Source organism: Mesorhizobium sp. WSM4906 (assembly GCF_029674625.1).
Taxonomy (GTDB): Bacteria; Pseudomonadota; Alphaproteobacteria; order Rhizobiales; family Rhizobiaceae; genus Mesorhizobium.
Map to the genome: position 1 here is coordinate 2846801 of NZ_CP121355.1, position 56130 is coordinate 2902930.

The following is a 56130-nucleotide window of genomic DNA, read 5'->3' on the forward strand; positions in this document are numbered from 1 at the left end:
GATCCTCGATCTGAGCATGAACATTCCGCCGGCGCCTTCGGGTCTCAGCCTGCCGGTATTGATCAGGAGCGGCATAGAAGGGCTGCTCAAACGTTCCAGCGCGGAAGCGCTGCTTTCCTACCATCCCGGCCCGGGTTCACCCGCCGAACGCGCCGCCGCCTCGTTATGGCTCGCCGCAACCGGCGACAGGCTGCCGGTCGAACGCGTGGCTGTCGGCTCGGGGGCGCAGGCGCTGCTCGCGGCCGTCCTTCTGCCGCAAACCCGCGAGGGCGATACGATCCTCACCGACACGCTGACCTATCCCGGCCTGATCGCGCTGGCGGAGACCACGGGCCGGAAGCTGACCGGCGTCGGCCGCGACGATAACGGCATGCGTCCCGACCATCTGGAGGAAGCGGCGCGACGGCACGGCGCGCGCGTCCTCTATCTCAATCCGACGCTCCACAATCCCACCGCGCTCACCATGCCGGAGGGCCGGCGCCGGGAAATTGTGCGGATGGCGGGCAAACTTGGCCTGATGATCGTCGAGGACGATCCCTACAGTCCACTGCAGACCACTTCCCCGCCGGGCTTCCTCAGTCTGGCGCCGGAGCGGACTTTCCATGTGGCGACATTGGCGAAATGCATCTCGCCATTCCTGCGTACCGCTTTCCTTGCCGCGCCCAACGTGCAGGCCGTCGAGCGGATCGCGGCGGCAATCCGGGGCATCACCATGATGGCGCCGCCGCTGATGACGGGTCTCGCCTGCGAGTGGGTGCGAAGCGGCTTGGCCGGCGAGATCACGGGCGCGGTGCGTGCCGAAGCGGAGGCCAGGCAGAAGATCGCGCGCAAGATCCTGCCGGCGGGTTTCACCTCGACGGAAACGAGCCTGCATTTGTGGTATCCGCTGGAGGGGCGGCCGCGCTCGTCAGAGCTTGGCGATGTGGCCCGACGCCGCGGATTGGCCATCAGTCCAGCGGAGGAGTTTTCCGTCGTGCCCGGCGTTGCCGACGGCTTGCGCCTGGCGCTGGGCGCCGCATCCAGCCGCGAAAGGCTGGGGGAGGGCCTGCGCAGTTTGCTGTCGATCCTTGCCGGTCGCTTCGAATCCTCGTCAACTCCGGTTTGATCTAGTCAGGCCGGCGACGGAGCGGCCTTACCCCGCCGCGGCCGGCAGCGGCGGCGTCGCGCGGCTGCGCCATTCCCACGCCTGCGAGGCGAGCGCGACGACCACGGCCACCAGCATGGCGAGCGCTCCGGCAACCGGCAGGCTGCGATAGCCGAAGCCGGCATTGAGCATTGCCGCGCCCAGCGATGCGGCGAGCGCGATGCCGACGTTGAAGCCGGACGGGATGAGCGAGGAAGCCAGGTTAGACGCGTCCGCCGTCCAGGCGAGGATGCGGGTCTGGATCGGCGCGCCGATGGCGAAGTTGAGGCCGCCCCAGATGACGATGGCGACGATCATCGGCACCGGATAGGGGCTGACGGCGTAGATGACGCCAAGCATCACCGCCTGCAGGAAAAGCATGGTGATCAGCGATGGCATCAGCTTCCAATCGGCGAGCTTGCCGCCCAAGAGAACGCCGATCGTGGCGCCGACGCCGTTGAGCAGCAGCACGAAGGGGATCAGGCTCTCGTCGAGGCCGGTGATTTCGAGCAGTGTCGGCGTGATATAGGTGAAGAGGCCGAACTGGCCGATCATCAGCATCAGCATCAGGATGAGCGAGGTCCAGACCTGCTGGCGGCCGAGGACACGCACCTCGTGCGCCAAGCCCGCAGGCCGGTTGGCGGCGCCCGCGGTGCGTGGCAGCAGCGCGGCCATGGCGACGATAGCGACGACGCCCAGTGCGCACATCACCCAGAAGGTCGCGCGCCAGCCCCAGAGGCCGCCGATCGCAGTGCCGGCCGGCACGCCGATGACGTTGGAGACGGTCAGTCCCGAGAGGATGACCGCCACGGCCCGACCGCGCTGATCCTCGCGCACCAGGCCGACCGCGACGACCATGGCGACACCGAAATAGCAGCCATGCGCCACGGCGGTCGCGACACGCAGCAGAAGCATCGAAGTGAAATCGGGCGCCAGCGCGCAGGCGGCCTGGCCAAGGGAGAAGGCGATCGTCAGCCAAATGAGCAGCGCCTTGCGCGAGACCCTGCTGGTGGCGAGCGCCAGCAGCGGACCGCCTATGGCGATGCCGCAAGCGTAGCCGGAGACGAGATAGCCGGCAGTGGGAACGGAAACGCCGAGTCCTTGCGCCACCTCCGGCAGCACGCCGGCGATGACGAACTCAGTCGTGCCGAAAGCGAAAGCGGCAATGAACAGGGCAATTAGCGGCAGCATGGCGCAAAGGGTTGGTTTGAATGCAGGGCGTCAAACCACGGATGCGCGCTGCCGGCAATGCAGAAATTATCGACGCCGCTTTAGCTTTTCTTGACCGGGTTCAGCTCTGCCGCGGTCGTCGGCGACGAGGCCGGCTTCTTGTGCCTGCCGTAAGGAATTTTCAGCCACGCTCGCTCATGAAGGTAGAAGAGCAGCGATTTGGTGACAACTTCAGTCCCGCCGATGGCTGCAGCGAGCTTAATGCTTCCAGTCACCACGAGGGAGATGATCATCGTGTCGATCGTGCCGGTTGCGCGCCAGGAAAGCGCCTTGACGAAGCTGCGCGAATGGGTGTCCATCGACTAAATCATCCTCCCGTTGGGCCTCGGATGTTCCTTAGCCGACGCATGCGAGGATGAGCAAAGACGAAATTTTGTCAGCCCGCTTTGAGCCGCGAGCCGCCGAGCAGGCCGCGTTCCTCGAGCACGGGATAAGCCATGGAGGCGAGCAGCGAGTTGATCTGCTTGAGGTCGCGGATGGTGTCGAGGTGGATGGAACTGGTCTCGACGCTTTTGGCGGTGCCGTCGCGCAGCCTCACGAAATGGCTGGCGCTCGTCTCTTTCTCGCGCTCGCGCAGCAGGTCTTTCTCCAGCACCAGTTGCCGGGCTGTTTCCGGGTCGCGCGAGACCAGCACGTTGAAGGCTAGCCGCGCATTGGCGAGCACCGAGGCATGGAAGGCGAAGAGCTCGCGCCAGCCCTCGGGCGTGAACTCCAGTCCGCGCTCGAGCTTCTTCCTGACATGCACCAGCATGTTGCGCACGATTATGTCGCCGACCTGCTCCAGCTTGACGCAGGCGCCGATCAGTTCCTGGCAGCGCAGCGCCTCGTCCTCGCTGAGCGGGTTCTTCGTCACCTTGGCGAGATAGAGCTTTATCGCCGCGTGCTTTTTGTCGACACGGTCGTCGAGGGCGGCCAGCGCCTTGATCTTGTCGCCGTCGGCGCTCTCGTAGAGCTCGATGATGCGCTTCAGCATGATCTCGACCGTCTCGCAGACCCGCACCACCTCTCGCGTGGCATTGGCCAGCGCCTGGCTCGGCGTGTCGAGCGCGCTCTCGTTCAGCGCCGACAATTCGACAACGTCGAGCGCTGCCGCCGGTTCGGGCTTCGCGCCGAGCGCCACGATGCTTTCGGAGGCACGATAGACGAGGCCGGCGAGCGGCAGGCCGGCCAGCAGGATGACCACGTTGAACAGGATGTGCGCGTTGACGATCTGGTCCGGCCCGGTCGCGCCGAGAAAGCCGACCGGCGGCTTTACCGTCATGAACAGGATCAGCATGATCAGCGAGCCCATACCGCGCATCAGGAGGTTGCCGACCGGCACGACGCGGACACCGGGATCGGCATTACGGGTCAGCAACGGCGCGATGATGGAGGAGCCGAGATTGACGCCGAGCACCAGCACGATGCCGAGCTCCGGCGGGATGAAGCCGCGGCCGGCCAGCGTCACCATCAACAGCACAGCGGCGATGGAGGAGTGGAACAGCCAGGTGACGAGTGCCGCCAGAAGATAGGCGGTGATGGGATCGCCGGAGAAATAATTGACGATCATCGGCATCAGCGTGCTCTGGCGCAGCGGCTCCGAGGCCTGACCGATCATCTCCAGCGAGAGCAGCAGCAGGGCAATGCCGACCAGGATGCGGCCGAACTGGCGCCAGTCGCGCCGTTCCGTAGCCATGAACATGACCGTTCCGGCGACGAGGCAGACCGGCACCAGAAGCGACAGGTCGAACGTCAACAGCTTGACGACAAGCGCCGATCCGATCTCGGCGCCGCGCACGGCAAGCTGCCCGGCGGCACCCGATACGATGCCGGCGCCGGCGAAGGAGCCGACCAGGAGCGTGACGGCGGTGGAGCTCTGCAAGGCGATCGCCAGACCGCAGCCGGCCAGCACCGCCATCAGCGGATTGCGCATCGTGGCGCGCAGCCTGTGGCGAAGCACATCGCCGTAGGCGCGCTCGACACCTGTCTTCACCATACGGGTGGCAAACAGCATCAGCGCCACCGCGCCGGCGAGATGCAGAAGGACGACGGATCCGCTCATGCCGAACCCCGCGACGAGGCGGCAAAGAAGCGGAAAAGAGTACGAATCGCGAGCATTTCGAAGGTCGAGACTACAGCAGTTTACATTAGCCGGATAATAAATTTTGCCCGATTCGGCCGACGTTCGGCACGCGACGGCGTGTGTCGGAAATGGATAGAGGGCACATTGGTTGCATGCCGCCCGTGAATCGGGCGGCAGACTTCACGCGTATGCCTGGCCGATGATCTGCCCGGTCTCTGCAGATTGTTGAAGCAGCTTATGTAAGCATTGGAAATCATTACAGGATTGTAATCCTGACGTTCAGTTTCGGTTCATCCGGGCCCGGCTATCTCCTTGCCTATCGACAACCAAGGAGCACCAACCATGAAGCGTCTCATACTTTCCGTCGTCACCGCCTCGATGCTGGCCGCCTCGGCCCTCTCGGGCCAGGCCGCGTCGCTCAACCAGCCAAGCGCGCCGCAGTCGAACTACACCAAGGTCGACTGGCAGAAGTCGGGCGTCGTGAAGAAGAAGGTGGTGGTCAAGAAGAAGGTGGTGGTGAGGCGCAGCCAATGGCGCAGCGGCCAGAGATATTCCAACTGGAAGCGCCATCAGGCGGTGCGCGACTGGAACCGTTACGGTCTGCGCCGTCCCGGTCCCGGCCAGGAGTGGATTCGTGTCGGCAACGACTATCTTCTGGTCAGCATCGTCTCCGGCATCATCTTCGGCGCGATCGCCGCGCACTGATCCGGCAACGGTCCGAACACCAGGAAGGCGGCCGCTCGGCCGCCTTCTTTTTGTCTGTGAAAAGTGGGTACGATGGACTTTAACGAGTCGTCGCGCCCGGACGGCTTGATTATATGGAGGGCAAACGAGCCTTTCCCTATGCGCTTTCCGCCCGCCTTCCTCGACGAGATACGCGACCGTGTGCCGATTTCCTCGGTCATCGGCCAGCGCGTCTCCTGGGACAGGAAGAAGTCCAACGCATCGCGCGGTGATTTCTGGGCATGCTGCCCGTTCCACGGCGAGAAGAGCCCGTCCTTCCACTGCGAGGACAAAAAAGGGCGCTACCATTGCTTCGGCTGCTCGGTCTCGGGCGACCATTTCAAGTTCCTGACCGAGCTCGACGGCATGAGCTTTCCCGAAGCGGTCGAAAAGATCGCCGAGATGGCCGGCGTGCCGATGCCGGTGCGCGATGCCGCCGAGGAGCGGCGCGAGAAGGAACGCGCCAGCCTGACCGACGTCATGGAGATGGCGACCGTCTTCTTTCAGGAGCGGCTGCAGGGACCGGAAGGGGCAAAAGCCCGCGCCTATCTGCGCGACCGCGGCCTGACGCCGGCGACACAGCAGTCCTTCCGGCTCGGCTATGCGCCGGACAGCCGCAATGCGCTGAAAGAATATCTTGCAGCCAGGGGCGTGCCGAAGGCCGATATCGAGGCCTGCGGGCTGGTTCGGCACGGCGACGACATCCCGGTCTCCTACGACTGGTTCCGCGACCGCATCATGTTTCCGATCCCGGATTCGCGGGGGCGGATCATCGCCTTTGGCGGACGCGCGCTGGCGCCGGACGCGCTCGCGAAATACATGAACTCGCCTGACACCGAGCTCTTTCACAAGGGCAATGTGCTCTACAATTTCGCCCGCGCGCGCAAAGCGGTGGCGAAGGGCGGCACGGTGATCGCCGTCGAAGGCTATATGGACGTGATCGCGCTGGCGCAGGCCGGCTTCGAGAATGTCGTGGCGCCGCTCGGCACCGCGCTCACCGAAAACCAGCTCGAGCTTCTGTGGCGCATGGCCGGCGAGCCGGTGCTTTGCTTCGACGGCGACCAGGCCGGGCTGAAAGCGGCATGGCGCGCTGCCGATCTGGCGTTGCCGGCGGTCCAGCCAGGGCGCTCGGCGCGCTTTGCGCTGCTGCCCGAGGGCAAGGATCCGGACGATCTGGTCAAGTCCGAGGGGCCGGACGCATTTCGCGCGGTGCTGGCGGAAGCGAGACCGCTTGCCGATCTTTTGTGGATGCGCGAGACGGCCGGCGGCGTCTTCGACACGCCGGAGCGGCGGGCGGAGCTCGAAAAGACGCTGCGCGAGCTCACCGGCCGCATCCGCGACGAAAGCCTGCGCTACCACTATCAACAGGAGATGCGCGAACGCGTCTTGAGCTTCTTCGGCTCGCAGCGCGGCGCGCGGCAAGGCCATCAGGGGGGGCGCCAGGACGGTCGGCCGGGCGAGCGCGGCAGAGGTTCGGCGCCAGGCGGGGCGTTTGGCCGGGGCGCTGCCGGCGCGCGCGCCGCCATCACTGAAAGCCTCGGCCGTTCGGCGCTGGTCAAGCGGACGGGCGAGGCCATGTCGGTGCGCGAAGCGACGATCATCGTGGCCCTGGTCAACCATCCGCCACTGATCGACGAGAATTTCGCGCATGTCGAATTCCTCGACCTTGCCAATTCGGATTTGCGGCGACTGCACGCCGCCATCCTCGACGCGATGGCGCAAGACGCGGCCGACGATCGCGACGCGGTGATCGCGACCATCGAGCGCGCCGGCTGCGGCGGCATCTGGGAGCGTGCGGTCGCGCTGATCAAGCGCGCGAGACAGTGGCCGGCGCTCGAAACCGCCGGCCTTGACGATGCCCGCGACGCCTTCAACCAGGCGCTGCACTTGCAGCGCAGCGCGCGCACCTTACATAGAGAGCTGAAACAGGCGCAGGCGGCGCTCGATGCAGACCCTTCGGATGAAAACTTCCGGCATCTCGTCGAGATTCAAGCGCAATTCAACGATGTACAGGCAACGGAAGCGCTGATCGAAGGGTTCGGCGTTTCATCGGGCAGGGCTGGACGCGTTTAGGTCCAGCCGGCCCGAAAATGAAGTGGAAATGCGCAGGCGCGTCGAATCGACGCCTCTAAGTCGGGTAATTGATTCGCTTTTTTCATGCGAATCATGCCAGAGGCGCTTGACCTTCTGGCAGATTGGCGGAATCAGGACGATTCGAAACGTTAACCGTGCCCCGGCGTCGGCGGGAAATTTTGAGCGATGTGAGGTGCTGGTGACTGGACAGGCAAAAGGCCTGCCACAGATACCAGGGTTAATCTGGACTTAACGAGAGATGCGGTTACTGGCCCGGTAAGAAGCGTTCTGGTGCGAGCGCATCCGGTATGACCGGTTCCGGCAGCTTACGCGGTCGATACCAGGCCGCTTGGAGACGACAAAGAATGGCGACAAAGGAAAAGGAAGAGGTCGAGACCGAACGCGAAGGCACCACCGATGGCCCTCTGCTCGACCTTTCCGATGATGCTGTCAAGAAGATGATCAAGGCCGCCAAGAAGCGCGGCTATGTGACCATGGACGAGCTGAACTCGGTGCTGCCTTCGGAGGAAGTGACCTCCGAGCAGATCGAGGACACGATGGCCATGCTGTCCGACATGGGCATCAACGTCGTCGAGGACGACGAGCAGGGCGAGGAGGCAGAAGCGGCCGACTCGGGTGCCGATTCCGACGAAGATGCCAACGAGCTTGCCGAGCAGACCGGCACCGCCGTCGCCACCACGACCGCCAAGAAAGAGCCGACCGACCGCACCGACGATCCGGTGCGTATGTATCTGCGCGAGATGGGCTCGGTAGAGCTTCTGTCGCGCGAGGGCGAAATCGCGATCGCCAAGCGCATCGAGGCCGGCCGCGAGACGATGATCGCGGGCCTGTGCGAAAGCCCGCTCACCTTCCAGGCGATCATCATCTGGCGCGACGAGCTCAACGAATCGAAGATCCTGCTGCGCGAGATCATCGACCTCGAGGCGACCTATGCCGGCCCCGAGGCGAAGCAGGCGCCGGTCGTCGAACGCGTCGAGGAAGCCGCCCCCAAGTCCGAGGAAAAGCCACGCGGCCGCGCGGCGGCGCGCGAGGAAGAAGACGACATCACCAATGTCGGCGGCGACACGCGCGGGCTCGAGGAAGAGGAAGACGACGAGGACGAGGCAAGCCTGTCGCTGGCCGCCATGGAAGCGGAACTGCGTCCGCAGGTGATGGAGACGCTCGACGTCATCGCCGACACCTACAAGAAGCTGCGCAAGCTGCAGGACCAGCAGGTCGAGAACCGCCTCGCAGCCGCCGGCACGCTTTCGCCTAGCCAGGATCGCCGGCTGAAGGAGCTGAAGGACCAGCTCATCAAGGCGGTGAAGTCGCTGTCGCTCAACACCGCGCGCATCGAAGCGCTGGTCGAGCAGCTCTACGACATCAACAAGCGCCTGGTGCAGAACGAGGGCAAGCTGCTTCGCCTCGCCGAAAGCTACGGCGTGCGCCGCGAGGAGTTCCTCAAGGAATATCAGGGCTCGGAACTCGATCCGAACTGGACGCGCTCGATCGCCAATTTGACGTCGCGCGGCTGGAAGGAATTCACCAAGAACGAGAAGGACGCGATCAAGGAGCTGCGCGCCGAGATCCAGAGCCTCGCCACCGAGACCGCGATCTCGATCCTGGAATTCCGCAAGATCGTAAACCAGGTGCAGAAGGGCGAGCGCGAAGCCGCGATCGCCAAGAAGGAAATGGTGGAGGCGAACCTTCGCCTCGTCATCTCGATCGCCAAGAAGTACACCAACCGCGGCCTGCAGTTCCTCGATCTGATCCAGGAAGGCAATATCGGCCTGATGAAGGCGGTCGACAAATTCGAATACCGCCGCGGCTACAAGTTCTCGACCTACGCGACGTGGTGGATCCGGCAGGCGATCACCCGCTCGATCGCCGACCAGGCGCGCACCATCCGCATTCCGGTGCATATGATCGAGACGATCAACAAGATCGTGCGCACCTCGCGCCAGATGCTGCACGAGATCGGCCGCGAGCCGACGCCGGAGGAACTGGCCGAGAAGCTCGCCATGCCGCTGGAAAAAGTGCGCAAGGTGCTGAAGATCGCCAAGGAGCCGATTTCGCTCGAGACCCCCGTGGGCGACGAGGAGGATTCGCATCTCGGCGACTTCATCGAGGACAAGATGGCGATCCTGCCGATCGACGCGGCGATCCAGGCCAATCTGCGCGAGACCACGACGCGCGTGCTCGCCTCGCTCACCCCGCGCGAAGAACGCGTGCTCAGAATGCGTTTCGGCATCGGCATGAACACCGACCACACTCTGGAAGAGGTCGGCCAGCAGTTCTCGGTCACCCGCGAACGCATCCGCCAGATCGAGGCCAAGGCGCTGCGCAAGCTCAAGCACCCGAGCCGCTCGCGCAAGCTGAGAAGCTTCCTCGACAGCTGATACGAAAATCACGGACAGGCAAATCGAAAGGGCGTCTCGGGCGCCCTTTTTTTTGCATCTCCAGCCACAGCATTGCCTTGCCGGGGCTGCCCGACAGGAGTTTAATTTCAAGGTCGGATGCATTTCTGGGCGACAAGCCGGATGCCCGCCCCGGCGCCGGCCGTAACGGCCAGGCGCCGCGCTCCGTGGCACCGGAGGGAGGTGTGCCATGACGACCTACATCATGCTGATCAACTGGACGGAGCAGGGCGCCAAGAATGTGCGCGAGTCGCCGAAGCGGCTCGACGCCGCCAAGAAGCAGCTGAGCGAGATGGGCGGTTCGTTCAAGGCGTTTTATCTGACCATGGGCGAGTGCGACATGGTGGCCGTGGTCGAGGCGCCGGACGATGCGGTGCTCGCCCGTTTCGCGCTGATGCTGTCGTCGGGCGGCAGCGTACGAACGCGCACGCTCAAGGCCTTCCCGGAATTCGCCTATCGCGAGATCATCACCTCGCTCGGGTGAAGCGGCGACGGAGGCAAGGCTCCATTGCAGCTGCGCGTCATATTGCGATGCCACACCGCGTCGCCGATAGTCGCGCGATGTCCAAGCCTCGGCTCACCGTCTGGTACAACACACGCTGCCCGGTCTGCGATGCCGGCATCAGGCGCCAAAGGCGGCGGCTGGTCGAGGCGGTGAAGGCCGGCCGCGTCGAATTCCGAGACATCAATTTCGAGCCGGCGGCGCTGGCCGAACATGGCGCCTCGCTTGAGGACATCCGCCGCCGGCTGCATGCGACCGATGCCGAGGGCAGGTTGCTGGTGGGCGCCGACGTGGCGGTGGCGGTCTGGCGGATAACGCCGGGCGAAAGCTGGCTGGCGTCACTGCTGGGCAACCCGATCGCGCTGCCGCTGACGCGCCTTGCCTATGATCGTTTCGCCGATCTTCTCTACGCCTGGAACCGCCGCAAGGGCCGCTGGTAGTCCGCTTCGGCTTAGCTTGCTGATCGTCATCCCGATCGAGCGGCGCTCCCTCGGTTCCTTCTCGATACATCGTAAGATATATCTTGACTCTCTGACGGCTGCGACCTATGTAAGATATATCGTAAGACATAACTCGAGGAGCAATCCATGCACAGACATAACCATTCCGGGCACGGCCATTTCGGCGAGCGCATGTTCATGCACATGGCCGGCAGGTTCGGCGGGCGGGGCGGCGGCTTCGGTCCGTTCGGCCACGGCATGCGCGGCGGCGGTCGCGGCGGCCCGGGCGACATGTTCCGCGCCGGCCGCATGCTGGCCGATGGCGATCTCAAGCTGATCACGCTGTCGCTTCTGGCCGAGGCGCCGCGCCACGGCTACGACATCATCAAGGCGCTGGAGGAGCGCACCAGCGGCATCTACAGCCCGAGCCCGGGCGTGGTCTATCCGACCCTGACCTTCCTCGAGGAAGCGGGCTATGCCGTTTCGTCCAGCGAAGGCAACAAGAAGGTGTTCTCGATCACCGAGGCGGGCAGGGCGCATCTCGAGGAGAACCGCGAGATGATCGATAACGTGCTCGACCACCTCGAGCGTTTCGGCCGCAAGATGGCCAAGGCGCGGGACTGGTTCGGCTGGAACGACGAGGGCGAAGATGGCCGACGCGGCCGCCATGAAAGGCGGGATGAAAAGCGCGACCGGTTCCGCGCGCTGCGCCACCGGCTGCGTGCCGCGCTCAGCGATATCGTCGATGCGAGCGAAGACAAGCAGGCCGAGGCGATCAGCATCCTGGAAGACGCCGCGGCGGCGCTCGAGGCGCTGTCGCGCCGCTGAGCGGCGACCGGTTCCCGGGCGGCTATTGCCCGCCAAGCCAAGGACCGCTACTGAAAATCGTCCTGCAACACGCTATGTGATGCAGGACGATTGCCGTTGGAGGATACTGAAATGTCTTTTCTGAAACGTCTTTTCGGCGGCGGTAGCGAGGCAACGGACACCGGAGCCGCGAAGCCGGCAAAGCAGGTCGAGCACAAGGGATTCCTGATCAGCGCCACGCCCTACAAGGCCGACGGCCAGTACCAGACCTGCGGCGTCGTCTCGAAGGAAGTGGACGGCGTGATAAAGGAGCACCGTTTCATCCGCGCCGACCGTTTCGCCGGGCTGGACGACGCCGTCGACATCTCGATCAAGAAAGGCATCCAGCTCGTCGACGAGCAGGGCGAGAGGATGTTCGGATAGGCGCTGCCTTTCGGCAGCCGCTGCGATAGCGTTTCTCGATCCGGTTGATCCGGACCGAGCTCATCGCCATCGATCTCTCGCTAGAACGATACCTTGTCGCCGCCCTTGAGCTGCAAGATCTGCCGCGCCTCGTCGGGTGTGGCGATCGAGGCGCCGAGGCCTTCGATGATCTGGCGAACCTTGGTCACCTGTTCGGCGCTGGAGCGGGCGAGCTGGCCCTTGCCGATCCACAGCGAGTCCTCCAGGCCGACCCGCACATTGCCGCCGAGCGCGATCGCCTGCGTGGCGATCGGGAGCTGGTGGCGGCCCGCGCCCAGCACCGACCAGTGATACTCGTTGCCGAACAGGCGATCGGCCGTGCGCTTCATGTGGGCGACGTCTTCCGGGTGGGTGCCGATGCCGCCGAGGATGCCGAACACGCTCTGGACGAAGAACGGCGCCTTCACCAGGCCGCGGTCGACGAAATGCGCCAGCGTGTAGAGGTGCCCGATGTCGTAGCACTCGATCTCGAAGCGCGTGCCATTGTCGGCGCAGGTGCGCAATATGTGCTCGATGTCGCCGAAAGTGTTGCGGAAGATGCGGTCGCGGGAGCTTTCGAGGTAGGGCCGCTCCCAGTCGTGCTCGAAGGTCTTGAAGCGCTCCAGCATCGGAAACAGCGCGAAATTCATCGAGCCCATATTGAGCGAGGCGACCTCAGGGGCGAAAACCTTCGCCGGCTTGACCCGCTCCTCCACGCTCATCGTCGCTGCGCCGCCGGTGGTGATGTTGACGACACAGTTGGAGCGCTGCTTGATGACCCGCAGGAAAGGCGCGAACGCCTCGGTCGACTGGTCGGGGCGCCCGTCGACCGGATTGCGGGCATGAAGGTGGACGATCGCAGCACCTGCCTCGGCCGCCTCGATGGCCGCGGTGGCGATCTCTTCCGCCGTCACCGGCAGATGCGGCGACATCGACGGGGTATGGATCGATCCCGTGACCGCGCAGGTGATGATGATCTTATTCTGGTTCGCCACTTTGTGATGTCCTGCTCTCTTCGCTATTCGACCGCGCCCTATTTGATCGCCCCTTGGGTGATGCCGCAGGTGAACTGCTTCGACAGCACGATATGGAGCAACGTAATCGGCAGCGCCGCCAGTGTCAGCCCGGTGAACGGCACCTCCAAGCCGGAGGGGGATTCGCCTGCGAACACGGTCAGCCCTGTGGCAGTGTCTTCAAATTGTCGGAAGTGATCAGCACCAGCGGGAAGAAAAGGTCGTTCCAGATCGGCAGCGCCCGATGACATGCAAAAAGGGCAAGCGCCGACCGGCACCTGCCCTTTCTCATTCCTGGAGCAGCGACTACGCGGCCACTGCGATCTGGTCCGCGGCCGCGGCAGCGATCGCATCGACCTTGGCGGTCGCCTTGGCGAGCGCGGCGGTGACGGCGTCGGCGCCCATGCCGACGCCTTCGACGCGGATGACCTCGACGTCGGTCATGCCCAGGAAGCCAAGCACACTGCGCAGGTAGGGAATGGCGTGATCCATCTGCACTGCGGCGCCTTCCGAATAGATGCCGCCGGAAGCGAGCACGATATAGACCTTCTTGCCGGTGACCAGGCCCTTCGGACCATTCTCACCATAAGCAAAGGTCCGGCCCGAGCGGGCGACGTGGTCGATCCACGACTTCAGCGTCGAGGAGATGTTGAAGTTGATGAAGCCGGTGGCGAGGATGATCGTGTCGGCCGCGAACACTTCGTCGAGCACGGCATCGGATACGCCGACCACCTCGGCCTGGCGCTGGCTGCGCGCTTCGGCGGGCGTGTAGATGCCGGTCGCATAGTCAGGGTCGATATGCGGCAGCGGGTTGGCGACGAGGTCGTGCACGACAAGCTTGGCCGAAGGATCAGCGGCAAGCAGTTTCCGGGCGAGATCGGTGGCGACGCGGGTCGAGTGCGAAGCGGCGCCGCGCGGGCTGGAGGTAACAAGCAGAATAGACATGGCGGTGTCCCCTTGGGGTTGGATTGAACTTTCCCCGCCAATATGGGATTGCCGCTCTATCGGGAAAACTGGTATAATTTGCATGGTATCCATCGAAAATATGGATTGATTATGCAACCAAATCCGACGCTCGACCAATTGCAGATCCTGGTGGCCGTGGCCGACACCGGCAGTTTCTCGGCCGCGGGGCGCAAGCTGAACCGGGCGCAGTCGGTGGTGAGCTACGGCATCGCCAATCTCGAAGCGCAGCTCGGCCTGAGACTGTTCGAGCGCGAAGGCATGCGCGAGCCGCAGCTGACCGATGTCGGCAAGGCGATGCTGGAGGACGCAAGACGCATGATCGGCGTCCTGCAGCGCATCCGCTCGCGCGCCGACGGCTACCGGCAAGGACTGGAGGCGGAAGTGACGGTATCGGTCGACGTGGCGCTGCCTTCGCCGGCGCTCGTGCGAGTGCTGAAAGCTTTCGAGGCCCAGTTCCCAGCGGTGATGCTGCGGCTTTATATCGGCTCGCTTGGCCTGATCGTCGATCAGGTCGTCAACGGCCAGTCGGACCTTGGGTTTGGCGGGCTGATAGGTGATGCCGATGTCAACCTGCTGCGCATCGGCTTCACCTCGATGGTACCAGCGGCGGCACCCGACCACCCGCTGGCGAAACTGCCGAAACCCGTCGCCGTCGAGGATCTGCGCGAGCACATCCAGCTCGTCGTCTCCGACCAGTCGGAGCGGACGCGCGGCCGTGACTACGGCGTCTTTGCCTATCGCACCTGGCGGCTGACGGATGTGCGCACCAAGCATGCGCTGATGCGTGAGGGCCTGGGATGGGGCGGCCTGCCGCGCTGGCTGATTGCCGACGATCTCGCCAGCGGCCGGCTGGTCGAGCTCGATCTCGAAGCTTATCGCGAAGTGCGCTCGCCGCTCTATGCCATGCACCGCACCGACCGCAGCCCCAAGCCCGCCGCATCCTGGCTGATCGATGAATTCAAGCGCCAGCTCGGCTGCTTCAACGAAATGGAACCGGGCGTGTGGACGGAGGAGGGGCCGGAGACAAGCCGTCCATGAACGTCATCGCCGCGAACCACTCTATCTCTTTGCTTTCACGCAATTCCGGACAGAAGGCTACGGCGAAGTCGCCGAGCCCGACCGCTTCACACTTTTCCTGGAACTGCCTTAGCTCCGCTCCTGGAACTGCCTTAGCTCCGCGCCACGGGCGTCACCACCACCTGGCTGACGCCGGAGCGGCGAACGACGGTGCAGAGCGTCTCGCGGCCGATGCGTTCGGCATCGAGCATGCGCACGAGATCGTCGACGCCGGTGACCGGCCGGCCGTCTATTGCCGCGATGATGTCGCCTTCCTTCAGGCCGGCCTTCGCGGCGGGACCGTTCTTCTCGACGCTGCGCAGGCGCACCGCCGTGTTCGTGGTCACCTGCGACAGCAGCGCCGCACGGCGCGGCAGGTTGGTGGTGTCGGCAGAGACGCCGATGAAGGCGCGGCGCACGCGGCCGAAGCGGATGATCTCGGAAATGACGAAATTGGCGGTATTGGAGGCGACCGCGAAGGCGATGCCTTGCGCGCCGTGGATCATGGCCGTATTGACGCCGATCACCTCGCCTGCCGACGACACCAGCGGTCCGCCGGAATTGCCGGGGTTGAGCGCTGCATCCGTCTGGATGACGTCGTCGATCAGCCGGCCGGTCGAGGCACGCATCGAGCGGCCGAGCGCCGAGACGACGCCGGCGGTGACGGTCCATTCGAAGCCCAGCGGATTGCCGATCGCGATCGCGATCTGGCCGCGTCTGAGGCGCTTGGAATCGCCGAGCGGCGCGACGTCGGCGAAGCTGCCGTCGGCGCGCACCAGCGCAATGTCGGTGTCGGGATCGCGGCCAAGCACGTGGCCCTCGCGCGTTGCGCCATCCGGCATCGTGACGCGCACGGCGCGCGCGTCTCCGACGACATGGAAATTGGTGACGACCAACCCGTCCTGCGCGATCACGAAGCCCGAGCCATGGCCGCCGGCGCCGATGCGCTCGATGCGGCAGACAGCCGGGCCGATGCGGTCGACCGCGTCGGCGACCGATGTCGAGTAGGCGTCGAGCAAGACATCGTCGGATTGGAGTTTTTCGGCGGCGAAGGCCATGGGAGGGCTCCCGTGTGATCTGTGCAACGGATGCCTATATGTGCGGAGCGGCCGCACTTGCCGCGACCTGACCACATGGCCAGTCCGGCCATCGACTAGCCGTCAGGCGAGTACCCGCGGCGGCGCCATGGCGCGATATCTGGGTCACTGAACCCAGGAGATGATTGATATGAGCAGCTTCAACCTCAGTGCCTTTTCCGACGCCATTGCCGATGTCGCGGCGACCGCCACGCCGGCTTTGGCGAGCTTTGCCACGCATCACCACCGCACCGCGAGCGCCTTTCACTGGCGCGACGGCTTCTTCGTCACCGCCGAGGAAGCGGTCGAGGCAGGCGAGGAGATCGAACTGACGCTGGCCTCGGGCGAAACCGTGAAGGCCGAGCTTGTCGGCCGCGACCCTTCGACGGGCGTTGCCCTGCTGAAGCCGGCGTCGGCCGCTGCCGATCTGCCGCAGCTGCCCCAGGCCGCCGCCGTGCGCCCCGGCAATGTGGCAATCGCCGTCGGCAATAGCGAAGGGGCCGCGTTAGCCGTGTTCGGCACGGTCGGCGAGGTCGGGCCTGCCTGGCGCTCGATGCGCGGCGGCACGATCGACCGGCGCATCAATCTCGCCATCAACACCGGCGGCCGCTTCGAGGGCGGTCCGGTGCTCGATGCCAAGGGCGGCCTGATCGGCATGCTGCTGTTCGGGCCACGCCGGCGGGCGCTGGTCATGCCTTATGACACGATCGAGCGGGCGGTGGCGACGCTGCGCGAGAAGGGGCACGTCGCGCGCGGTTATCTCGGCGCCGGGCTGCACCCGATCCGCAATGGCGACACGCAGGGCGCCATGGTGATGAGCCTCGACGACAGCGGCCCGGCAAAAGCTGCCGGCCTGCATGTCGGCGACATCATCGTCGCCTGGAATGGCGAAGCGGTGCATGGACCGCGCGAGCTGATCCGCAAGCTTGGGCCGGACAGCGCCGGCTCCGCGGTTACGCTCGGTGTCCTGAGCGGCGGCGCCGAGCGCGACGTCTCGATCACCATCGGCGAGAAACCTTTGAGCTGAGAGGGGCGATGCCAAGCAGCGCGGCACAAATGATCGTGAGACCGGAGCCGGCAAGCCACCGGCTGACGGTGCTGATCGCGCTCGGCGACGCGGCCCGCGCCGAGCAGTTGGCCGACACGCTCGCGGCAAGCGATGATCTGCTGCCGGCGCTCGCCGGCAGCAGCATGAGTCAGGTGGCGGATGCCGCCTTGGTCGACGAGGCGGCATGGGAAAGCCAGGCTGTGAGCCCGGCAACGCCGTGCGTGCTGCTCTCCCGACGCGCCGGCCACGAACGGCCGGCAGGCAACGTGCTTGCGATGCTGCCGGCCTCCGCCGACGGGCTGCTGATTGCCGCTGCTTTGCGGCTGGCGGCGTCCGGCTACCGCGTCAGCAGGGCAGGGCAGTCAGAGGCACATGGCGATTTCCACGGAGAGGCGTCCGAGGACGAGACGCCTGACGACAACCAGCCTCGCGCGGCGTTGTCGCCGCGCGAGGCTGAAGTGCTGGCGCTGCTGGCGGAAGGCGCGCCCAACAAGGTGATCGCCCGGCGGCTCAACATTTCCGTCCATACGGCGAAATTCCATGTCGCCGCGATCCTGATCAAGCTCGGCGCCGCCAACCGAACCGACGCGATCGCCATCGCGATGCGGCAAGGTCTGGTTCTGGTCTGACGGGTCAGATTGCCGGTTCGATGTCGGTCAGCCGGAAATCATCACCCTTGAACAGCAGCGGCATCGCTTCGAGCCGCGCCGTCGCATAGGCGATGCAGTCGCCGAAGTTCAACGCCGCCGGATGCCGGCCCTTGCCGTAGCGCAGGAAGGCTTGGCGCGCGACCGCGGCATGGTCGGCGGTGAAGGCGACGGTCTCGATAGAAGCCGTCCGCAGCAAGGCGTCGAGCCGGTCCAGGATCTCGTCCTGCCATCCACCGGCGAGCACCATGCTGGTTTCGAGGAGGGTTGGCGCAGCAATCAAGCGTCTTGCGGCATCCGCGATCGCCTGCACCAAGCGGTCATGGCCTGGCTCGGCGCGGAGGATCGCGACCAGGGCCGACGAGTCGATTATCACCGCGTCGGAGCCCCATGTTCGTCATAGCCAAGGATCTCATCCTCGGTCATCGCATTTTCCCGTTTCGGGACCTGCGCGGCGCTGTCCGAAATTGCCATCAGCCGTTGGAAAAGGTCGCTGTTCTCGTTGCGAGGCACCAGCCGCTCGCGCGCCACCTCGCGCTCGAGGCTTTGACGGATCGCTTCCGTCACCGATATGCGACGGCGACGGGCAAGCTCCCGCGCCAACCGCTCGACCTCCATATTCTTGATCGAGAGCGCCATTCTATATTCCGCCTTTCTTTATAGAATATATACGTCTTCGGTACTAAAGCCGCAAGATGGCGAGGCTCCGCTGCGTCACCACGGGCTGTATGCACGACCCCTTGTGTCCACGGGTTGGCGCAGGCAAGGATCGCCCGAGGAAGACAGGGAGACGAGAGATGTCGCTCAAGGGAAAGACGCTGTTCATCTCGGGTGGATCGCGCGGCATTGGGCTGGCGATCGCGCTGCGCGCGGCGCGCGACGGCGCCAATGTGACGATCGCCGCCAAGACCGCCGAGCCGCATCCCAAGCTGCCGGGCACGATCTACACCGCGGCCGAGGAGATCGAGCAGGCCGGCGGCAAGGCGCTGCCGATGCTCTGCGACATCCGCGACGAAACTCAGGTCGCCGATGCGGTGGCAAAGACCGTGGAACGGTTCGGCGGTATCGACATCTGCGTCAACAATGCCAGCGCCATCCAGCTTACCGGCACGCTGGAGACCGACATGAAGCGCTACGATCTGATGCACCAGATCAACACGCGCGGCACGTTCCTGGTCTCCAAAATGTGCATTCCGCACCTGAAGTTGGCCAAGAATCCTCACATCCTGAATCTGGCGCCGCCGCTCGACATGAAAGCTAAGTGGTTCAAGAACCATGTCGCTTACACCATGGCCAAGTTCGGCATGTCGATGTGCACGCTCGGCATGAGTGCCGAGTTCGCCGGAGCCGGCATCGCCGTCAACTCGCTGTGGCCGATCTCGACCATCGACACGGCCGCCGTGCGCAATCTGCTGGGCGGCGCCACGGTCGCGGCGATGAGCCGCTCGCCCGACATCATGGCCGATGCGGCGCATGCGATCTTCCTGCGCCCGTCGCGCGAGGCGACCGGCAATTTCTACATCGACGAGGAGGTTCTGCGAGCCGAGGGCGTCACGGACTTTTCGGTCTATGCGCCGGGCGCCAAAGGGCCGCTGGCCGGCGACTTCTTCGTGCCGGACGAGGTATTTGACCGTACAGATACCGAGATAAGGAATATCTACTGACGGAAATCGTGCGGGCGTCGCTTCATCTCGATAAAGCGCTCCAAGTCACACGGCTCCGGATTCCCGATTGGTCACCCTCGTCGATTGCCTTACGAAGCCGTTCGAGATTTGAATGATCTTCAGTTTCTCCCACGACGTCACTCCCTGGCCTTCTTGCCTTTCGCCAGCGCCATCACCCGGTCGATATAGGCAAGCATCAACGCCGAAAGCACGAAGGCCAGATGCATGACGGTCAGCCACATAAGCTGCTGCGTCGTGTAGGAAGCGTGGTTGAGGAACACCTGCAGCAGGTGGATGGAGGAGATCGCGACGATGGTCGAGGCGACTTTCACCTTCAGCGATCCGACGTCGATCGTGCCCAGCCAGTGCACCTCGCCATCATGCTCGTCGAAGCGGCTGACGAAATTCTCGTAGCCCGAAATGATGACCATCACCACCAGCGAGGCGACGAGAGCCGCGTCGATCAGGCCGAGCATCTTCAGGATCGTGTCGGTGTCGCCGAGCGTGAAGGCGCTCATGACGAACTCGTAGAGCTTCTTGCCGAAGGAGAGCGCGTAAGTCGCCAGCGCCAAGCCGAGCCCCAGATAGAAGGCGACCAGCAGCCAACGTGAGGCAAGGATGACGGATTCGATGGCGAGTTCGAGACGCTTCATGAAGTGTTCCGGCTGATTTCGTTTCGAGGTGCTGGTCGTATTTCGGGCAGGTGTGCTCTCTTTTCAAGAAAAAAGCCCCGCCGGAGAGGGGGGCCGGCGGGGCTCATGTGTCCCGCTGGAGTCGGGACGGGGCAGGGAACGCCCTGACTAGAATCTGGGTGCCGGAATGCGGCGATTCAATGAGCTCGGCGGAACAAGCGGGACAATTCTTCTTGAATTTGCAAGAGAAGGGGCCCGCCCGGATCCGGGCGGGCCCGTCTTGTCGTACTGATTCCGAAAATCGGGTCAGGATCTTGAAATCATTGCTCGTTGTTGCTCGCCACCGGCGCCACCAGCGAGGTGATGCGGCGGATGGCGACGCGGCGGTTCTCGCGGTTCGGGCCGGGCGTGTTGACCTTGAGATACTCCTCGCCATAGCCCTGCGTCGTGAGGTTCTCCGCGGGAATACCGAACGAGTTGGTGAGGGCTTCGGCGACCGCCTCGGCGCGTCGGTCCGACAGCGCGAGGTTCGCGTCGGGCGTGCCAACGGCGTCGGTATGGCCTTCGATCAGGAAGGTTTCCGCCGGGTTCTTCTTCAGAAGCTTTTCCATGGCGGTGGCCACGCCTTCGAGCTTCTGCACCTCGGTATCGGAAATCGTCGCCGAGCCGAAGTCGAAGTTCAGCGTGTCGAGATCGATGCGACGGGCGATGTCGCGCACGCGGGCCGAGCGCTTGACCTCGTCGATCGAGTAGAGGCGCTGCACCCTCTCCACCGGCGGCTGTTCGAGGAAGGTGTAATACTCGTCCGGATCCTCGACTTCCTCCGAATCCAGGATGTAGTCCCGGCGCGGGATGTCGAGCCGCATCGGCGGCAGGTCGTCGCCGGGATCGCGCCATTCGTCGACATCGTTATAGTACCGCTCGTCGACATAGCTCAGCACATATTCGTGGCCATCCGGCGTGATGCGCGATCGCCGGATGACGTCGCCATTGCGGTTGCGGATGGTGACGATCTGGATGCCGTTCTCGCGCTCGACGATTTCGCGGGTGCGGCCGCCCGAAAGATCCTCGTAGTAGACATCCTTGGCGCCGCGCGTGATGCGAGGCGCCTCGTTGCTTTCCACGAATGTCTGGTTGTTGAACTGGAGGATCACGCGGTCGCCGAACTGCTTCACCACGTCGGCACCCTGCGGCCGGCGGCGCTCGCGGACAATCTCCTGGGGCGTGAGGTCGACGCGCTTGCCTTTTTCCTCGGTGGCAGGAACGATCCTTTCAGGCTGGATCGCCTGCTGCGCCGTTCTGTCGTCGGTGGGCGGCGGACCGTGGTTGACGGGAGCCTGCTTCTCGGCCTGCTGGCCACCTTGCTGTCCGGCCTGGTTACCGCCTTGCTCGACCTGGCCATTCTCGTTCTGGCCGGCCGGCTGACGGCCCTTGTGCCTGCGCAAGACATCCTTCTGGCTGTCCAGGATGGGTGCCTCGTTCGGATTGGCAGGCGCTTCGCCCTGCGCGGCATTGCCGCCATTCGCGGGCTGATTGTTGTTGGCAGGCTCTTCGCCCGTGGCAGGCTGCTGCTGGCCCGTTGCAGGCTGCTCGGTCAATTTCTTGGCCTGCCTCTTGTTCTGGTTCGAAGGCTGTTCGCCTTGGGCCGGCGTCTGCTCGGTCCCGGCCGGTGCCTGCTCGGTTCCCGGAACCGGCAAGGGCTTGAGCTTGCGAGTGCCCTGACCCGCGGGGGCCTGTTCGGCCGGGGTCTGGCCTTGCTCGGCAGGTTGTTGGCCCAGTTTCCGTTTCTTTCCAGGCTGGTTGTCATTTGCCGGCTGTTGTTCTGACGGCTGTTCCGCAGGCGCAGCTTCCTGCTGCTGATTGAGCTTCCTCTTGCGCAGTTGCTGCTGCTGGTCGGGGGCGACCTGCTCGGTCGTCGGGGCCGTCTCGCCTTGCTGCTGCTGATTGAGCTTTCTCTTGCGCAGTTGCTGCTGCTGGTCGGGGGCGACCTGCTCGGTCGTCGGGGCCGTCTCGCCTTGCTGCTGCTGATTGAGCTTCCTCTTGCGCAGTTGCTGCTGCTGGTCCGGCGCGACCTGTTCGGCCGGCTGCTCCGCCGGCGCCGATTCGGTCTGCTGGTTGCGCTTCTTCTTGCGCGGATTGAACTGCTGCTCGTCGGTCACGGGCTGACCGCCCTGATCGGCAGGTGCCGCCTCGGTCTGCTGCTGCTGGTCGCGCTTCTTGCGCGGCCTGAGCTGCTGCTCGGCCGGTGCCGCCTCATCGGACTGGCCGGACTGCATCTGTTGCAGTTCCTGCCGCCTCTTGCGCGGCTTTTGCTCGGATTCGGCGGGCTGTTCGGCCGGGGCGGATTCCGTCTGCTGTTGCTGCTCGCGCTTCTTTTTCCTCGGCTGCTCCGCTCCCTGCTGGCCTTGCGCACACTCCTCAGCCGACTGGCCTTCGGCACAGGTCGATTGGGCCAGAATCAACGGTGCCCCCCGCGAGCTGCCGAAATCGGCCTGCAGCGGATACGCGCCCAACGGCGCGGATGCCATAAGCAGGCCGATTGCCGTACCCGCCAGAATCCGTGGTTGGCGTTTCATATCTGTTTCTCCTAGTGGGGTCCCATCGCTGCCCAAACTTCATCAGCCGCAATTGGTTCCGTCAGGCATTGCAGCCAGCCAAGGATGCCCGGCAGGCCTTTTGAGGGCAATTTCGTGTTTTTCTAATGTTGATACCGGGTCACCGTGACTGCAGCGCTTGACCGGAAGGCCCAAGAGGGCCAAATCCAGCCGCATGAACGCACCGTTCTGGAAAACCAAGACACTTGAGGCAATGACCCCGGCCGAGTGGGAATCACTCTGCGACGGCTGCGGCAAATGCTGCCTGTCCAAGCTCGAGGACGAGGATACGGGCGAAATCTATTGGACGAGCGTCGGCTGCAGGTTGTTCGATGCCGACAAATGCCGCTGCTCGGACTATACCAACCGCTTGGCGCGCGTGCCCGACTGCGTCGGGCTGACGCCGCAGAACGTACGCACCATCACCTGGCTGCCCAAGACCTGCGCCTACCGGCTGATCGCCGAGGGGCATGACCTCTATTGGTGGCACAGACTGGTTTCGGGAAGCGCAGAGACCGTTCACGAGGCCGGGATTTCGGTCCGCGGCCGGGTGAAGGCCAAGGAAACCGATCTGGCCGAGCCAGACGACTATTTCGATTACATACTTGACGACGAACCCTGACGGGTTCGCGTTTTGACGACGAACCCTGACGGGTTCGCGTTTTGACGACGAACCCTAGTCGGACGGGTCGCATCTTGAGCCTTGATGGGAACCGAGCGCGCCACGGCGCGTTTCCGGCTCCAGATTTTGAAGCGAGCGGGGCGAGGATCTGCATTTCCTTCCACATGAACCGGACATGAACGGCCGGTTCGCAAAAAGTTCAGACACGAAAAGGCATTTTGCAATCATTGGTTCGCCAATAATCAGTTCAAGGGCGACAGGCCCACAATAAGGAGAGAGACGATGTTCAACCAGATCAAGACGGCAGCCCTTTCGGCCCTTGTCGGACTTGGCACGCTCGGCGCTATCCCGACGCATGCGGACAGCCTCTATCTCGGCTTCGGCAATAACCAGGATCCGCGTTTCGGCGTCTACACCGGCGATGATGACGGTTATTACCGTCGTGACTGGCGCCGGGATCGCGACTGGCGCGGCTGTTCGCCGGACCGCGCGCTCGACAAGGCCGAGCGCATGGGCCTGCATCGCGCCCGCATCGTCGACGTCAGCCGGCGCACGGTGAAGGTCGTCGGCCGGCAGTATGGCGACCGCGTGGTGGTGGTCTTCGCCAACGAGCGCGGCTGCCCGATCATCTATCGCTGAGGGCGAAATCGCCAGGAAGGACGATCCTCGTCGAGGCTCGCCTATCAGTAGTAGGCCCCCTTCAGCCAGCCTGAAGCGCGCGGCTCGAAAAAACCCCGGAGGAACGATCCTCCGGGGTTTTGTTTGCGGTCCAGCGGCGTGGCCGGCCGGGTCTCGCGTCCTTAGGATGTGCAAGGGACGCTGCAGCGCTTTGGTGTTGCGCATGATCCTTCCGAACCGAAGATTCGGTGTCGTGCGCCCGGCCGACGTCATTTCAACTCGAACGTGACGGTGACCTGGACAGAGTAGGAATTCTCGCCGGCCTGCACCGGCACGGCCGCCCGGGCGGCGTCGAAAGCCTTGGCGTTCATCGGCATCGGTACCGGCGCGACGTTCTGGTCGGTGATCTCGATCACCCTGCCAAGGCTGACGCCGGCGGCCGCGGCAAGCGTCTTGGCCTTGGCGATCGCGTCGGCAACAGCCTTCTTGCGCGCTTCGGCGACGGTGGCCTTCGGATCGTCATTGGTGAAAGCGATGCCGCCGCCCTGGTTGACGCCGAGAGACACCGCCTTGTCGAGAATGTCGCCGGTCTTGTCGACGTCGCGCACCCGCACCGACAGCGTATTGGTCACCTGGTAGGCGACGAGTTCGGCTTCCTGGCTGCCGTCCGCCTTGTTGGTGTAGTTGTAACGCGGATTGATCTGGATGCCGGCCGTCTGCAGGTCGCGATCGGCGATGCCCGCCGATTTCATCGCCGCGATCACCGCCGCCATGGCGTCGTTGTTGGCATCGAGCGCGGCGCGCGCGGTCTTTGCCTCGCGCATGACGCTGAGCGTCAGGATCGCCATGTCCGGCGCAACGGTCGCTTCGCCCTCGCCGGAGACGACAATGCGCGGGGGCGGCTGCGTGTCGGCGGCGCTTGCCAGCGCCGGAAACGCGAACGCGGCAGCGAGCGCGACAGGCAAAAGATGTCTGGTCATGAAAACTCCTCGAGATCTGCGATCCGGTATCCCTGCCCCGCCTTCTGCCCGACTCGAAAACGCGTCGATTCCCGGCAGTGCGGTGCTGGCCCGGACCTGTTCACGCGCCTTATGGGCGCGCACGCCGCTGTAGGGAGCGAATATGGGCTGATTTTGGCGTTTGCCGCCAGCGCTTTCGAAAGCCTTGTGCCGCGGAGCGAAAAACACTAAGCCAGCCCGGGTGGGGCCTGTAGCTCAATGGTTAGAGCCGGCGGCTCATAACCGCTTGGTTGGGGGTTCGAGTCCCTCCGGGCCCACCATTATCGTTATTTATCAATGCTTTATAGGGTGGTTCGCCACGAGGTTCGCCAATAGGTTCGCCAAGCATCGGCTTGCGCGTCACCAGACGCACGACGCGGTCCATCCCCTGGACCGCCAGCCGAACCTGCGAGGCCTCGCGCGAATAGAGTTCGGCATGATCGATATCGTCGTGCCCGAGCACGTCCATGAGCTGCCTGGTCGAGGCCTCGGCTTCCGCTAGATAGACGCCAAGCGACTTCCGCAAGCCATGCAGGGTCAGTCCCTTCGGCAGGCCGGCAAGCTTGCACCAATGCGCCATCATTCCAGTCAGCGACTTGGCGGAGAACGGCTCACCATAGCCATTGACCAGCACGGTCTCGCCGCGCCTGTCGGCCGCATCCAGGATCTCAGACAGCATCGGCGTGATCGGCACAAACAGTCGCTTGCCGCCTGTTCGTCCCTTGTTCTTGGCCTGAACGATATCAAACCCGTCGAAGTGACGCTCGACACCATCAATGAAGACACGGCGGGTGACCCTTTGGTCCCAACGCAGGCCCGCCACGTCGCCGCGGCGATTGCCCAGCCAAAGCGCCAAACCGTAGCAAGTGCGTGCCGCGGTGCCGAGCTGCCAACGGTTTTCGAATTGCGCCATCGCCTCGCGCGACCAGGCTTTCCAACCGGCATAGGCAGGGCGCCACTCGACCGCCGCTGTGGGGTCGATTTTGATCCAGTCTTGCCGCAGCGCGACATAGACCAGCTTGCGTATGCCGACCAATAGGTGTTTGGCCTTGTGGGGCGTGGCGATGAAGCGGCCTAGAAGCTCTTCAACATGGATGCGTCTAAGATTCTTAACCGGCACGTTCCGCCAGATGAGTGGGTGATCAGGGACCACCCGCAGTTCTAAAAACTCTTCGATGAGCCGCGTGTTCTTGCGCTTGCTGGCTTCGTCAAGCGCCAGCCACTTGACTGAGATCTTCAATCGTTGAAAGGCGGCTCCAAACGTGCCGGGTAAGGCAGCTCCTGGCATTTGGACGACGGGCGCCTTGGGGACTTTCCGGCCCTCGACCGCTGCTTGGTAGGCATCCTTGAAACCGCGTTGGTTGGGCGCCGGCAGACTAACAACACGCTCCTTCGTCCGATAGCGCCAGCGCAGTTTTCCATGGCGATCAGTGTAGGAGGAGAGGCCGGGATATTTGTCGGTCATGGCAGAATGAATCTATTCCCTGCGATGATTCCCTTGCAACAGGAAGTCGACGATATTCTCTTCATCGTCTCCAGGTAGTTCGGCAAACGCGGCTTCGAGTTTCAAGCGATCCCAAATCACGCGGCCGTCAACCTTCTTCGGCCTCGGCATGCGGTGGTCAGCGACCATTTGATCGAATTTGGTCACGCCCACGCCAACGTACCGGGCGGCTTCTTCACGCGACAGACCCCGAGGAGGATAGGAGAGGGAATCGCTTTTCATGACCATGCCCACCTGCGGTCCCCGCGACTTTGCGGGTGGATTTATGTGCAGCGATTGGGATCTAGATCGTGACAGCAACCACCGGAAGAGACGTGGGACGGACTGTGCGGTGAATTACTGTCGAGGCGTATGAACGGGATCGTTTGGCCGTCCGCAATGTAACCTCGAGGAGTCGAGTCGAAGGTCCGCTACCACCATCCCGCCGACGGGAAGAGCAGCAGCAGGCCTTTCAGCGGCGCTATGGACGTGACGAGCCGCATGGCACCGATCGGTATCACGATGTTGTAGCCGAGGGAGGCGTAAGCCTCTGCCGCACGTTAAAATAATCTATGCTCGACGGAAAAGCTTTCCGTCGAAATCACCGAGAGCAAGGGTCTAGTCCGCAAGGTGAAATATTGCGCATAGATCCCACTCTCCAGAAGGTGAAGTCAAACCAGCCGCAGATGACGAACAGCAGCACGGGATAAGATCCAGCCGACCTGCGCGCCAATCTGTCGAGACGTTGGATTGCCTCGTAGTGCAGGGAAGACCGACCGCGCCACGCACGCCTTCAGGTCAATATTGCTCAAGACACCGATCTGCTGGGTTCATGGTGCAGCCCCTCTACCACCACTCCGGAAAGCTCGTACGAACCGCCGTTGCCAACGGCACGATCTCAGCATCGGGGACGCAACAGTATGGCCACAAAAGGCGCGGGCCGATCTTGCCCCAGCCGCCGGCCGCAGCCATTGCCTTGTCCAGCGCGGCGTCGCTGACCTGGCAACGCTCGCGGAGCGGCAATACGTGATCGGCCAAGAATGCCCCTATGCGCGCCTGCATCTCGATAGCATCCGGTGCGCCGCTCAATATCTGCTGCCACCACGACAATGCACCCTTTGGACTGAGACAGGCGACATTGGAATAGCTGCCGTGGGCGCCTTGAGCGTAACCAGTCGCCAGCGTATGCCCGGGCACGAATACCGAGAAACCCGGCAGCAGCTTTCGCATCTCATCGAACCAGTTCTCGTCGCCTCCCGGTAGCTTCGCGCCGATCAATGTCGGCACTGCCTCACGGAGGCGCGCTATAGCCTGCAACGTAAGCCGTCGTTTCGCATGCGGCGGGTTGTAGAGGACAAGGGGGAGGCTTGGCGCCGTCTCGGCGAGGCCCTTCGCGAAACGCCAAATCTCATCGTCGCTCGGCGGCCACCAGTCGGGCAGGGTGAACTGGATGGCTGAAGGCGACAACTCCACAACACGCCGCAGACGCTCGCGCGCCACGCGCGCGTTCGACTGGCTAATGCCAATCTGGAAAAGAACACCGGCACGATCTGCCTCCTCCGCGACCAACGCGTTCAGTCTGTCGAACTCGTCTTCGGTCTGAGAGTGGAACTCGCATGCCGTGCCGTTCGAATAGATGCCGTCGACGCCGGAGGCGCACAGGCTGGCAATGGTTTCGCGCGTCGCGCTCCAGTCGATCTCACCATCCTCGCCGACAGCAAGCAGGACGGCGCCCCAGATGCCTCGCGGCGCGTTGGCGGGCAGGGCGGCGAGATGGTCAGGCAAGTTCTTCCTCCCTGCGGCTTTTGTTCGATCGGTATGCAGCCTCGATAATGGCGATGATCTTGCGGCCATAGTTACCGGTCACGGTGACCGGCGCATCGTTAAGGATCGCGTCGCGCAAATGTGTCCATTCGCGGATAACGGCATTGTGCATCCAGTTTGGCTCGAATGAGTTCGGCAGATCGGTCAATCGGGTGCCGCGACCGAGCGACGTGCCCCGGTCCATGTCGATCCGCAGCGTGCCGTGCTCGCAGACCAAATCCATTGCGAAACTGGCGACGCCGTCGCGGTAGCCGACGCTTTGGATCTGGCCGATGCCACCGCCTGCGAAGCGGAGGCTGAGCATTGAGGCGTCGTCCGCCTCTTGGTCATGGAATTTGGCGCCGAGCATGGCGCCGACCGAGACGACGTCGTCGTCCATCAGCCAGACCAGCCGGTCGAGCGCATGAATCCCCGCGGTCATGAGCATGCCGCCGCCGGTTCCATAGCCGAGATGCCAATCCCGCCGGTTCTGCTCCATCCACAACTTGATCATCCAGCTTGAAGCGATCAGCGGGCGGCCGAGCGACCCCTCGGCGAGCGCCTCCTTTGCCGCCATGCAAGGGCGTGAGAAATGCATCAGATGGCCGACCATCAACTTGACGCCATTCGCAGCGGCCGCGGCATTGATCGCGTCGCAGGCGGCGGCGGTCGGAGCCATCGGCTTCTCCAGCAGGATGTGCTTTCCGGCCTGTGCCGCGCCGATCGCCATCTCCGTGTGCAGATGGTGCGGCGTGGCGATGAGAACGGCATCGACATCCCTGTCTTCGACGAGTGCGCGCCAGTCCCTGTAGCCGCGGCCGCCGTGCTCGGCGGTGAAGGCGCTAAGCGCGGGCTCGTCGTTGCGGCATGCCGCGACAAGGCGGACGCCATCTACCTTTTCGATCGCATGCGCGTGCGCGGCGCCAAAATGCCCGGCGCCGATAATCCCAACTCCAATCATTCTCGTGTCTTCCGGTAAGCGGTATCGATGAGCGACATTGCCGCGACGTAGTCATTGAGAGAGATCGTCGCCGGCTCGTTTCGCGCCAGCCGGCCGAAAGTGTCGCGCATGCAAAGGCGGTAGCGCGTCGCCGGCGGTTCCGGCGTGAGCTCTGTGCCTGCTCCATCATCCAGGCTGGCCGAGATAGCTTTGTCGCCGTGATCGATCAAAGTCGCGTTGGCGCTGACGATGCGCCATTCGAAATCACCGCCGGGGCGCATGGATGCAAAGGTATAGCCCGCCTCGACGGTGAACATCGCACCGGTCTCGTCCTCGAGCACCAGCAGGGCATAGTCTTCGACAGGTGAATTGTGGATGCGGTTGCCCACGTATGCCGTTCTCAGCCTGAGGCGGCCGGCAGCGAGGTCGAGCGCGGCGTCGATGCCGTGGATGCCCAGATTGCGCAACGCGCCGCCACCGCCGATTTCTGGGTCGGCCATCCAGGCTACCCCATCTTGCGCATAGCGTTCGGGCGGGCCGTTGACGATCCTGAAGTGGCCATGCGCAACGGTCCCGGCGCGGCCTTGCTGCTGCAGCTTGCGGAACGCGGTGACCGCTGGCCCGAAGCGGTTGGGGAACGGCACGCTCACGAAGGCACTTCGACGCCGGCTCAGCTCGAGCAGTTCCGACAAAATCTCGGTGTTGCTTGCCGCCGGCTTCTCAAGGATCAACGGAATGCCTGCATCAATAATCCGGCGCGCCCGCTCCGGCACACTGCGGGGATGTCCCATCAGAAGAATGACGTCGGCTCCGGCCGCGAGCACATCGTCGAAGCGATCGATTGAGCAGTAAAGCGAATTCGACCGCGCAAACATCTCTGCGTGTTGTTGATTCTCGTCCCAAACACCGATGATTTCGCCGCCGGCGGCGCGGGCAGCGTCCAGGTGCATTCCGGCGTGCCAGTGGCTCGAACCGGCAAGAATGATCTTCATGTGCAGGCGCATTCCTTTACTGCTTGCAGGATATCCTACAAGTCGCTATCAGTACAAGCCGACGACCCTTATTTCGTGGAAGCATGCGGAAATGGCCAAGGAGGAAGAAGCAAACGTGCAGGCGATGAAGTCGCTTGAGCCACTCAATCGCCAACCCTTGCTGCATGTCACGGTGCAGGAGAGCCTCAGGAACTACATAGAGGCGAACAAGCTCAAGGCCGGGGACGCGCTGCCCCCGGAAACATTCCTTGCCCAGCAGCTCGGTGTCGGACGCAACTCCGTTCGTGAGGCCATCAAGGCGCTGGAGTCGATCGGCATCTTGGAGACGCGCCGAGGCATCGGCGTCTTCGTCAAGGAGTTCTCTTTCAAGCCGCTGCTCGACAATCTCGCTTATGGCTTGCAGGACTCGTTGCGCGACGTCGAGGAGCTCCGCGAAATGCGCCGCGTGCTTGAGACGGGGCTCATCGGCAAGACGATCGAGATGATCAGCGCCGAGGACATCGAGGCTCTGCGCGGCTTGACCGAGGAAATGCGCCGGCGCGCCGAGCGAAACGAAAGCTTCGCCGCCGAGGACCAGCAGTTCCACCAGCTGCTGTTCCGTTGCCAGAACAACCGAATGCTGAGCGCGCTGATCGACATCTTCTGGATCGCGTTCAACAAGGCATCGAACTTCGCGAACCTGGACAATCCGACGCCCCTCGCCACCTGGCGGGACCATCACGAGATCGTTGAGGCCGTGGCGGCCAAGGATACCGAGCGCGCGCGCCAGCGCCTCGACGATCACTATCGAGGAATCCAGCAAGTCATAGCCAAAAATCGAAACACGTGAAAATGCCAAGGGAGGAAATCATGGGCATAAGGAACACTGCGTGTCGTCTGGCCCTTGCCGGCCTGCTGATCGCCGGAACCGCTTTCGCTGCGGTCGACGAGGCACAGGCTGGCAAGACCATCACCGGCGGCTTCGATGTCGGCCCAGGCGGCTTGCCCAAGAACTTCAACCCGCTCGTGTCGACCGCCGGCTTTACCTGGCTCAGCACCTATTTCGAGCCGCTGGTCGTCTGGAACGCCGAGCTGACCGAGCTGAAAGGCAGTCTTGCCAAGGACTGGAAGGTCAGCGACGACCAGCTGACCTATACATTCAACCTTGCCAAGGAGACCTGGCACGACGGCAAGCCCTTCACCTCCAAGGACGTGAAGTTCACATTGGATCTTGCGAGGAACAAGGCATCGGGCAGCCTGTTTGCCGCCCGCTTGGGCGACATCCAATCGGTCGAGACGCCGGATGACCGCACGGTGGTGATCAAGCTGTCGAAGCCCAATGGCTCCTTCCTCGCCGTCATCACCCAGGTGCTGATCCTGCCTGAGCACGCACTTGCCGGCATCGCGCCAGAACAGCTGGCCAACAGCAAATGGTGGTCGACGACGCCGGTCGGAACGGGTCCGTTCAAATTCAAGCAATACGTGACGGACCAGTATGTCGAGCTCTCCGCGGATGACGACTACCGCGGCGGCAAGCCCAAGGTCGACACGCTCATCAACCGCTATTTCGAGAACCCGGCGGCGGCCGTCGCCGCGCTTCGTGCCGGCGAAATCCAGTTCACCTATGTCGAGCCGGACGACGCCGCCACATTCAAGAACGACAGCAACTACACGCTGATCGAAGGTGGCTCCTACGTGGTCAACTACATCGGCCTCAACCAGAAGGTGGACCTTTTCAAGGACCTGAAGGTGCGCCAGGCAATCATGTATGCGATCGATCGCAATGCGATCGTCAAGAGCCTCTATGGCGGTGCCGCTAAGGTCGCAAACTGCGGCTACGTCGCGCCGCATCTGGTGCCTGAAGGGCTGGAGCCCTACGCCTACGATCCGCAAAAGGCCAAGGCACTGCTCTCCGAGGCCGGCTGGGACAAGATCAACGGCGACAAGCCGATCACCCTGCTGACCTATTACGGCTCGCCGCAGGCCGCCAACGTCATGGCTGCCATCCAGTCGATGCTCGCCCAGGTCGGCGTCAACATCGTGCCGCGTGTCGTCGATACGCCCACCTATAACGGCATCGTCTACAAGCAAGGCACGCCGGACTGGAACGCGTTTCCGATGATCTATGCCGGCCTGCAGAACGGTCCGAATCCGGCGGGGCTCAATCCTGGCCTCAACAAGTCGCAGCTCCCCCCGGCGGGCTTCAACACCATGCGCATCGAGTTCGACGACCTGAGCGAAGCGTTTGATGCCGCTCTCGGGCAGACCGATCCCGCAAAGGTCAACGCTTCCTGGCAGGATGTCTGCAAGGCGATGAACAAGGACCTGCCCTGGGCGACCTTGTGGGTAGCAAATCGCTACGGCGTCGCTTCCAAGAAGTTGAAGGATTTCGTGTGGACGCCGGCTCCGGCGGGCGGCCCCTATGCCGCCCATCCCGAACTCTGGGACATCCAGTGAAATAGATAACTTCGCCATCCATGCCGGCATCACCATGGTGCCGGCCTGGTCAGCCGCCAGACGTGAAAGCCATGCTGAGCTTCATCGCCCGCCGCAGCGCCGCAGGATTGTTGATGGTGCTCGCATTGAGCGTCCTGATCTTCCTCCTGCTGCGGCTAGCGCCCGGCGATCCGATCGACGCCTATATCAATCCGTCGGTGCCACTGTCGCCGCAAGACCTGGAGGCACTGCGGCTGCGCCTCGGCCTCGATCAGCCGCTGCCGATCCAGTATCTCGGCTGGCTTCGCGCCGCCCTGTCGGGAGATTTCGGCTATTCGATCCAGCGGAGCGGCGACGCGGTGCTTCCGCTGGTGCTGGAACGCGTCGGCCCGACTGCGCTTCTCATGGGGACCGGCCTCGCGATAGCGATCGTCGCTGGAATCGCCGGCGGCATCGTCAGCGCTGTTCGACGCAACGCATGGCCCGACATTTCCCTTTCGGTGCTGTCGTTTGTCGGCATTTCCAGTCCGGCCTTCCTGACCGCGTTACTGGGCCTATATTTCTTCTCGGTTCTGCTGCGCTGGGCTCCATCCGGCGGTATGCAGACGCCCGGAACGCCATTCTCGGTGTTTGACGTGCTTACACATCTCATCCTTCCCGCCTGCCTGCTGTCGATCGGCCATGCGGCCATGATCATGCGGTATATGCGTTCCTCGCTGCTCGAGGTTCTCGGCCAGGACTATGTGCGCACGGCGCGGGCCAAGGGCGTGCGCGAGTTCTGGGTGATCATGAAACATGCGACGCGCAACGCGCTGCTTCCCGTAATCACCTTGATCGGCTCGACCATCGGTATCGCGGTGGGTGGAGCGATCTTTCTCGAGAGCGTCTTCAACTGGCCGGGCATGGGGCTTTTGCTAGTGAACGCCGTCGGCACCCGCGACTATCCGGTCATCATGGGCGCGACGCTGGTAGTCGGCGCCTGCGTCATCCTTGTCAATCTTCTCACCGACATCGCCTATGCGTTTGTCGATCCGCGCATTCGGGTTTCGTGATGGCCCTAACGATAAGCATGGGACAGGGAGTGCCACGGACAAAGGGTCCGCTGCGCCGGGCATTTGGCCGCTTCATCGCAAACCGCGCCGCACGCGCCGGTCTCATCATCCTGATCCCGATCCTGCTTGCCGTCTCGACCTATCACCTGTGGTGGCCGGTCGGACCGAATGCAATCGATCTCAGGGCAATGAACAAAGGCCCGTCGGTGGCGCATTGGCTGGGCAGCGACGGCGTCGGCCGTGATGTCATGGCGCGTGTCCTTGAGGGCGGTCGCATCTCCCTGATCGTTGCCGTGGGCTCGGTCGCAATCTCGACAGTCATCGGCTTTCTGGTCGGTGCGATCGCCAGTTTCGGCGGCCGCGTGGTCGACAGCACCGTCATGCGCCTCGTCGATCTCGCAATGACCTTGCCGCCGGTGATCTTTCTTCTGGTGCTCGCCTCGATTGCCGGGACGGGGATCATGCCAACCATTCTCGTCATCTCGCTGCTGTCCTGGCCGGTGCTCTCGCGCATGGTCCGCGCACGCCTCATGGAACTGCGCGAACGCGATTTCGTCGTTGCGGCGCGCGGGATGGGTGCGCGGATGCCGCACCTCCTGTTACGCCATGGCTTGCCGAACTCAATCGACATACTGGTCGTCTACGCCACCTTGCAGATCGCCAATGCGATCCTGCTGGAGGCTGGCCTCTCCTTCCTTGGGCTCGGCATACCGCCGCCCGAGGCCAGCTGGGGCAACATGCTCAACCTTGCCCGTTCGACCATCGTGCTGGAGCAGTATCCCTGGCAATGGATGTTTCCTGGCGCGGCCCTCGTACTCACCGTTCTGGCCATCAACTTCATCGGTGACGGCCTGCGCGACGCCTTCGACCCCAGATCCGATCTCAACTGACCAAAAGGTTCAAAATGCCTCTCTTCACCGGCGTCGTGCCACCCGTCGTCACCCCGCTCAATCCCGATTTCAGCGTCGACTTCCCGTCCTTCACGCGGGTTCTCGAAAATCTCCTGAATGGTGGCGTGCACGGTCTGTTCGTGCTCGGCTCGACCAGTGAAGTCGTGTTCCACGATGAAACCGCCCGCCAGGCGATCGTCGACCATGCGGTCAAGGTCAACAACGGGCGAGTGCCTCTCTTCGTCGGTGTCATCGACCCGACAACCGACCGCGTCATCAATCATTCCCGGATTGCCAAGGCGGCCGGTGCCGATGCCATCGTCGTCACCGCGCCGTTTTATGCACGGACCAGCCAGCCCGAAATCATCGACCACTTCCGCTACATCAGGGATGCGGTCGATATCCCGATCATCGCCTATGACATTCCGGTCTGCGTCCACGTAAAACTGGAGCGCAAGACGACCGTGACCATGGCCAGGGAAGGGATCGTGGCCGGACTGAAGGACTCCAGCGGCGACGACGGCAATCTTCGCTACGTGCTGCAGGATATGGCCAGCGACCGCGGCTTCTTCGGCATGACCGGGTCGGAGATCATGGTCGACACCGCGCTGTCGATGGGCGCTCATGGTGTCGTTCCGGGGCTCGCCAATGTCGACCCGCGTGGCTACGTCAAGCTCTGGAATCTCTTACAGGCGGGTGACCACAAGGCTGCTCGGGCCGAACAGGAGCGCCTCTTGAAGCTGTTCGAGATCGTGACGATCTCGCTTGGCCGTACAAGCGCCGGCTCGGCCGGCGTCGGCGCCTTCAAGTCGGCGATGCGCAGCCTGGGGATTATCGCCTCGCACACGATGGCGCGCCCGCAGCGCACGTTGAACGACGAGGAGGCGGCGAAGATCGACACCATCCTGCGCGACGTTGGATTGTTTGGCTGAAGCCGTGGGCGCGCCTACCCTCGACGTCTGCGGCCTGCGCGCCGCGTTCCGCATCGCGGGGCGCGAGATCGCTGCCATCCAGGACATCGGCCTGACGATCGCGCCGGGCGAAACCGTCGCGCTCGTTGGCGAGTCGGGATCCGGCAAGTCTGTGACGAGCCTGTCGATCATGGGCTTGCTGCCGCGACGCGTCGGCAGGATTGTCGAGGGATCGATCAGGCTCAGGCGCAAGGACGGCACCGAAGCTGAGCTGACCACCCTTGATGCCGAAGGGTTGCGGCGCATCAGGGGGAATGACATCGGTATGGTGTTTCAGGAGCCGATGACCAGCCTTAATCCGGTCTTCACGGTCGGCGAGCAGATCGCGGAGCCGATCCGCATCCATCTTGGCAAATCGCGACGCGAGGCCGCGCTGGATGCAGTGCGGCTGCTGGTGCAGGTTGGCATTCCGGATCCCGAACGACGGGCGCTCCAATACCCGCACGAGTTGTCGGGCGGCATGCGCCAGCGCGTGACGATCGCCATGGCGCTTGCCTGCGACCCGACGCTGCTCATTGCCGACGAGCCGACGACGGCGCTCGACGTGACCATCCAGGCACAGATCCTGGCGCTTATGGAAAAACTGCAGGCAGAGCGCGGCATGAGCATTCTTTTCGTCACCCACAATCTCGGCGTCGTGGCCGAGATCGCCGACCGGGTCGCCGTCATGTATGCGGGACGCATCGTCGAATCCGGACCGGTGGCGCAGGTGTTTTCCCATCCGCGTCACCCCTACACGGTTGGCCTCATGCGCTCCGCGCCGCGCCTCGGCGAGGCGACCGCGCTGAAGGCCGCCGGCACACCGCTGCCCACCATCGCCGGCAATGTTCCCTCGCTGGCCATGCTGCCAAAGGGCTGTGCCTTCGCGCCACGCTGCAGCATGGCGATCGATGCCTGCCGGACCGCCGTGCCGCAACTTTATCAGGTGTCGCCGAGCCAGAAGAGCCGGTGTCTCAGATGGGAGGAACTCTAGCGATGCCGGCCCCCTATCTTTCTGTCCGCAACCTGACCAAGCACTTCGCGCCTCAAGCCTTTTCCCGTGGTCCGGTGGTCAAGGCACTTCAGGATGTTTCTTTCGACATCGAGCGTGGCGAAGTCGTCGGGCTCGTCGGCGAATCCGGCTCGGGCAAGACCACGATCGGACGCTCGGTGCTCCGGCTCATCGAGCCGACTTCAGGCGAGATCAGATTCGAGGGGATCGACATCACCAAGCTCGGCGCGACCGAGCTGCGCCGGCAGCGGCGCAAGATGCAGTATATCTTCCAGGATCCCTTCGCCAGCCTCTCGCCGCGCATGACGATCGGACAGATCCTGACCGAAGGCCTGGATATCCAGTGCATCGGCAGTAAGGCCGAGCGCCGCGCGCGAGCGAAGGAGGCTCTCCTCGCGGTCGAGCTATCTGCAGACGCGTTCGACTGCTATGCGCACGAATTCTCCGGCGGTCAGCGGCAGCGCATCGGCATTGCGCGCGCTCTCACGCTGGAGCCTGAATTCATCGTCGCTGACGAGCCGGTATCCGCGCTCGACGTCTCGATCCAGGCGCAGTTCATCAATCTCCTGCACGACCTCAAGCTTCGCCTTGGTCTGACGATGCTGTTCATCTCGCATGACCTCGCGGTCGTCGAATATATCTGCGACATGGTCGTGGTGCTCTATCTGGGGCGGATCATGGAAGTGGCCCCCGCCGCGGAGCTTTATGCGAGCCCGCGACATCCCTACACCCGGGCTTTGCTCTCCGCGATCCCTTCGCTCGACACCGCCGTCAAGCGGCGGCGACAAGTTCTCAACGGCGACATACCAAGCCCGGCAAATCCGCCGTCGGGCTGCGTTTTCCGGACGCGCTGTCCGTACGCCGTCGAAGCTTGCGCTGAGATGGCGCCTGCCTTGACAGAGGTCGCTCCCCGGCACCGGAAGGCCTGCATCCGCGACGACATCGAGTGAAGCGAATTGTTGATGTCCGCTGCGCATGCCCGCAACAAAGATCCGGTGATGATCGAGTATCTGAAGAGGCCGCCGAACCGGGCGCGGCTATGTGGTCCGAGCTTCAGCGTTTTTTTTTACGCTGTGCTCAGTTCAAAAACTTGTTCTTATTCACATCGACGACCGCGTCCAAGCCGATGTCGAGGATCGGCGCGCTATGCGTGATCCAGCCAACGGAAATCAGGTCGACCCCGGTCGCGGCGATTGCGGGTGCAGTCTGCACGCTTATCTGGCCAGATGCTTCGGTGATGGCGCGGCCACCCACCATCGCTACCGCGTGAGTCAGTTGCTCAACGGACATGTTATCCAGCAGCACCGCGTCGACTCCCGTCGCTAGTGCGACATCGAGTTGCTCAAGTGTGTCGACCTCGACTTCGATCTTCACCATGTGACCTGCAGCTGTCCGCGCCCGCTCGATGGCCGTGCGGATATCGCCAGCGATTGCAATATGGTTGTCCTTGATAAGCATGGCGTCGTCGAGACCGAAGCGGTGATTGACCCCGCCGCCCGCGCGGACGGCATATTTTTCCAGAGCGCGCAGGCCGGGCGTCGTCTTTCGCGTACAGACGATTTTGGCCTTGTGCCCGCGCACCCCTTCGACGATCGCCGCGGTTCGCGTGGCGATGCCGCTAAGATGGCAAAGGAAGTTGGGCGCCGTGCGCTCGGCGGCGAGCAGGGCGCATGCCGGCCCGCTCACGCTGGCGATGGTTTCACCCGCCGCGATTTCGCTGCCGTCAGGGCGCTGCATCTGCAGGTCGATCGTCGATTCGATGAGCAGGAAGGCGTAGGCTGCCAAATCGAGACCGGCAATCACGCCGGCCTGCCGCGCGGTAAGCGCAAACGTAGCGGTACTGTCATAAGGGATAACTGCATCGCTTGTCAGATCGCCGCCTCTGCCTAGGTCCTCCAGCAGCGCACTGCGCACAATCGGTTCGATAACGATCGAGGGTAGAGGCAATGGTGACGTCATTGTTAAGCGATCCTTGCTGGGGCTGGGTTGCTAAGGGCGATTGACGCCTTGAAGGCCTCGTCGAGCGTCAACGGCAGCGTTCGTGGCCGTGCATCGCGTTGCGGGAAATCGCTCCGAAAGTGCGAGCCCCGGCTTCCCTCGCGGCGAAGGGCGGCGATCGTGATCATCAGCGCGACAAGCGCTAGATCGGACGCCGCTTCGTCTGCGTTGGCAATCGGCGCCAGGGCTCTCGCCGCATTACGCAGCGCTTCGCCGTCGCGTTCGATGCCGAGCGCCTGCAAGACGATCGGGCGGATGCGCGAGGCATCGGCTCGTGGCGGCACGATCGCGGGCTTGAGCCGTCCGGGCATGCCGGGGGAGGCGGCGGCGACGCTTGCCCCGACCCAGGCGGCGCCGACCACGGCTTCGATGAGCGAGTTGCTGGCGAGACGGTTGGCGCCGTGCAGCCCGGTCCGGGCGACCTCGCCACAGGCCCACAGGCCGGCAACCGTGCTGCGGCCCTCGGCATCTGCCGTCACGCCGCCCATGTGATAGTGGGCGGCCGGTCGCACGGGGATCGGCTGCGAGGCAGGATCGATGCCGGCCTCGCGGCAAAGCGATGCGATCGCTGGAAAGCGTTCGGCGAATCTCGGCCCGAGTCACGGTCGGGCATCGAGGAAGTGCCGGACGGGCTGTTCGTCTCGCTGCACGATGGGACCGCACAGCATATCTTGCAGCCAGGACCACCACTCTCGCGGCAGATTGAAGTTTAGGCGGGCTTGGAGGGCATGGGCGGCCTTCCTGTCACGAACGTGCGAACGAACTCATTCCATCGTGCCGCCGCCGCGCTCGGCCACTTCAATACCTTCTTTTGACCGCGACAGGCGGCAGGGAACGCGACACATCGATCGTCGAGCCTCAGCTCCGGCCGACGTTGGCTCCTTTCAGGCTTTCGCGCTGCCCACGGGTATATACGCGTCCGACAAGGATCTTACTGGCGGTGTGCTCCGGTCCGAACTGATCCTGAAGCGGGCGGCTCGAGCCGTTGATGAGATTGCCGTTGTGCTCGCGAAGAGGTCCGGCGTCAGAATAGCCGCTGAACAGTTAGACGGCAGTGCTCCAGCGGTACATCCTGAGTTTCTTCTGGCCAACGGTCTGCAGGCTGATGAAGGCCTGCTGCTTTTGCCGATCATCCCAAAACCGGGCTGTCCGCTTCCGGCCCCACTCGAGCCGTTCGCCATCTTGTCACCAAGCGTCTGCAACAACGACTCATAGGCCGTGACAGGATCATGGCTTGCGGGGTCCGAGTTAGACGCCAACCGCCAATGCCCCGCCGGTGAGGCCGGCGCCGGCTGCAGCTAGAAGCAGTTTCTCGCCCGGTCGAAACGGATTGGCGCTGTGGGCAACCGACAGCGACAGCGGGATCGTTGCGGCCGACGAGTTGCCATAATCGGCGATGGTCTTGACGATGCGCTCATCCTCGATGCCGAGCGACTTGCCGACCGCATTGAAGATGCGGACATTTGCCTGGTGTGGCACGAAACGGGCGATATCCGACGCCGAAAGGCCGGACGCCGCCAGCGCCTCGGTTGAACAGCGGCTCATCATCTCCACCGCCTTGGCGAAGACTTCTCGGCCGTTCGTGATCGTCATGCGGGTGTCGACGATGTCGATCTCCTCCGAGAAAGGACGGCTGCTACCGCCGGCCGGGATGTGGATCAGGCCATAGGCGGACCCGTCCGAGGCGAGCGAGGTGCCGAGGATGCCGTGGCTGGGGTCACTGGAAGGGGCCAGCACCACCGCGCCCGCGGCATCGGCGAACAGCACGGCGCTGGCGCGCTCGGCCGGATTGATCCGACGGCTCAATATGTTGGCCGCAATGACGATGGCCGGCTTGTTGTGCAGGCGCACGAAGCCGTCGGCGAATGTCATGGCATAGATGAAACCCGCGCAGGCGCCTGCCAAGTCGACGCCGCCGGCCTTTTCAAGGCCAAGCCTGTGCGCCACCAGCGGCGCGCTTGGCGGCAGCAGATGGTCAGGCGTCGATGTGGCAAGCAGAAGCAGGCCGATCTCCTTGCGATCGATGCCGGCAGCCTGCAGCGCCATGGCGCCTGCCTCGGCCGCCAGCCCGGACAGTGTGTCGCCTGGCTCCGCCCAGAAACGCGAGCGGATGCCGGTTCGTCCCTCGATCCAGGCGCCCTCCAGCCCAAGACTTGCCTCGATCTCTGCATTGCCGACTTTTCGAGCCGGCACGTGATGGCCAAGGCCTATGATGCGCGTCGTGCGGGTCATCGCTGGTCGCCCGCAAGCCCGGCGGCCTCGTCTATTGCCGCGTAGAGCCGGTCGAGTTCGTCCGACGTCACGCAATAGGGTGGCAGCACGTAGATGACGTTGCCGAGCGGCCGCACCAGCAAGCCGCGCTCGAGGAAGAAGGCGCGCAGCTTGGGCCCGACCTCGGCCAGATAGCCGGCACTGCCGACGCGAAGGTCGAGCGCGGCGATGGTGCCGCTGGCGCGGACATTTTCGAAACGCGGATCCTGGCTGAAACGCGCAACTTTTTCGGCCTGCATCCGCGCCAGGGTGGCTACGCGCTCCGCCACGGGCTCGTCGTTCCAGATGCCCACATTCGCAAGTGCAGCCGCGCAGGCGATCGGGTTTGCCGTGTAGGAACTCGAATGAAAGAAGGTCCTGGCCCGATCCCTGGAGTAATGCGCGCGAAAGATCGCATCGGTGGCAAGCGTCGCCGCAAGCGGCAGTGAGCCGCCCGTCAGTCCCTTGGACGTGCACAATATATCGGGAGCGATCGCAGCCTGCTCGCAGGCGAAGATCGTGCCGGTGCGGCCCCAGCCGGTCATGACTTCGTCGGCGATAAAAAGCGTTTCGGAGCGCTCGGCAATGCGTTTGAGTTCGGCGAGTACCCAGGCAGGGTACATGAGCATGCCGCCGGCGCCGAGCACCAGCGGCTCGACAATCAATGCGGCAACTTTGCGGTCACGTGCCAGCCGTTCGAAGGCATCCAGCGTTTCCTGCTCGCGGCTAGCCGCGGGGAAGGGGATGGTGTCGACCTCGAACAGCAGCGGCTCGTAAGCGGCGTTGAAGACGCCGCGCGCGCCGACGCTCATCGTGCCGATGGTGTCGCCGTGATAGCTGTGCTCCATCACGACGATGCGCGAGCGCGGGAGGCCCCTGTTGCGGTGAAAGCCCAGCGCCATTTTCAGCGCCACCTCGACGCTGGTCGAGCCGCTGTCGGAGAAAAAGACCCAGTCAAGGCCCGCTGGCGTCATGTCGACCAGTGCGGCGCCCAATTGCTCGGCCGGCTCGTGGCAGAGGCCGGCGAAGATCACCTGGTCGAGCGTTTCGGTCGCCTCGCGGATCGCCTCCAGGATCTTCGGGTGGCGGTGGCCGTGGGTGATGACCCACCAGGAGGAGATCGCATCGAGGATGCGCCTGCCTTCGCGCGTCTCGACATAGGCGCCCTCTGTGCGCACGATCGTCGGCGGAACCGGCTCGGTGGCATGTTGGGTGAAGGGATGCCAGACAGCGGAGCGGCTCATGCCCGGATCTCCCTGAAGTCGGCGATTTTAAATGCGGCCTGCATAGCCGCGGAAAGCACCTCAGGCGTTAGCGGGTCGAGACGCGGCAGGCGACCAAGCATTCGTACATTACCCATTTCGGCGATCGTCCTTTGCGTATCGGCCATCTCGTCGCCGATGAAGGCGATGCCAAGCAACGGTATCGAACGGGCACGCAGAGCTTCCAACGAAAGCAGGGTGTGGTTGATGGTGCCGAGCGCCGTGCGGGCGCAAAGAATGACCGGTAGTTGCCATTCCCGGAAAATATCAATGAACCGCATCTGCCGACTGAGCGGCACCATCAGCCCGCCAGCACCTTCGATGACGAGCGGGCCCGGCAAATCTGGGAGCGAAAGCCTTGCCGCCTCGATCGCGACGCCGTCAATTTCGGCCGACCGATGCGGCGACAGAGGCGTCCTCAGGCGGTACACTTCCGGCAGGACGCGCCCCGCCGGCAGGCCGGAGAGGCGAGCAACGATCTCGCTGTCGGTCTCCTCGTCGAGGCCCGATTGCACCGGCTTCCAATAGAAGCCGTCGAGCAGGCCCGCCAGACCGGCCGCAAACACGGTCTTGCCGATTCCGGTGTCGGTGCCGGTCACGATGAAGCGCGCCGTCATGGCCTGCGCCCCCATTCCTCGGCAAGCGCATCGAACAGCGCCGAGACGTCGTCCTCGCCGACATTCAGCGTCAGCGAGATCCTGAGCCTCGCCGTCCCTTCGGGAACGGTTGGGGGGCGGATGCCGCGCACATCGAAGTCGCTTGACTGCAAAGCCAGCGCCAGCGCCATGGCGCGCGCATTGTCGCCTACGATGATTGGCAGGATCTGCGAACCGCTCGCAGGCAGGCCCAACTCCCCAGCCTTCTTGGAGGCGAGCGCGACCAGCCCCGCCAGCCGTTCACGGCGATCCGGTTCGTCGGCGACGATGTCGAGGGCCGTCGCCGCCGCCACAGCCATCAGCGGCGAGGGCGCGGTGGCGTAGATGAAGGGCCGGCAGCGGTTGACGAGATAGTCGCACAGCAATTCTGGCGCGGTGACCAGCGCGCCGGATGCGCCCAGCGCCTTGCCGCAGGTGTGGAGCACCACGACATTGTCGCGGCCTTCGAGATCGTGCGCGAGACCGCGCCCGTCGGGACCATAGACGCCGGTAGCGTGCGCCTCGTCGACGAACAGGAATGCATCATGCTGGTCCGCGATCTCGATCAATTCACCAAGCGGAGCCCGGTCGCCGTCCATGCTGTAGAGGCTCTCGACCACGATCCACGCGCGGCCGGTGCCACCTCTCGCGCGCCAGGTTTGGATCGCATCGTCTACGGCGTCGGCATCGTTGTGCGCTGCTTCAGTCAGTTCGGCGCGGCCGGCTCGCGCCCCCTCATGCGCGCTGGCATGGATGAGCTCGTCCAGCACGATCAGATCGCCCTTCTGGGGCAAGGTCGTGAGCACCGCGAAATTGGCAACATAGCCGCCGCCGAAGAACAGCGCGCGCTCGGCGCCGAAGAAGCCGGCGGCCTTGGCTTCGAGTACCTCGTGTTCGGGGTCGTTACCGCGCAGGAGCCGCGAACCGGTCGCCCCAACGAGGGTGCCGGCGGCGAGTGCCGCGGCGACCGCCTCTGCCATACGCTTCGAGCGCGCCAGGCCGAGATAGTCGTTGGAGGCGAAATCGAGCCCGGCGCGGCCGCTCAGGGCCCGCAACCGCTTCTTGCGGGCCAGCCCGCTCAAGGTTGCTTCGTAGCGGTCGAGCATAGCTCGGCCGTTCACCCGCCCGTTCACTGGGCTTCGCGCTCCATCGGCTTGATGCCCAGCCGGCGGAACAGCGCGCTGTCCTTGTCCTCGCCTGGGTTTTCGGCGGTCAGCAAAGTGTCGCCGACGAAGATGGAGTTGGCGCCGGCGAAGAAGCACAACGCCTGCATCTCGTCGCTCATCGCCGTGCGCCCGGCCGAGAGCCGCACGTGCGACTTCGGCATCATTATGCGGGCAAGGGCGATGGTGCGCACGAATTCGATCGGCTCGATCGGGTCGGCCTCGCCGAGCGGCGTGCCTTCGATCGGGATCAGCATGTTGATGGGCACGCTGTCGGGCGGCTCCGGCAGGTTGGCTAAAGTCACCAGCATGTCGATGCGGTCGGCTTTGTCCTCGCCCATGCCGACGATGCCGCCGCAGCAGACCTTGATGCCGCTGTCGCGGACGTTGGCCAGCGTCTCCAGCCGGTCGGCGAAGGTCCGCGTCGAGATAATCTCGCTGTAGTAGCGCTCGGAGGTGTCGATGTTGTGGTTGTAGTAGTCGAGGCCGGCCTGCTTCAGCCGCTGGGCCTGGCCGAGGTCGAGCATGCCGAGCGTCATGCAGGTCTCCATGCCGAGCGCCTTCACGCCCTCCACCATGGCGATGACCGCCTCCATGTCGCGCTCCTTGGGGCTGCGCCATGCGGCGCCCATGCAATATCGCGTGGCGCCTGCGTCGCGCGCCTTTCTTGCCTCGGCGATGACGCGCTGAACCTCCATCAGCTTCGAGGCCTTGAGGCCGGACTGGTGATGCGCCGACTGGCTGCAATAGCCGCAATCCTCAGGGCAGCCGCCTGTCTTGATCGACAGCAGGCGCGACAGCTGCACCCGGTTGGGGTCGAAATTCTCCCGGTGGATGGTCTGGGCCCGGAACAGCAGGTCGTTGAACGGCAGATCGTGGATAGCCTGGGCGGTTTCCCGCTTCCATTGGGAGGACACTTCGTTGAACAGCTCAACGGCCGCGTTCAGATGCAATTCGGCGTTCATTCCGTCTCCATCGTCTAGATGTCCATTTGCAGCCGGTTCCGCTGAACGAGCTTGAACTTTTCCGCAGTGGCCAGCCTGGCCAGCTTTTTAGCCGCCCACGAGCGCCGGTATCGGCAGAGCGTCGTGGACCTCGTTGAGTATCGAGAAGCTGTAGCCTCCGCCGGCGTTGCGCTCAACTGAATAGGTCAACTGGTCGACGACGCGATTATCCTTGTCGAAGGTCAGCACGCGCGGCTTGAGTGCGGTCAGGTCCGTCTCGTGCGCATACACTGCGTTGCAGATGATCACCTGATCGCCCGGCTGGCAGGTGCGGGCCGCGGCGCCGTTGAGAATGCAGCAGCGGGATCCGCGTTCGCCGAGGATGACATAGGTCGAGATCCGTGCGCCCGAGTTCTTGTTCCAGATATCGACGAATTCCATCGGCAGGATGCCCGCTTTCTCGCAATGGTCGGGATCGAGCGTGACCGAACCATGGTAGTCGAGATTGGCCTCGGTGACGTGGATGCCGTGCAGCTTGCCGGCGACGATTTTGCGCATGGACATCTCCAGAACAGCTTGCGATTTTAATGCAACCGCTTTGCGCCTCTCATTCACCTCGGCGGCTGCGACTGGCCGCAAAGCGGCCTCCCCACCGGGCGCGCCGGTTTCTGTCGTGGCCGTATGTGCTACGATCAAAAGCCAATGAAGCTGGTATCAGGTCGATGCCCGCCGCGGCAATTGCCGATGCTGTCTGCGCGATCACCCGGCCGGATGGTTCGGTGATCGCGCGGCCGCCGACCATCGCCATCGCCCGGGTCAAACGACATGTTGTCCAGCACTGCGTCTTGGTGGGCGCGATCGGGCCTGCTCATCATAACAGCCACCATTTCATTTCTCGATGCAGGCGCCAGCGATCATCGTTCGAAGGCCACTTTGGGAGTTGTCTACGCTGTCATATCGTTCGACTATCAGGCGTTGGATCCGCGATCGATCGTGTAGACGGAGCCAGTAACGCTGGCTGCGCCGGGCCCAGCAAGCCAAGATACGAGCCCGGCTATGTCCTCAGGAGTAGCAAAGCGCCCCGGCAGCGCCATCCGCGCCCGTTGATTGTCGGCGAATGCACCATCAGCAGGGTTCATTTCCGTATCTGTGGAACCTGGCTGAACGACGTTTACGGTTATGCCTTTCTGGCCGAGTTCGCGGGCGAGGGCTTTGGACATCCCAACAAGGGCGGCCTTGCTCATGGAATACAGGCTTAAGCCCGGTCGAGGCGCTCGATCAGCAAGATTGCTGCCGATTGAAATGATCCTTCCGCCCGCACGCATTTGGCGGCCAGCCGCGCGGCAAGCTAGAAAGGGAGCTCGTACGTTGATTGCAATGGTCTGCTCAAAATCCTCGAGCGTGAAGTCCTCAATTGGCCCGGTGTGCAGAATCCCAGCGTTGTTGACGAGAATGTCCAGACCTCCGAGCTTGGCGATCGTTTCGTTCACGGCAAGATCCATTGCTTCAGCGGCCAGATTGTCGGCACGGATAGCGATGGCGCGGCGGCCGATGGCCTCCATTTCCTTGACCACTTCATCGGCTTTGTCTTTGGCCGAAGTGTAAGTGATGGCGACGTTCGCACCGTCGCGCGCAAGGTGCTTCGCTATTGCGGCGCCGATGCCGCGGCTGCCTCCTGTGACCAAGGCGATCTTGCCTTCAAGTGCAGAGCTCATCAACTAATCCTCCCGAGTGATGCCGTCATTCTCTTCGCAATAACCATGCCATTCCGCTGGCAGCCAGGGATGGCGAGAAAAACATCAACCCAAGCGCTGACCTTCACGCGCACACCGGTGCTGGCTGTCCTTGATAAACACATGATGTTGCCACCGGAAACACCGGGATCCTCCTGCCTGGAAACAGACGAGTAGCTGGTAGCCAGTTACTCGGCCTCCATCCTCTCTGGCACGGGACTTGCTACTGAGCGCGGCAACGAACCGACAGAAAGATTAACCCGTTTGGCAGCGACACAAACCATATTCATCCCTCGTGAGCTTGATGCGAACGAGCCGCGTGTCGCGGCTTCGCCTGAGACGGTGAAACGGCTGGCGGGTCTGGGCTTCGAGGTGATCGTCGAGAAGGGCGCGGGCCTCGGCTCGCGCATCACCGATCAGGAGTTTGCCACGGCGGGTGCCGCGATCGGCAAGGCTGCCGACGCGTCGAAGGCCGATGTGGTGCTGAAAGTGCGCCGGCCGACCGATGCGGAGCTGAAGGGCTACAAGTCCGGCGCGGCCGTCATCGCCATCATGGATCCCTACGGCAACGATGCGGCGGTGGCCGCGATGGCCAAGGCCGGCATCACCTCCTTCTCGATGGAGTTCATGCCGCGCATCACCCGCGCGCAGGTGATGGACGTGCTTTCCTCGCAGGCCAATCTCGCCGGCTACCAGGCGGTGATCGACGCGGCCGCCGAATATGACCGCGCGCTGCCGATGATGATGACGGCGGCGGGCACCGTGCCGGCGGCGAAAGCCTTCATCATGGGCGTCGGCGTCGCCGGCCTGCAGGCGATCGCCACCGCGCGTCGCCTCGGCGCCGTCGTCACCGCCACAGATGTGCGCCCGGCGGTGAAGGAGCAGGTCCAGTCACTCGGCGCGAAGTTCCTCGCCGTCGAGGACGAGGAATTCAAGGCGGCCGAGACGGCCGGCGGCTACGCCAAGGAAATGTCGAAGGAATACCAGGCCAAGCAGGCGGCGCTGACCGCCGAGCACATCGCCAAGCAGGATATCGTCATCACCACGGCGCTGATTCCGGGTCGTCCGGCGCCGAAGCTGGTCTCGGCCGCCATGGTCGCCTCAATGAAACCGGGCTCGGTGATCGTCGACCTCGCGGTCGAGCGCGGCGGCAATGTCGAGGGCGCGGTGCCCGGCAAGGTCGTCACGACCGAAAACGGCGTCAAGATCGTCGGCCATCTCAACGTCCCGGGCCGCGTCGCGGCATCGGCCTCGCTGCTCTACGCCAAGAACCTCTACGCCTTCCTCGAGACGATGGTCGACAAGGCGGCGAAGCAGCTTGCCATCAAGCGCGACGACGAGCTGGTCAAGGCGACGATGCTGACCGACGCTGGCCAGGTCGTGCATCCCAATTTCGCCAAGGCCGCCGATGCGCCGCGCACGGAGCCGGCTGCGATCCCGGCCACGATCATGGTTGCCGGCGCCGGCGACACGAAACCGGCACCCCGGAAAACCAACAACAGGAAGGCCGCGGCCAAGTCGCCCTCGTCCAAGCCAGAAGGGAGCGCGTGATGGAACAGCTGCAGAAAGCCCTCGACCAGCTCGATCAGGCGACGGCCGCCGTCCGCCTTGCCGTGCATGACCTCGCCAACGCGCCCGCCGGCGCCGAGGCTGCCGGCAACGCCGCACATGCGCTCTCTGGCGGCGCCATCGATCCCTTCGTCTTCCGCTTCGCCATCTTCGTGCTGGCGATCTTCGTCGGCTACTATGTCGTCTGGTCGGTGACGCCGGCGCTGCACACGCCGCTGATGGCCGTCACCAACGCCATCTCCTCGGTCATCGTCGTCGGCGCGCTGCTTGCCGTCGGCATCGCGGCTTCCGGCCTTGCCGCGGGCTTCGGCTTCATCGCCCTGGTGCTGGTTTCGGTCAACATTTTCGGCGGCTTCCTCGTCACCCAGCGCATGCTCGCCATGTACAAGAAGAAGGAAAAGTGACGTGACCGTCAATCTCGCTTCCTTCCTCTATCTGGTCTCCGGCATCCTCTTCATCCTGGCGCTGCGCGGCCTGTCGCACCCGACCACCAGCCGGCAGGGCAATCTCTACGGCATGATCGGCATGGGCATTGCTCTTTGCACCACGCTGGCGCTGGCGCTGCCCTCGGCGGGCCGCTTCGGCCTGATCGTGCTGGGGCTAGCCATCGGTGGCGGCGTCGGCGCCTATGTGGCGCGGCGCATCGCCATGACCTCGATGCCGCAGCTGGTCGCCGCCTTCCACTCGCTCGTCGGCTTCGCCGCCGTCATGGTGGCGGCAGCCGCCATCTACGCGCCGGAAAGCTTCGGCATCGGCACGGCGGGCGACATCCACGCCCAGGCGCTCATCGAAATGAGCCTCGGTGTGGCCATCGGCGCCATCACCTTCACCGGCTCGGTTATCGCCTTCCTGAAGCTCGACGGCCGCATGTCCGGCAAGCCGATCATGATCGGCGGCCGCCACATGATCAACATCGCGCTGGGTGTTGCCCTGGTGGTGCTGATCGTGCTGCTGGTCACCACCGAGTCCAAGCTGGTCTTCTGGCTGATCGTCGCCGCCTCGCTGGTGCTCGGCGTGCTCCTGATTATCCCGATCGGCGGCGCCGACATGCCGGTCGTGGTGTCGATGCTGAATTCCTATTCCGGCTGGGCGGCGGCAGCGCTTGGCTTCACGCTCGGCAACTTGGCGCTGATCATCACCGGCGCGCTGGTCGGTTCGTCCGGTGCGATCCTGTCCTACATCATGTGCAAGGGCATGAACCGCTCCTTCATCTCCGTCATCCTCGGCGGTTTCGGCGGCGAAACCGCTGCCGCTGCCGACGACGGCATCGAGCGCACCGTCAAGCAGGGATCGGCCGACGACGCCGCCTACCTGATGATGAACGCGCAGAAGGTCATCATCGTGCCGGGCTACGGCATGGCGGTCGCCCAGGCGCAGCACGCGCTGCGCGAGATGGCCGACAAGCTCAAGGCCAACGGCGTCGAGGTCAAATACGCCATCCACCCGGTCGCCGGGCGCATGCCCGGCCACATGAACGTGCTGCTCGCCGAGGCCAACGTGCCCTATGACGAGGTGTTCGAGCTCGAGGACATCAACTCCGAATTCGCGCAGGCCGACGTCGCCTATGTCATCGGCGCCAACGACGTCACCAACCCGTCCGCGCGCGACGACAAGTCCTCGCCGATCTACGGCATGCCGATCCTCGACGTCGACAAGGCCCGCACCTGCCTCTTCGTCAAGCGCTCGCTCGGCTCCGGCTATGCCGGCATCGACAACACGCTGTTCTACAAGGACGGCACCATGATGTTGCTCGGCGACGCCAAGAAGATGACCGAGGAAATCGTCAAGGCCATGGATCACTGATGCTAGGTGGCTTTTGACTGAGTTCGCAACGACGAATAAGGCTGCCGCACCGAAGAAGGTCGCACTGGTGACGGGCGCTAGCCGAGGCATTGGCCGGGCTATCGCATTGGAACTCGCAAAGGGCGGCTTTTCTCTTTGCTTGGCTGCTCGCGACAGTCAGTCACTCGCCGAAACACAGCAGGCTGCGACAGCACTTTCTGGCGCGCCAGCAGCTGTCACTATTGCAGATCTGAAAAAGCCTGACGCCCCGGATCGATGCGTAGCGTTTGCATTAGGTCAGTTCGGTCAGCTCGATCTTTTGGTCAACTGCGCCGGCGACACCAGGCGAGGGGAGTTTCTGGATTTTACTTATGAGGATTGGTTGGATGGGTTCTCGTTAAAATTTTATGCGAGCGTGCTTCTGTGCCGGGCGGCGTGGCCGCATCTGGCTTCACGCGGCGGCTCTATTATCAACATAGTAGGCTCGAGCTCTCGCACGCCAAGCGCGGATTTCACAATTGGCGGCGCGGTCAATTCGGCACTGCTGAACCTGACAAAGGCCTTGGCTGATAAGGGAAGTCGCGACGGCGTTCGAGTGAATGCGGTAAACCCGGGCTATATCAAATCGGGTAGGCTATTCGCCCGCATCGAGTCTTTGATGAGGGAGCGACAGTTAAGCGAAAGCGCCATCGAGAACGAGCTACTTGCTGGCCACCAGATCGTGCGCTTCGGGTCCCCAGAGGATGTGGCTCGGCTTGTTGCCTTTCTTGCATCCGATCAGTCAGCCTACATCCAAGGCGCCACGATTGACATCGACGGCGGCGCTGCCCGGGGAATTTAGTACTGTCGGTCCCCTCCGGCTCTAACGACTGAGCGGCCCAAATGGGCCGCTCAGATGGTCACTGGTTTGAGATGCCCCTAGGTGTTCAGCGACACAACCACTTTGCCAAATTGTTCGTTTGATTCGAGATATCGATAGGCTTCGACGATATCTGCAAAATCAAAGGTCTTGGCGATCACAGGCTTCAGGGATCCGTCCGTGAGTCCCTCGGCAATGAAAGTCTTGGCGGCTTCGAGGCGGCGAGGATCCTGAACGATCTCATGTACAAGGTAACCGCGAAGCGTCAGACATTTACCCAGCACCGTGAAAAGCGGGAAAGGGGTAGGCTCGGGGCTTAGTCCGCCATATTCGAGCAGGATGCCGCCGCGAGCCATGGCAGCAGTCAGTGGATTGAAGATTGGGCCACCGACTGCGTCGAGAACGACCCGCACGCCAGTCGAGCCGGAAATGGCCTTCAGCCGGGCTTCCAAATCCTCCTCATTTGCCGCGATCACATGGGTTGCGCCGAAATCGATCAACGCCTGCTTCTTGGCGGACGATCGGGTAATGGCAATTGGCGTGGCGCCAACCTTTTTGGCGATCTGAATGGCCGCCAGTCCGACACTGCTTGACGCCGCGGTAATAGCGACGAAGTCCCCGGCGCGCAGCTGGGCGATCTCGATCAAAGCGCCGTACGCCGTGAGAAACTGCATCCATAAAGCAGCAGCAGCTTCGAAGGTGAGGCTCGCAGGGTGCTTGACAATGTGCGCGGCTGGGAATGTGGCGAGTTCGCCATGGGCCGGGTATTCGATCATCGAGATCGGTGGAATGGTACTGACAACGTCACCAGCCGCGAACCCGCTTACGCCGGATCCGAGTGCGTCAACGATGCCGGCGGCCTCGAGGCCAAGACGCGAGGGCAACTCAGGGGTCTCGATATAGGTGCCAGCGCGCATCAGCGCTTCAGCCCGATTGAGGCCGATGGCCTTCACGCGAATACGGACTTGCCCCGGGCCGGGAGGCGCCACATCGATATTTTCTATGCGCAGAACCTCAGGGCCACCAAACTCATGAAAACGGACGACTTTTGTCATTATAACTCCTAACGATTTGCATCGAATTGGCTTTACCATGCACAAATCGGGAAGATATATTGGCTCGCAGGAAGATAAGACTAAACCAACGGTTTGGAATATGGATCGTCTTGCCAGCATGACTGCCTTCGTCAAAGCCGTGGATCTAGGCTCATTCGAAGCGGCGGCCTCTGCCCTTCAAATGTCTGGCCCAATGGTTGGGAAGCATGTGCGTTTCTTGGAGGAGCGGCTCGGGGTTCGGCTGCTCAACCGCACCACGCGCAGGCAGAGCCTCACCGATATCGGCAAGATTTATTATGAGCGCTGCCGCATCATTCTTACCGAGGCTGAAGCTGCCGACGCACTAGCAGCCGATCAACTCTCGGAGCCAAGGGGCAAACTGAGAGTAACAATGCCGGTCCATTTTGGCCGGCAATGCGCAGCCCCCGTAATGCTAAACTTGGCCAAGCGCTATCCTGGATTGGAGTTGGAGCTCTCTTTCACCGATCGGCTTGTCGACCTCATGGAAGGCGGGTTCGACCTCGCGATTAGGACGGGAGAATTGACCGATAGAGCCGGACTCATGGCCAAGCGACTCGCGCAGCAACGCATGATCGTTTGTGCTTCGCCAAGCTACATTGCCGAGCGTGGCATGCCCCAAGATCTGTCTGACATCGCGGGCCATGAGACAGTGGTTTATTGGCGCGCTGGGCCGGTTCCTCCTTGGCTGTTCCCGCGCGATAGCGAAGCGCCTTTTGAGATCGTTCCGCCGAGCCGATTTCGCTTCGACGATCTCAATGTGATTGCCGAAGCCGCTGCAGCAGGGGCTGGCCTTGCATGGCTGCCCTCATGGTTGGTGCGCGGTCATATTGCTAATGGCAGCTTGAGGGATGTGTTTCCGACAATGCCGAGCTTTCCTTACGACGCTTATGCCGTCTGGTTGCGGGCGCCGCTGATGCCAGTCAAGTTGAGGCTTGCCATAGATGAGCTGGCAGCATCCTTGCCGAAATTGATGTGAGAGCTCAGAAATGGCGGCCTGTGTGCAGCGTGGGAACGGGCCGGACTGTCGTCCGACCCGTTGCCAATATGAGCCATCAGGCGTTGAGATCGTCATTCGGCTGTCGGTTTGAAGGTAAGGTGGCCGTCCGCGTCCTTGATCCATAAACGATGAATTCTGCCAAGGCGTGGTCAGCGAACTAGGGGAAGCGCTTCGGGCTGCTCGGTGATTACCAGATCGGAGATGGGCTCGTAGAAAGCCTCGTTGACACCTGCGATTGCAGCGTAGGCGGTGTCTGATTTTTCGACCGAAAGGCCGAGAAGGGGTGTGTGCCTGTCGAGGCCGACAGATCGGAACCATCTGGTACCGGGTCGCTCGGCATCGATTTGGGAATGGGCATCCGTGGCATATGCTTCCGACGCGCCCTCGAAAGAAACCAGGCGCAACAACTCGCGTGGTCGCAGCTTGGGCGCCGTCACCGAATGCCCGTTACGGGCTTCAAACAGGTCGCGGCTCCAATCGACTATATAGGGGTGCCATTCGAAGAAGCCCCAGTCGCTTGTATATTCGTTGGTGGTGAAGGCGTCCGCGGACGCGATGGTCCAGAAGGCGAGGTAGTTTCGCCCCGATCCCGAAACTCGTCGAAATCGCTGCACGGTCAGGAAGTGTGGCTTTGCCAACATCTGCCTCAGCTTCGGGCCACTATACCAGTCGTTCCAGGCGGCCTCGCGTGAGGCATCGTTGAAGTTGCAGCGTACGACATAAGCGAGATTCATATTCATCCTCAGATAGGCCCGGCGATCTGGCCTGATCTTGCAACCAATGTGCCAGTCAGTCTGGGCGGCTTCGGGCGGGTCGTAAAACGTCCCTCGGATATGCTTCGCTGCCTTTCTGAAGGACACGGAAGTCACTGAATGCCTGTGCTGCGGACATGGACCGCAATTCCGTGGGCTGTCTCGCACTAACGGTCGACTTCACCGAGGACCTTGTAGAGATAAGATCGTGAAATGCCGAGTTCATCGGCGACACGTTTCTTGTTCCCGCCAAAGGCTTGCATTGCTTCCCGGATAAGCGCGGTTTCGGTACGCTCGATGGCATCCTTCAACCGCGGTAGACTGGCTCGGGGTTCCCGTTCAAGCGGCAGTTCCGAACGCGCGGCGCTCGCTTCCAGACCGCCATGTTGGATCAATGTCTCGGTGGTGATCAGACCGTCCTCGGCAAAGATGAAGGCCCGCTCGATGACGTGACGAAGCTGGCGGACATTGCCAGGCCAAGTCCGCTCCATCAGATAGGTGCCGGCGCTCTCGCTTATCTTCGGAACCGGTTTACGGTGAATACGCGAGAACTCGTCGAGGAAATGTGCAGTAAGCAGCTCGATGTCCTCAACACGCCTGCGAAGCGGCGGCACTTCGATAACGACAGGTGAGATCCGGTAGTAGAGATCGAGACGAAACTTCTCTTGCGAAACGAATGACTGCAAGTCCCGGTTGGTCGCCGAAACAAGGCGAAAGTCGACATGCCGCGGACGCTCGCCACCGACACGTTCAACGACCCGGTCCTGCAGGACGCGTAGCAACTTGGCCTGCACGTCGAGTGGCATGTCGCCGATCTCGTCAAGGAAGATGGTGCCGTCAGCAGCCTGTTCGAACTTACCCTTGCGACCCTTCCGGTCGGCACCGGTGAAAGCGCCGCCCTCATAACCAAAGAGTTCCGATTCAACCAGATTGGCCGGGAGCGCAGCAGCATTGACCATGACAAGCGGGTTGTCGCGGCGTGGGCTCAAGCGGTGCAGTGCATGCGCCACCAGTTCCTTGCCCGTCCCGCTCTCGCCGGAGACCAGTACCGGGACCTCCAAGGGCGCCACCTTGGTGATCTCTGTTTTAAGGCGCTGCATAGGCGCGCTTTCGCCGATCAGGTGCTCGAGGCCGAAACTGCGTCCGCGCAAGACTGCTGCTTCGCGGCGGTGGAACTCGACCTCACCCTCCAATTGACTGATGCGCTTGCTCAGCGCGGCGAGTTGCTCAGGGCCCTTGAACATGATGCGGCCGATCGCGCCGAGGGTCTTTCCATCGCGCAGGATCGGCTGTCGCGAGACCACGCGTTCAACGCCGTTCATGCGCTGGATCTCCCCGATTTCGGGGCGCCCCGACCGCACGACTGAATCCAATCTTGTGTTTTCGATGACGCGCGCGACGGGACGACCATTGGCTTCGCCATGTCGCAGGCCAAAAAAGGCCTCATGCACGGGCGAGATGTAGACAAGACGCGCCTCGCGATCGACCACTGTCATGGCCTCGAAAGGATCGGTCAGCAGCTTCTCGATAATGTCGTAGGCGAAGTCGACGGAGCCGATGAATTCAAGAACCGCGTTGCGGCTCGTGCTGATGAAGATGACGTCGCCATCGGCGTACGAAGAGATGAGCGCCGAATAGTCCTTGCCGCGCAACAGGAGCGGTTGCAGCCGGCGCGTTCTCGCTTCCGCTATCCATTCCCGGTCAGTTGCAAGGGCCCGCACCCGGGGATCGGCACCAGCGCCGCACGCAAAGACAACGCCCTTACCCGTCTGGGTAACCACAAGGCCCTCAATGCCCGACATCACACCCTCCTGAGCCCGAAGACGAGCAAGTGTCGTCAAAAAAGACACACCAGCGCGTTCCGCTGTACTGGATGAATACAATCAGACAGGGCTGATGTAAATCTTAGCCGGATTTCGGTTCAAAATTCTTCGCGTGAGGCATGGGACGCGATTGGCATGCGACTTGCTGATAACGGCTTAGCAGTGAGGAACCGCATGTCGCATGACCACATGATTGCAGGAGGCTTGCCGCTCGACCAGCTTCCCGTCGAGCAAGTAGGCAACAAGGGCTTTGACTTGCTGGAGGGGGTGCGTGTGATCGATTTGACTACGTCGATCGCTGGTCCTTATGCCGCGCAATTGCTCGCCGATTTCGGCGCCGACGTTATCAAGGTCGAGCGGCCTGGCGGCGACGACGCTCGGGCATGGGGGCCGCCCTTCCTTGACGGTGAGTCGCTTTGGTTCGAAAGCGTCAACCGAAACAAGCGCAGCCTGTGTCTGGACTATAGTCAGCCGGAAGGCGTGGCGATCTTGCGCGACCTGGCCGAGAGAGCTGATGTTATCCTGATCAACACCTCTGTACGGGTCGCCGCAAAGCTTGGCCTTGACCAGGAAACCGTGCGTTCGTGGAACCCCCGGCTGGTCTATGTCTCAATCACCGGTTTCGGAATGACTGGGCTCCGATCTGATTTGCCCTGCTACGACCTGATTGCAGAGGGGTATTCAGGGATCATGGACGTCACCGGCGCGGCTGACGGAGATCCGCAGAAGGTCGGCGCGCCTGCGGCCGACATGTTGGCTGGCCAGGATGCCGCCCTCGCGGCAATCGCCGCGTTGATGAGGCGCGCCCGAACAAACGTGGGCGCAACAGTCGACATCGCATTGGTCGATTCGATGTCGCGCTTTGTCGCCTGTCGGATCGTGCCGTTCCTGGGTTCCGGCGAACTCCCCCGGCGGTCCGGCGGTAAGGACAGCGTGATTGCAATCTATCAAGCGTTTGAGACCGCCGATGCTCCGATCACGCTTGGGCTTGGTAATAA

Annotated in this window: 54 protein-coding genes, 1 tRNA gene and 3 pseudogenes (2 of these 58 only partly in view); 28 read left to right on the top strand and 30 right to left on the bottom strand. The window is 63.2% G+C overall.

Annotation, left to right across the window (positions count from 1 at the left end; genetic code table 11):
* Window positions 1–1105 carry the 3' portion of a PLP-dependent aminotransferase family protein gene (locus QAZ22_RS13590; protein ID WP_278207273.1) on the top strand. The gene continues 272 nt to the left of window position 1, outside the view, so the window shows 1105 of its 1377 coding nt (coding positions 273–1377); its start codon lies off the left edge, out of view; its stop codon occupies window positions 1103–1105.
* 27 nt (window positions 1106–1132) lie between these two features.
* On the opposite strand, the gene QAZ22_RS13595 is transcribed toward QAZ22_RS13590, so the two are convergent.
* The 3 genes from QAZ22_RS13595 to QAZ22_RS13605 all read right to left on the bottom strand — a co-directional run bounded on the left by QAZ22_RS13595 (window position 1133) and on the right by QAZ22_RS13605 (window position 4394).
* Window positions 1133–2314: an MFS transporter gene (locus QAZ22_RS13595; RefSeq protein WP_278207274.1), complete on the bottom strand. Its 1182-nt coding sequence runs from the start codon at window positions 2312–2314 to the stop codon at window positions 1133–1135.
* A gap of 80 nt (window positions 2315–2394) precedes the next feature.
* Complete coding sequence (locus QAZ22_RS13600; RefSeq protein ID WP_278207275.1) at window positions 2395–2652, bottom strand: DUF2061 domain-containing protein; 258 nt, start codon at window positions 2650–2652, stop codon at window positions 2395–2397.
* A gap of 77 nt (window positions 2653–2729) precedes the next feature.
* Window positions 2730–4394: a Na/Pi cotransporter family protein gene (locus QAZ22_RS13605; protein ID WP_278207276.1), complete on the bottom strand. Its 1665-nt coding sequence runs from the start codon at window positions 4392–4394 to the stop codon at window positions 2730–2732.
* Between the two features lie 363 nt (window positions 4395–4757).
* Here QAZ22_RS13605 and QAZ22_RS13610 point away from each other — a divergent pair, with 363 nt between their 5' ends.
* The 7 genes from QAZ22_RS13610 (at window position 4758) to QAZ22_RS13640 (ending at window position 11800) form a co-directional block, all read left to right on the top strand.
* The gene (locus QAZ22_RS13610) at window positions 4758–5120 is read left to right on the top strand and encodes an RcnB family protein (protein ID WP_278207277.1); all 363 of its coding nucleotides are present in this window, start codon (window positions 4758–4760) and stop codon (window positions 5118–5120) included.
* A 138-nt stretch (window positions 5121–5258) separates the two neighbouring features.
* Complete coding sequence (dnaG, locus tag QAZ22_RS13615; protein ID WP_278207278.1) at window positions 5259–7211, top strand: DNA primase; 1953 nt, start codon at window positions 5259–5261, stop codon at window positions 7209–7211.
* Between the two features lie 365 nt (window positions 7212–7576).
* Complete coding sequence (gene rpoD / locus QAZ22_RS13620) at window positions 7577–9610, top strand: RNA polymerase sigma factor RpoD (RefSeq protein WP_278207279.1); 2034 nt, start codon at window positions 7577–7579, stop codon at window positions 9608–9610.
* Window positions 9611–9818: 208 nt separating this feature from the next.
* Window positions 9819–10112: a GYD domain-containing protein gene (locus tag QAZ22_RS13625; RefSeq protein WP_126098889.1), complete on the top strand. Its 294-nt coding sequence runs from the start codon at window positions 9819–9821 to the stop codon at window positions 10110–10112.
* Between the two features lie 77 nt (window positions 10113–10189).
* The gene (locus tag QAZ22_RS13630; protein WP_278207280.1) at window positions 10190–10570 is read left to right on the top strand and encodes a DCC1-like thiol-disulfide oxidoreductase family protein; all 381 of its coding nucleotides are present in this window, start codon (window positions 10190–10192) and stop codon (window positions 10568–10570) included.
* Between the two features lie 147 nt (window positions 10571–10717).
* Window positions 10718–11398, top strand: a complete 681-nt coding sequence (locus QAZ22_RS13635; RefSeq protein WP_278207281.1) for a PadR family transcriptional regulator — start codon at window positions 10718–10720, stop codon at window positions 11396–11398.
* Window positions 11399–11509: 111 nt separating this feature from the next.
* The gene (locus QAZ22_RS13640) at window positions 11510–11800 is read left to right on the top strand and encodes an HlyU family transcriptional regulator (RefSeq protein ID WP_278207282.1); all 291 of its coding nucleotides are present in this window, start codon (window positions 11510–11512) and stop codon (window positions 11798–11800) included.
* Window positions 11801–11880: 80 nt separating this feature from the next.
* Here QAZ22_RS13640 and QAZ22_RS13645 read toward each other — a convergent pair whose 3' ends face one another.
* The 3 genes from QAZ22_RS13645 to QAZ22_RS13655 are packed head-to-tail and all read right to left on the bottom strand — an operon-like array spanning window position 11881 to window position 13776.
* Window positions 11881–12813, bottom strand: a complete 933-nt coding sequence (locus QAZ22_RS13645) for a 3-keto-5-aminohexanoate cleavage protein (protein ID WP_278207283.1) — start codon at window positions 12811–12813, stop codon at window positions 11881–11883.
* Window positions 12814–12851: 38 nt separating this feature from the next.
* The gene (locus tag QAZ22_RS13650) at window positions 12852–13109 is read right to left on the bottom strand and encodes a hypothetical protein (RefSeq protein ID WP_278207284.1); all 258 of its coding nucleotides are present in this window, start codon (window positions 13107–13109) and stop codon (window positions 12852–12854) included.
* Between the two features lie 28 nt (window positions 13110–13137).
* Window positions 13138–13776 (bottom strand): FMN-dependent NADH-azoreductase, encoded by a 639-nt coding sequence (locus tag QAZ22_RS13655; RefSeq protein ID WP_278207285.1) that lies wholly within the window; start codon window positions 13774–13776, stop codon window positions 13138–13140.
* Between the two features lie 111 nt (window positions 13777–13887).
* Here QAZ22_RS13655 and QAZ22_RS13660 point away from each other — a divergent pair, with 111 nt between their 5' ends.
* Window positions 13888–14835 (top strand): LysR family transcriptional regulator, encoded by a 948-nt coding sequence (locus QAZ22_RS13660; protein ID WP_278207286.1) that lies wholly within the window; start codon window positions 13888–13890, stop codon window positions 14833–14835.
* Between the two features lie 131 nt (window positions 14836–14966).
* On the opposite strand, the gene QAZ22_RS13665 is transcribed toward QAZ22_RS13660, so the two are convergent.
* On the bottom strand, window positions 14967–15911 hold the full coding sequence (locus tag QAZ22_RS13665) for a trypsin-like peptidase domain-containing protein (RefSeq protein ID WP_278207287.1): 945 nt from the start codon (window positions 15909–15911) through the stop codon (window positions 14967–14969).
* Window positions 15912–16080: 169 nt separating this feature from the next.
* On the opposite strand from QAZ22_RS13665, the gene QAZ22_RS13670 reads away from it, so the two are divergent.
* Together QAZ22_RS13670 and QAZ22_RS13675 are read left to right on the top strand one after the other, a co-directional pair.
* Window positions 16081–16956 (top strand): S1C family serine protease, encoded by an 876-nt coding sequence (locus QAZ22_RS13670; protein ID WP_278207288.1) that lies wholly within the window; start codon window positions 16081–16083, stop codon window positions 16954–16956.
* Window positions 16957–16985: 29 nt separating this feature from the next.
* Complete coding sequence (locus QAZ22_RS13675; RefSeq protein WP_278207289.1) at window positions 16986–17606, top strand: helix-turn-helix transcriptional regulator; 621 nt, start codon at window positions 16986–16988, stop codon at window positions 17604–17606.
* A gap of 4 nt (window positions 17607–17610) precedes the next feature.
* On the opposite strand, the gene QAZ22_RS13680 is transcribed toward QAZ22_RS13675, so the two are convergent.
* Together QAZ22_RS13680 and QAZ22_RS13685 are read right to left on the bottom strand one after the other, a co-directional pair.
* Window positions 17611–18000, bottom strand: a complete 390-nt coding sequence (locus QAZ22_RS13680) for a type II toxin-antitoxin system VapC family toxin (RefSeq protein ID WP_278207290.1) — start codon at window positions 17998–18000, stop codon at window positions 17611–17613.
* The gene (locus QAZ22_RS13685; RefSeq protein WP_278207291.1) at window positions 17997–18263 is read right to left on the bottom strand and encodes a type II toxin-antitoxin system VapB family antitoxin; all 267 of its coding nucleotides are present in this window, start codon (window positions 18261–18263) and stop codon (window positions 17997–17999) included. The genes QAZ22_RS13680 and QAZ22_RS13685 overlap by 4 nt, the downstream gene beginning before the upstream one ends.
* 158 nt (window positions 18264–18421) lie before the next feature.
* On the opposite strand from QAZ22_RS13685, the gene QAZ22_RS13690 reads away from it, so the two are divergent.
* The gene (locus tag QAZ22_RS13690; protein ID WP_278207292.1) at window positions 18422–19288 is read left to right on the top strand and encodes an NAD(P)-dependent oxidoreductase; all 867 of its coding nucleotides are present in this window, start codon (window positions 18422–18424) and stop codon (window positions 19286–19288) included.
* A gap of 137 nt (window positions 19289–19425) precedes the next feature.
* Here the strand turns inward: QAZ22_RS13690 and QAZ22_RS13695 are convergent, their stop codons facing one another.
* Window positions 19426–19941 carry a TIGR00645 family protein gene (locus QAZ22_RS13695; protein ID WP_278207293.1) on the bottom strand — a complete coding sequence of 172 codons (516 nt, stop codon included), beginning with the start codon at window positions 19939–19941 and terminating at the stop codon, window positions 19426–19428.
* Window positions 19942–20240: 299 nt separating this feature from the next.
* Window positions 20241–22532, bottom strand: a complete 2292-nt coding sequence (locus QAZ22_RS13700; RefSeq protein ID WP_278207294.1) for an OmpA family protein — start codon at window positions 22530–22532, stop codon at window positions 20241–20243.
* A gap of 157 nt (window positions 22533–22689) precedes the next feature.
* Here QAZ22_RS13700 and QAZ22_RS13705 point away from each other — a divergent pair, with 157 nt between their 5' ends.
* Complete coding sequence (locus QAZ22_RS13705; RefSeq protein WP_278207295.1) at window positions 22690–23136, top strand: YcgN family cysteine cluster protein; 447 nt, start codon at window positions 22690–22692, stop codon at window positions 23134–23136.
* Window positions 23137–23418: 282 nt separating this feature from the next.
* A complete protein-coding gene (locus tag QAZ22_RS13710; RefSeq protein ID WP_278207296.1) occupies window positions 23419–23775 on the top strand; it encodes a hypothetical protein in 357 nt (118 codons plus the stop codon).
* Window positions 23776–24023: 248 nt separating this feature from the next.
* Here QAZ22_RS13710 and QAZ22_RS13715 read toward each other — a convergent pair whose 3' ends face one another.
* Window positions 24024–24734 (bottom strand): SIMPL domain-containing protein, encoded by a 711-nt coding sequence (locus QAZ22_RS13715; protein ID WP_278207297.1) that lies wholly within the window; start codon window positions 24732–24734, stop codon window positions 24024–24026.
* A gap of 223 nt (window positions 24735–24957) precedes the next feature.
* Here QAZ22_RS13715 and QAZ22_RS13720 point away from each other — a divergent pair.
* A tRNA-Ile gene (locus QAZ22_RS13720) sits at window positions 24958–25033 on the top strand.
* 191 nt (window positions 25034–25224) lie between these two features.
* On the opposite strand, the pseudogene QAZ22_RS32205 reads toward QAZ22_RS13720, so the two are convergent.
* The 5 genes and pseudogenes from QAZ22_RS32205 to QAZ22_RS13745 form a co-directional block, all read right to left on the bottom strand.
* Window positions 25225–26217, bottom strand: a pseudogene (locus QAZ22_RS32205) (tyrosine-type recombinase/integrase); the annotation flags it as partial.
* A gap of 12 nt (window positions 26218–26229) precedes the next feature.
* Complete coding sequence (locus QAZ22_RS13730) at window positions 26230–26484, bottom strand: hypothetical protein (protein WP_278207298.1); 255 nt, start codon at window positions 26482–26484, stop codon at window positions 26230–26232.
* Window positions 26485–27081: 597 nt separating this feature from the next.
* Entirely contained in the window at window positions 27082–28020 is a 939-nt protein-coding gene (locus QAZ22_RS13735; RefSeq protein WP_278207299.1) for a dihydrodipicolinate synthase family protein, read from the bottom strand.
* The gene (locus QAZ22_RS13740; protein WP_278207300.1) at window positions 28013–28999 is read right to left on the bottom strand and encodes a Gfo/Idh/MocA family oxidoreductase; all 987 of its coding nucleotides are present in this window, start codon (window positions 28997–28999) and stop codon (window positions 28013–28015) included. The genes QAZ22_RS13735 and QAZ22_RS13740 overlap by 8 nt, the downstream gene beginning before the upstream one ends.
* Complete coding sequence (locus QAZ22_RS13745) at window positions 28996–29970, bottom strand: Gfo/Idh/MocA family oxidoreductase (RefSeq protein WP_278207301.1); 975 nt, start codon at window positions 29968–29970, stop codon at window positions 28996–28998. The genes QAZ22_RS13740 and QAZ22_RS13745 overlap by 4 nt, the downstream gene beginning before the upstream one ends.
* Before the next feature lie 91 nt (window positions 29971–30061).
* Between QAZ22_RS13745 and QAZ22_RS13750 the strand changes: the two genes are divergently transcribed.
* From QAZ22_RS13750 to QAZ22_RS13780, 7 genes are all read left to right on the top strand, one after another.
* Window positions 30062–30799: a FadR/GntR family transcriptional regulator gene (locus QAZ22_RS13750; RefSeq protein ID WP_278207302.1), complete on the top strand. Its 738-nt coding sequence runs from the start codon at window positions 30062–30064 to the stop codon at window positions 30797–30799.
* Window positions 30800–30819: 20 nt separating this feature from the next.
* Window positions 30820–32406: an ABC transporter substrate-binding protein gene (locus QAZ22_RS13755; RefSeq protein ID WP_278207303.1), complete on the top strand. Its 1587-nt coding sequence runs from the start codon at window positions 30820–30822 to the stop codon at window positions 32404–32406.
* Window positions 32407–32477: 71 nt separating this feature from the next.
* Window positions 32478–33437, top strand: coding sequence for an ABC transporter permease (locus tag QAZ22_RS13760; protein ID WP_278207304.1), 960 nt, complete (start codon window positions 32478–32480; stop codon window positions 33435–33437).
* 17 nt (window positions 33438–33454) lie between these two features.
* Window positions 33455–34327, top strand: a complete 873-nt coding sequence (locus QAZ22_RS13765; protein WP_278207305.1) for an ABC transporter permease — start codon at window positions 33455–33457, stop codon at window positions 34325–34327.
* A gap of 14 nt (window positions 34328–34341) precedes the next feature.
* Window positions 34342–35259, top strand: coding sequence for a dihydrodipicolinate synthase family protein (locus tag QAZ22_RS13770; protein WP_278207306.1), 918 nt, complete (start codon window positions 34342–34344; stop codon window positions 35257–35259).
* A 4-nt stretch (window positions 35260–35263) separates the two neighbouring features.
* The gene (locus QAZ22_RS13775) at window positions 35264–36271 is read left to right on the top strand and encodes an ABC transporter ATP-binding protein (protein ID WP_278207307.1); all 1008 of its coding nucleotides are present in this window, start codon (window positions 35264–35266) and stop codon (window positions 36269–36271) included.
* Between the two features lie 2 nt (window positions 36272–36273).
* Window positions 36274–37239 (top strand): ABC transporter ATP-binding protein, encoded by a 966-nt coding sequence (locus tag QAZ22_RS13780; RefSeq protein WP_278207309.1) that lies wholly within the window; start codon window positions 36274–36276, stop codon window positions 37237–37239.
* A gap of 127 nt (window positions 37240–37366) precedes the next feature.
* On the opposite strand, the gene nadC is transcribed toward QAZ22_RS13780, so the two are convergent.
* From nadC to QAZ22_RS13830, 10 genes and pseudogenes are all read right to left on the bottom strand, one after another.
* On the bottom strand, window positions 37367–38248 hold the full coding sequence (nadC, locus tag QAZ22_RS13785) for a carboxylating nicotinate-nucleotide diphosphorylase (protein ID WP_278207310.1): 882 nt from the start codon (window positions 38246–38248) through the stop codon (window positions 37367–37369).
* Window positions 38249–38250: 2 nt separating this feature from the next.
* A pseudogene (locus tag QAZ22_RS13790) lies at window positions 38251–38907 on the bottom strand (FAD-binding protein); the annotation flags it as partial.
* Between the two features lie 628 nt (window positions 38908–39535).
* Entirely contained in the window at window positions 39536–40519 is a 984-nt protein-coding gene (locus tag QAZ22_RS13795) for a beta-ketoacyl-ACP synthase III (protein ID WP_278207311.1), read from the bottom strand.
* Window positions 40516–41781, bottom strand: a complete 1266-nt coding sequence (locus QAZ22_RS13800) for an adenosylmethionine--8-amino-7-oxononanoate transaminase (protein ID WP_278207312.1) — start codon at window positions 41779–41781, stop codon at window positions 40516–40518. The genes QAZ22_RS13795 and QAZ22_RS13800 overlap by 4 nt, the downstream gene beginning before the upstream one ends.
* Complete coding sequence (gene bioD, locus QAZ22_RS13805) at window positions 41778–42416, bottom strand: dethiobiotin synthase (RefSeq protein ID WP_278207313.1); 639 nt, start codon at window positions 42414–42416, stop codon at window positions 41778–41780. Before bioD ends, QAZ22_RS13800 begins: the two co-directional genes overlap by 4 nt.
* Entirely contained in the window at window positions 42413–43555 is a 1143-nt protein-coding gene (locus QAZ22_RS13810; RefSeq protein WP_278207314.1) for an 8-amino-7-oxononanoate synthase, read from the bottom strand. Before QAZ22_RS13810 ends, bioD begins: the two co-directional genes overlap by 4 nt.
* Window positions 43556–43563: 8 nt before the next feature.
* Window positions 43564–44562 carry a biotin synthase BioB gene (gene bioB / locus QAZ22_RS13815; protein ID WP_278207315.1) on the bottom strand — a complete coding sequence of 333 codons (999 nt, stop codon included), beginning with the start codon at window positions 44560–44562 and terminating at the stop codon, window positions 43564–43566.
* An 87-nt stretch (window positions 44563–44649) separates the two neighbouring features.
* Window positions 44650–45099: an aspartate 1-decarboxylase gene (gene panD, locus QAZ22_RS13820; protein WP_278207316.1), complete on the bottom strand. Its 450-nt coding sequence runs from the start codon at window positions 45097–45099 to the stop codon at window positions 44650–44652.
* A 49-nt stretch (window positions 45100–45148) separates the two neighbouring features.
* Window positions 45149–45386: pseudogene (locus tag QAZ22_RS13825) on the bottom strand (hypothetical protein); the annotation flags it as partial.
* Window positions 45387–45509: 123 nt separating this feature from the next.
* Window positions 45510–46259, bottom strand: coding sequence for a 3-oxoacyl-ACP reductase family protein (locus QAZ22_RS13830; RefSeq protein WP_278207317.1), 750 nt, complete (start codon window positions 46257–46259; stop codon window positions 45510–45512).
* A gap of 279 nt (window positions 46260–46538) precedes the next feature.
* Here QAZ22_RS13830 and QAZ22_RS13835 point away from each other — a divergent pair, with 279 nt between their 5' ends.
* Genes QAZ22_RS13835 through QAZ22_RS13850 form a run of 4 tightly spaced genes read left to right on the top strand, consistent with a single transcriptional unit; the run spans window position 46539 to window position 50466 of the window.
* Window positions 46539–47825 carry a Re/Si-specific NAD(P)(+) transhydrogenase subunit alpha gene (locus tag QAZ22_RS13835; protein WP_278207318.1) on the top strand — a complete coding sequence of 429 codons (1287 nt, stop codon included), beginning with the start codon at window positions 46539–46541 and terminating at the stop codon, window positions 47823–47825.
* Entirely contained in the window at window positions 47825–48247 is a 423-nt protein-coding gene (locus tag QAZ22_RS13840) for a proton-translocating transhydrogenase family protein (RefSeq protein ID WP_278207319.1), read from the top strand. Before QAZ22_RS13835 ends, QAZ22_RS13840 begins: the two co-directional genes overlap by 1 nt.
* 1 nt (window position 48248) lies before the next feature.
* Entirely contained in the window at window positions 48249–49646 is a 1398-nt protein-coding gene (locus QAZ22_RS13845) for an NAD(P)(+) transhydrogenase (Re/Si-specific) subunit beta (RefSeq protein ID WP_278207320.1), read from the top strand.
* Window positions 49647–49659: 13 nt separating this feature from the next.
* A complete protein-coding gene (locus QAZ22_RS13850) occupies window positions 49660–50466 on the top strand; it encodes an SDR family oxidoreductase (protein WP_278207321.1) in 807 nt (268 codons plus the stop codon).
* 77 nt (window positions 50467–50543) lie between these two features.
* Here QAZ22_RS13850 and QAZ22_RS13855 read toward each other — a convergent pair whose 3' ends face one another.
* Entirely contained in the window at window positions 50544–51539 is a 996-nt protein-coding gene (locus QAZ22_RS13855) for a zinc-dependent alcohol dehydrogenase family protein (protein WP_278207322.1), read from the bottom strand.
* Between the two features lie 100 nt (window positions 51540–51639).
* On the opposite strand from QAZ22_RS13855, the gene QAZ22_RS13860 reads away from it, so the two are divergent.
* Window positions 51640–52536 (top strand): LysR family transcriptional regulator, encoded by an 897-nt coding sequence (locus QAZ22_RS13860; RefSeq protein ID WP_278207323.1) that lies wholly within the window; start codon window positions 51640–51642, stop codon window positions 52534–52536.
* A 170-nt stretch (window positions 52537–52706) separates the two neighbouring features.
* On the opposite strand, the gene QAZ22_RS13865 is transcribed toward QAZ22_RS13860, so the two are convergent.
* Window positions 52707–53291 carry a hypothetical protein gene (locus QAZ22_RS13865; protein ID WP_278207324.1) on the bottom strand — a complete coding sequence of 195 codons (585 nt, stop codon included), beginning with the start codon at window positions 53289–53291 and terminating at the stop codon, window positions 52707–52709.
* A gap of 185 nt (window positions 53292–53476) precedes the next feature.
* The gene (locus QAZ22_RS13870) at window positions 53477–55111 is read right to left on the bottom strand and encodes a sigma 54-interacting transcriptional regulator (RefSeq protein WP_278207325.1); all 1635 of its coding nucleotides are present in this window, start codon (window positions 55109–55111) and stop codon (window positions 53477–53479) included.
* A 195-nt stretch (window positions 55112–55306) separates the two neighbouring features.
* Here QAZ22_RS13870 and QAZ22_RS13875 point away from each other — a divergent pair, with 195 nt between their 5' ends.
* Window positions 55307–56130, top strand: the 5' portion of a protein-coding gene (locus QAZ22_RS13875; protein ID WP_278207326.1) for a CoA transferase. It continues 433 nt past the right edge of the window; the window shows 824 of its 1257 coding nt (coding positions 1–824); it begins with the start codon at window positions 55307–55309; its stop codon lies off the right edge, out of view.

Excerpts from the sequence above, each read along its gene's own strand:
- QAZ22_RS13640 (WP_278207282.1), top strand. The coding sequence starts at position 11,510 with ATGTCTTTTCTGAAACGTCTTTTCGGCGGCGGTAGCGAGGCAACGGAC.
- QAZ22_RS13770 (WP_278207306.1), top strand. The coding sequence starts at position 34,342 with ATGCCTCTCTTCACCGGCGTCGTGCCACCCGTCGTCACCCCGCTCAAT.
- QAZ22_RS13610 (WP_278207277.1), top strand. The coding sequence starts at position 4,758 with ATGAAGCGTCTCATACTTTCCGTCGTCACCGCCTCGATGCTGGCCGCC.
- QAZ22_RS13710 (WP_278207296.1), top strand. The coding sequence starts at position 23,419 with ATGTTCAACCAGATCAAGACGGCAGCCCTTTCGGCCCTTGTCGGACTT.
- nadC (WP_278207310.1), bottom strand. The coding sequence starts at position 38,248 with ATGACGTCACCATTGCCTCTACCCTCGATCGTTATCGAACCGATTGTG.
- QAZ22_RS13625 (WP_126098889.1), top strand. The coding sequence starts at position 9,819 with ATGACGACCTACATCATGCTGATCAACTGGACGGAGCAGGGCGCCAAG.
- QAZ22_RS13685 (WP_278207291.1), bottom strand. The coding sequence starts at position 18,263 with ATGGCGCTCTCGATCAAGAATATGGAGGTCGAGCGGTTGGCGCGGGAG.
- QAZ22_RS13865 (WP_278207324.1), bottom strand. The coding sequence starts at position 53,291 with ATGAATCTCGCTTATGTCGTACGCTGCAACTTCAACGATGCCTCACGC.
- QAZ22_RS13780 (WP_278207309.1), top strand. The coding sequence starts at position 36,274 with ATGCCGGCCCCCTATCTTTCTGTCCGCAACCTGACCAAGCACTTCGCG.
- QAZ22_RS13655 (WP_278207285.1), bottom strand. The coding sequence starts at position 13,776 with ATGTCTATTCTGCTTGTTACCTCCAGCCCGCGCGGCGCCGCTTCGCAC.
- QAZ22_RS13600 (WP_278207275.1), bottom strand. The coding sequence starts at position 2,652 with ATGGACACCCATTCGCGCAGCTTCGTCAAGGCGCTTTCCTGGCGCGCA.
- bioD (WP_278207313.1), bottom strand. The coding sequence starts at position 42,416 with ATGACGGCGCGCTTCATCGTGACCGGCACCGACACCGGAATCGGCAAG.
- QAZ22_RS13730 (WP_278207298.1), bottom strand. The coding sequence starts at position 26,484 with ATGGTCATGAAAAGCGATTCCCTCTCCTATCCTCCTCGGGGTCTGTCG.
- QAZ22_RS13715 (WP_278207297.1), bottom strand. The coding sequence starts at position 24,734 with ATGACCAGACATCTTTTGCCTGTCGCGCTCGCTGCCGCGTTCGCGTTT.
- QAZ22_RS13675 (WP_278207289.1), top strand. The coding sequence starts at position 16,986 with ATGATCGTGAGACCGGAGCCGGCAAGCCACCGGCTGACGGTGCTGATC.
- QAZ22_RS13840 (WP_278207319.1), top strand. The coding sequence starts at position 47,825 with ATGGAACAGCTGCAGAAAGCCCTCGACCAGCTCGATCAGGCGACGGCC.
- QAZ22_RS13605 (WP_278207276.1), bottom strand. The coding sequence starts at position 4,394 with ATGAGCGGATCCGTCGTCCTTCTGCATCTCGCCGGCGCGGTGGCGCTG.
- rpoD (WP_278207279.1), top strand. The coding sequence starts at position 7,577 with ATGGCGACAAAGGAAAAGGAAGAGGTCGAGACCGAACGCGAAGGCACC.
- QAZ22_RS13670 (WP_278207288.1), top strand. The coding sequence starts at position 16,081 with ATGAGCAGCTTCAACCTCAGTGCCTTTTCCGACGCCATTGCCGATGTC.
- panD (WP_278207316.1), bottom strand. The coding sequence starts at position 45,099 with ATGCGCAAAATCGTCGCCGGCAAGCTGCACGGCATCCACGTCACCGAG.
- QAZ22_RS13660 (WP_278207286.1), top strand. The coding sequence starts at position 13,888 with ATGCAACCAAATCCGACGCTCGACCAATTGCAGATCCTGGTGGCCGTG.
- dnaG (WP_278207278.1), top strand. The coding sequence starts at position 5,259 with ATGCGCTTTCCGCCCGCCTTCCTCGACGAGATACGCGACCGTGTGCCG.
- QAZ22_RS13705 (WP_278207295.1), top strand. The coding sequence starts at position 22,690 with ATGAACGCACCGTTCTGGAAAACCAAGACACTTGAGGCAATGACCCCG.
- QAZ22_RS13765 (WP_278207305.1), top strand. The coding sequence starts at position 33,455 with ATGGGACAGGGAGTGCCACGGACAAAGGGTCCGCTGCGCCGGGCATTT.
- QAZ22_RS13870 (WP_278207325.1), bottom strand. The coding sequence starts at position 55,111 with ATGTCGGGCATTGAGGGCCTTGTGGTTACCCAGACGGGTAAGGGCGTT.
- bioB (WP_278207315.1), bottom strand. The coding sequence starts at position 44,562 with ATGAACGCCGAATTGCATCTGAACGCGGCCGTTGAGCTGTTCAACGAA.
- QAZ22_RS13740 (WP_278207300.1), bottom strand. The coding sequence starts at position 28,999 with ATGATTGGAGTTGGGATTATCGGCGCCGGGCATTTTGGCGCCGCGCAC.
- QAZ22_RS13630 (WP_278207280.1), top strand. The coding sequence starts at position 10,190 with ATGTCCAAGCCTCGGCTCACCGTCTGGTACAACACACGCTGCCCGGTC.
- QAZ22_RS13855 (WP_278207322.1), bottom strand. The coding sequence starts at position 51,539 with ATGACAAAAGTCGTCCGTTTTCATGAGTTTGGTGGCCCTGAGGTTCTG.
- QAZ22_RS13800 (WP_278207312.1), bottom strand. The coding sequence starts at position 41,781 with ATGAGCCGCTCCGCTGTCTGGCATCCCTTCACCCAACATGCCACCGAG.
- QAZ22_RS13595 (WP_278207274.1), bottom strand. The coding sequence starts at position 2,314 with ATGCTGCCGCTAATTGCCCTGTTCATTGCCGCTTTCGCTTTCGGCACG.
- QAZ22_RS13760 (WP_278207304.1), top strand. The coding sequence starts at position 32,478 with ATGCTGAGCTTCATCGCCCGCCGCAGCGCCGCAGGATTGTTGATGGTG.
- QAZ22_RS13690 (WP_278207292.1), top strand. The coding sequence starts at position 18,422 with ATGTCGCTCAAGGGAAAGACGCTGTTCATCTCGGGTGGATCGCGCGGC.
- QAZ22_RS13750 (WP_278207302.1), top strand. The coding sequence starts at position 30,062 with ATGGCCAAGGAGGAAGAAGCAAACGTGCAGGCGATGAAGTCGCTTGAG.
- QAZ22_RS13635 (WP_278207281.1), top strand. The coding sequence starts at position 10,718 with ATGCACAGACATAACCATTCCGGGCACGGCCATTTCGGCGAGCGCATG.
- QAZ22_RS13745 (WP_278207301.1), bottom strand. The coding sequence starts at position 29,970 with ATGAAGATCATTCTTGCCGGTTCGAGCCACTGGCACGCCGGAATGCAC.
- QAZ22_RS13755 (WP_278207303.1), top strand. The coding sequence starts at position 30,820 with ATGGGCATAAGGAACACTGCGTGTCGTCTGGCCCTTGCCGGCCTGCTG.
- QAZ22_RS13695 (WP_278207293.1), bottom strand. The coding sequence starts at position 19,941 with ATGAAGCGTCTCGAACTCGCCATCGAATCCGTCATCCTTGCCTCACGT.
- QAZ22_RS13795 (WP_278207311.1), bottom strand. The coding sequence starts at position 40,519 with ATGACCCGCACGACGCGCATCATAGGCCTTGGCCATCACGTGCCGGCT.
- QAZ22_RS13860 (WP_278207323.1), top strand. The coding sequence starts at position 51,640 with ATGGATCGTCTTGCCAGCATGACTGCCTTCGTCAAAGCCGTGGATCTA.
- QAZ22_RS13665 (WP_278207287.1), bottom strand. The coding sequence starts at position 15,911 with ATGGCCTTCGCCGCCGAAAAACTCCAATCCGACGATGTCTTGCTCGAC.